At 62.4% G+C, this 57,671-nt stretch carries 50 protein-coding genes (2 of these 50 only partly in view); 22 read left to right on the top strand and 28 right to left on the bottom strand.

The annotated features are described in order from the left end of the window. From AC0L25_RS10705 to AC0L25_RS10695, 3 genes are all read right to left on the bottom strand, one after another. Nucleotides 1-501, bottom strand: partial view of an enoyl-CoA hydratase-related protein gene (locus AC0L25_RS10705; RefSeq protein ID WP_473595445.1) — the 5' portion only. Its footprint begins 246 nt before the window's first position; the window shows 501 of its 747 coding nt (coding positions 1-501); its start codon is at nucleotides 499-501; the stop codon falls past the left edge of the window. Nucleotides 502-516: 15 nt separating this feature from the next. After that, on the bottom strand, nucleotides 517-1,155 hold the full coding sequence (locus AC0L25_RS10700; protein WP_473595444.1) for an acyl-homoserine-lactone synthase: 639 nt from the start codon (nucleotides 1,153-1,155) through the stop codon (nucleotides 517-519). A gap of 98 nt (nucleotides 1,156-1,253) precedes the next feature. After that, complete coding sequence (locus AC0L25_RS10695) at nucleotides 1,254-1,985, bottom strand: helix-turn-helix transcriptional regulator (RefSeq protein WP_473595443.1); 732 nt, start codon at nucleotides 1,983-1,985, stop codon at nucleotides 1,254-1,256. 283 nt (nucleotides 1,986-2,268) lie between these two features. Between AC0L25_RS10695 and AC0L25_RS10690 the strand changes: the two genes are divergently transcribed. Then, nucleotides 2,269-3,087, top strand: coding sequence for a transporter substrate-binding domain-containing protein (locus AC0L25_RS10690; protein ID WP_473595462.1), 819 nt, complete (start codon nucleotides 2,269-2,271; stop codon nucleotides 3,085-3,087). 62 nt (nucleotides 3,088-3,149) lie between these two features. Here AC0L25_RS10690 and AC0L25_RS10685 read toward each other — a convergent pair whose 3' ends face one another. Then, nucleotides 3,150-3,560, bottom strand: coding sequence for a tellurite resistance TerB family protein (locus tag AC0L25_RS10685; protein WP_473595442.1), 411 nt, complete (start codon nucleotides 3,558-3,560; stop codon nucleotides 3,150-3,152). 168 nt (nucleotides 3,561-3,728) lie between these two features. Between AC0L25_RS10685 and AC0L25_RS10680 the strand changes: the two genes are divergently transcribed. Next, the gene (locus tag AC0L25_RS10680; RefSeq protein ID WP_473595441.1) at nucleotides 3,729-5,378 is read left to right on the top strand and encodes a lysine--tRNA ligase; all 1,650 of its coding nucleotides are present in this window, start codon (nucleotides 3,729-3,731) and stop codon (nucleotides 5,376-5,378) included. On the opposite strand, the gene AC0L25_RS10675 is transcribed toward AC0L25_RS10680, so the two are convergent. The 8 genes from AC0L25_RS10675 to AC0L25_RS10640 all read right to left on the bottom strand — a co-directional run bounded on the left by AC0L25_RS10675 (nucleotide 5,341) and on the right by AC0L25_RS10640 (nucleotide 14,688). Then, nucleotides 5,341-6,198 carry a thermonuclease family protein gene (locus AC0L25_RS10675; RefSeq protein ID WP_473595440.1) on the bottom strand — a complete coding sequence of 286 codons (858 nt, stop codon included), beginning with the start codon at nucleotides 6,196-6,198 and terminating at the stop codon, nucleotides 5,341-5,343. The genes AC0L25_RS10680 and AC0L25_RS10675 overlap by 38 nt on opposite strands. An 8-nt stretch (nucleotides 6,199-6,206) precedes the next feature. After that, nucleotides 6,207-6,857: a S24 family peptidase gene (locus AC0L25_RS10670; protein WP_473595439.1), complete on the bottom strand. Its 651-nt coding sequence runs from the start codon at nucleotides 6,855-6,857 to the stop codon at nucleotides 6,207-6,209. Between the two features lie 81 nt (nucleotides 6,858-6,938). Beyond that, complete coding sequence (locus tag AC0L25_RS10665; protein WP_473595438.1) at nucleotides 6,939-9,158, bottom strand: 3-hydroxyacyl-CoA dehydrogenase NAD-binding domain-containing protein; 2,220 nt, start codon at nucleotides 9,156-9,158, stop codon at nucleotides 6,939-6,941. Next, the gene (locus AC0L25_RS10660) at nucleotides 9,155-9,652 is read right to left on the bottom strand and encodes a hypothetical protein (RefSeq protein WP_473595437.1); all 498 of its coding nucleotides are present in this window, start codon (nucleotides 9,650-9,652) and stop codon (nucleotides 9,155-9,157) included. The genes AC0L25_RS10665 and AC0L25_RS10660 overlap by 4 nt, the downstream gene beginning before the upstream one ends. A 5-nt stretch (nucleotides 9,653-9,657) precedes the next feature. Beyond that, nucleotides 9,658-10,866, bottom strand: coding sequence for an acetyl-CoA C-acetyltransferase (locus AC0L25_RS10655; protein ID WP_473595436.1), 1,209 nt, complete (start codon nucleotides 10,864-10,866; stop codon nucleotides 9,658-9,660). Between the two features lie 31 nt (nucleotides 10,867-10,897). Next, nucleotides 10,898-12,070, bottom strand: a complete 1,173-nt coding sequence (locus tag AC0L25_RS10650; RefSeq protein WP_473595435.1) for an acyl-CoA dehydrogenase family protein — start codon at nucleotides 12,068-12,070, stop codon at nucleotides 10,898-10,900. 53 nt (nucleotides 12,071-12,123) lie between these two features. After that, nucleotides 12,124-13,920 (bottom strand): acyl-CoA dehydrogenase, encoded by a 1,797-nt coding sequence (locus AC0L25_RS10645; RefSeq protein WP_473595434.1) that lies wholly within the window; start codon nucleotides 13,918-13,920, stop codon nucleotides 12,124-12,126. 306 nt (nucleotides 13,921-14,226) lie between these two features. After that, nucleotides 14,227-14,688, bottom strand: a complete 462-nt coding sequence (locus AC0L25_RS10640) for a MerR family transcriptional regulator (RefSeq protein ID WP_473595461.1) — start codon at nucleotides 14,686-14,688, stop codon at nucleotides 14,227-14,229. A gap of 475 nt (nucleotides 14,689-15,163) precedes the next feature. Here AC0L25_RS10640 and AC0L25_RS10635 point away from each other — a divergent pair, with 475 nt between their 5' ends. From AC0L25_RS10635 to AC0L25_RS10620, 4 genes are all read left to right on the top strand, one after another. Further along, nucleotides 15,164-19,093: a peptidoglycan-binding protein gene (locus tag AC0L25_RS10635; protein WP_473595433.1), complete on the top strand. Its 3,930-nt coding sequence runs from the start codon at nucleotides 15,164-15,166 to the stop codon at nucleotides 19,091-19,093. Nucleotides 19,094-19,285: 192 nt separating this feature from the next. Next, on the top strand, nucleotides 19,286-20,209 hold the full coding sequence (locus AC0L25_RS10630) for a sulfite exporter TauE/SafE family protein (protein ID WP_095493560.1): 924 nt from the start codon (nucleotides 19,286-19,288) through the stop codon (nucleotides 20,207-20,209). Further along, complete coding sequence (locus AC0L25_RS10625; protein ID WP_473595432.1) at nucleotides 20,209-21,000, top strand: TIGR02186 family protein; 792 nt, start codon at nucleotides 20,209-20,211, stop codon at nucleotides 20,998-21,000. Before AC0L25_RS10630 ends, AC0L25_RS10625 begins: the two co-directional genes overlap by 1 nt. Before the next feature lie 213 nt (nucleotides 21,001-21,213). Further along, a complete protein-coding gene (locus AC0L25_RS10620; protein WP_473595431.1) occupies nucleotides 21,214-22,470 on the top strand; it encodes an Hsp70 family protein in 1,257 nt (418 codons plus the stop codon). Nucleotides 22,471-22,476: 6 nt separating this feature from the next. On the opposite strand, the gene AC0L25_RS10615 is transcribed toward AC0L25_RS10620, so the two are convergent. Next, nucleotides 22,477-23,379, bottom strand: a complete 903-nt coding sequence (locus AC0L25_RS10615) for a LysR substrate-binding domain-containing protein (RefSeq protein ID WP_473595430.1) — start codon at nucleotides 23,377-23,379, stop codon at nucleotides 22,477-22,479. Between the two features lie 277 nt (nucleotides 23,380-23,656). Here AC0L25_RS10615 and AC0L25_RS10610 point away from each other — a divergent pair, with 277 nt between their 5' ends. Genes AC0L25_RS10610 through AC0L25_RS10600 form a run of 3 tightly spaced genes read left to right on the top strand, consistent with a single transcriptional unit; the run spans nucleotide 23,657 to nucleotide 28,268 of the window. Next, a complete protein-coding gene (locus AC0L25_RS10610) occupies nucleotides 23,657-26,590 on the top strand; it encodes a molybdopterin oxidoreductase family protein (RefSeq protein WP_473595429.1) in 2,934 nt (977 codons plus the stop codon). Beyond that, nucleotides 26,587-27,321 (top strand): 4Fe-4S dicluster domain-containing protein, encoded by a 735-nt coding sequence (locus AC0L25_RS10605; RefSeq protein ID WP_473595428.1) that lies wholly within the window; start codon nucleotides 26,587-26,589, stop codon nucleotides 27,319-27,321. The genes AC0L25_RS10610 and AC0L25_RS10605 overlap by 4 nt, the downstream gene beginning before the upstream one ends. Before the next feature lie 11 nt (nucleotides 27,322-27,332). Beyond that, complete coding sequence (locus AC0L25_RS10600; protein WP_473595427.1) at nucleotides 27,333-28,268, top strand: dimethyl sulfoxide reductase anchor subunit family protein; 936 nt, start codon at nucleotides 27,333-27,335, stop codon at nucleotides 28,266-28,268. A gap of 6 nt (nucleotides 28,269-28,274) precedes the next feature. Here the strand turns inward: AC0L25_RS10600 and pdeM are convergent, their stop codons facing one another. From pdeM to AC0L25_RS10575, 5 genes are all read right to left on the bottom strand, one after another. Next, nucleotides 28,275-28,991, bottom strand: coding sequence for a ligase-associated DNA damage response endonuclease PdeM (gene pdeM / locus AC0L25_RS10595; protein WP_473595426.1), 717 nt, complete (start codon nucleotides 28,989-28,991; stop codon nucleotides 28,275-28,277). Next, nucleotides 28,988-31,510, bottom strand: coding sequence for a ligase-associated DNA damage response DEXH box helicase (locus AC0L25_RS10590; RefSeq protein WP_473595425.1), 2,523 nt, complete (start codon nucleotides 31,508-31,510; stop codon nucleotides 28,988-28,990). Before AC0L25_RS10590 ends, pdeM begins: the two co-directional genes overlap by 4 nt. Before the next feature lie 240 nt (nucleotides 31,511-31,750). Continuing rightward, nucleotides 31,751-32,611, bottom strand: a complete 861-nt coding sequence (locus AC0L25_RS10585) for a C40 family peptidase (protein ID WP_473595424.1) — start codon at nucleotides 32,609-32,611, stop codon at nucleotides 31,751-31,753. 97 nt (nucleotides 32,612-32,708) lie between these two features. Beyond that, nucleotides 32,709-33,059: a MarR family transcriptional regulator gene (locus AC0L25_RS10580; protein WP_473595423.1), complete on the bottom strand. Its 351-nt coding sequence runs from the start codon at nucleotides 33,057-33,059 to the stop codon at nucleotides 32,709-32,711. Nucleotides 33,060-33,129: 70 nt separating this feature from the next. After that, a complete protein-coding gene (locus AC0L25_RS10575) occupies nucleotides 33,130-34,494 on the bottom strand; it encodes a leucyl aminopeptidase family protein (RefSeq protein ID WP_473595422.1) in 1,365 nt (454 codons plus the stop codon). 123 nt (nucleotides 34,495-34,617) lie between these two features. Here AC0L25_RS10575 and AC0L25_RS10570 point away from each other — a divergent pair, with 123 nt between their 5' ends. Further along, nucleotides 34,618-35,439, top strand: a complete 822-nt coding sequence (locus tag AC0L25_RS10570; protein WP_473595460.1) for a tetratricopeptide repeat protein — start codon at nucleotides 34,618-34,620, stop codon at nucleotides 35,437-35,439. A 105-nt stretch (nucleotides 35,440-35,544) separates the two neighbouring features. Here AC0L25_RS10570 and AC0L25_RS10565 read toward each other — a convergent pair whose 3' ends face one another. The 9 genes from AC0L25_RS10565 to AC0L25_RS10525 all read right to left on the bottom strand — a co-directional run bounded on the left by AC0L25_RS10565 (nucleotide 35,545) and on the right by AC0L25_RS10525 (nucleotide 44,628). Beyond that, nucleotides 35,545-36,561 (bottom strand): type II secretion system F family protein, encoded by a 1,017-nt coding sequence (locus AC0L25_RS10565; protein WP_473595421.1) that lies wholly within the window; start codon nucleotides 36,559-36,561, stop codon nucleotides 35,545-35,547. A gap of 12 nt (nucleotides 36,562-36,573) precedes the next feature. Further along, nucleotides 36,574-37,587 carry a type II secretion system F family protein gene (locus AC0L25_RS10560; protein ID WP_473595420.1) on the bottom strand — a complete coding sequence of 338 codons (1,014 nt, stop codon included), beginning with the start codon at nucleotides 37,585-37,587 and terminating at the stop codon, nucleotides 36,574-36,576. 29 nt (nucleotides 37,588-37,616) lie between these two features. Further along, a complete protein-coding gene (locus AC0L25_RS10555) occupies nucleotides 37,617-39,125 on the bottom strand; it encodes a CpaF family protein (protein WP_473595419.1) in 1,509 nt (502 codons plus the stop codon). A 29-nt stretch (nucleotides 39,126-39,154) separates the two neighbouring features. Next, on the bottom strand, nucleotides 39,155-40,438 hold the full coding sequence (locus tag AC0L25_RS10550; protein ID WP_473595418.1) for a CpaE/TadZ family protein: 1,284 nt from the start codon (nucleotides 40,436-40,438) through the stop codon (nucleotides 39,155-39,157). Nucleotides 40,439-40,472: 34 nt separating this feature from the next. After that, complete coding sequence (locus AC0L25_RS10545) at nucleotides 40,473-41,210, bottom strand: CpaD family pilus assembly protein (protein ID WP_473595417.1); 738 nt, start codon at nucleotides 41,208-41,210, stop codon at nucleotides 40,473-40,475. A 14-nt stretch (nucleotides 41,211-41,224) separates the two neighbouring features. Continuing rightward, nucleotides 41,225-42,754 carry a type II and III secretion system protein family protein gene (locus AC0L25_RS10540; RefSeq protein WP_473595416.1) on the bottom strand — a complete coding sequence of 510 codons (1,530 nt, stop codon included), beginning with the start codon at nucleotides 42,752-42,754 and terminating at the stop codon, nucleotides 41,225-41,227. Beyond that, the gene (gene cpaB, locus AC0L25_RS10535) at nucleotides 42,751-43,563 is read right to left on the bottom strand and encodes a Flp pilus assembly protein CpaB (protein ID WP_473595415.1); all 813 of its coding nucleotides are present in this window, start codon (nucleotides 43,561-43,563) and stop codon (nucleotides 42,751-42,753) included. The genes AC0L25_RS10540 and cpaB overlap by 4 nt, the downstream gene beginning before the upstream one ends. Nucleotides 43,564-43,786: 223 nt before the next feature. After that, on the bottom strand, nucleotides 43,787-44,305 hold the full coding sequence (locus AC0L25_RS10530; protein WP_473595414.1) for an A24 family peptidase: 519 nt from the start codon (nucleotides 44,303-44,305) through the stop codon (nucleotides 43,787-43,789). Nucleotides 44,306-44,457: 152 nt separating this feature from the next. After that, nucleotides 44,458-44,628 carry a Flp family type IVb pilin gene (locus AC0L25_RS10525; protein WP_456002897.1) on the bottom strand — a complete coding sequence of 57 codons (171 nt, stop codon included), beginning with the start codon at nucleotides 44,626-44,628 and terminating at the stop codon, nucleotides 44,458-44,460. A 352-nt stretch (nucleotides 44,629-44,980) separates the two neighbouring features. Between AC0L25_RS10525 and AC0L25_RS10520 the strand changes: the two genes are divergently transcribed. The 12 genes from AC0L25_RS10520 (at nucleotide 44,981) to AC0L25_RS10465 (ending at nucleotide 57,101) form a co-directional block, all read left to right on the top strand. Further along, nucleotides 44,981-45,403, top strand: coding sequence for a pilus assembly protein N-terminal domain-containing protein (locus tag AC0L25_RS10520; protein ID WP_352964462.1), 423 nt, complete (start codon nucleotides 44,981-44,983; stop codon nucleotides 45,401-45,403). Nucleotides 45,404-45,555: 152 nt separating this feature from the next. Then, entirely contained in the window at nucleotides 45,556-46,113 is a 558-nt protein-coding gene (locus AC0L25_RS10515) for a TadE/TadG family type IV pilus assembly protein (RefSeq protein WP_473595413.1), read from the top strand. A gap of 38 nt (nucleotides 46,114-46,151) precedes the next feature. Then, complete coding sequence (locus AC0L25_RS10510; protein WP_473595459.1) at nucleotides 46,152-46,772, top strand: TadE/TadG family type IV pilus assembly protein; 621 nt, start codon at nucleotides 46,152-46,154, stop codon at nucleotides 46,770-46,772. A 319-nt stretch (nucleotides 46,773-47,091) separates the two neighbouring features. Continuing rightward, nucleotides 47,092-48,330, top strand: coding sequence for a phosphopentomutase (locus AC0L25_RS10505; RefSeq protein WP_473595412.1), 1,239 nt, complete (start codon nucleotides 47,092-47,094; stop codon nucleotides 48,328-48,330). Next, nucleotides 48,323-49,234, top strand: a complete 912-nt coding sequence (mutM, locus tag AC0L25_RS10500) for a bifunctional DNA-formamidopyrimidine glycosylase/DNA-(apurinic or apyrimidinic site) lyase (RefSeq protein WP_473595411.1) — start codon at nucleotides 48,323-48,325, stop codon at nucleotides 49,232-49,234. Before AC0L25_RS10505 ends, mutM begins: the two co-directional genes overlap by 8 nt. A 100-nt stretch (nucleotides 49,235-49,334) precedes the next feature. Further along, on the top strand, nucleotides 49,335-50,108 hold the full coding sequence (locus AC0L25_RS10495; protein WP_473595410.1) for an enoyl-CoA hydratase: 774 nt from the start codon (nucleotides 49,335-49,337) through the stop codon (nucleotides 50,106-50,108). A 181-nt stretch (nucleotides 50,109-50,289) separates the two neighbouring features. Beyond that, nucleotides 50,290-50,556: a 30S ribosomal protein S20 gene (gene rpsT / locus AC0L25_RS10490; RefSeq protein WP_029356919.1), complete on the top strand. Its 267-nt coding sequence runs from the start codon at nucleotides 50,290-50,292 to the stop codon at nucleotides 50,554-50,556. A gap of 845 nt (nucleotides 50,557-51,401) precedes the next feature. Continuing rightward, the gene (gene dnaA, locus AC0L25_RS10485; RefSeq protein ID WP_473595409.1) at nucleotides 51,402-52,946 is read left to right on the top strand and encodes a chromosomal replication initiator protein DnaA; all 1,545 of its coding nucleotides are present in this window, start codon (nucleotides 51,402-51,404) and stop codon (nucleotides 52,944-52,946) included. Between the two features lie 320 nt (nucleotides 52,947-53,266). Continuing rightward, the gene (gene dnaN / locus AC0L25_RS10480) at nucleotides 53,267-54,385 is read left to right on the top strand and encodes a DNA polymerase III subunit beta (RefSeq protein WP_095487902.1); all 1,119 of its coding nucleotides are present in this window, start codon (nucleotides 53,267-53,269) and stop codon (nucleotides 54,383-54,385) included. A gap of 128 nt (nucleotides 54,386-54,513) precedes the next feature. After that, nucleotides 54,514-55,680 carry a DNA replication/repair protein RecF gene (gene recF / locus AC0L25_RS10475; protein WP_473595408.1) on the top strand — a complete coding sequence of 389 codons (1,167 nt, stop codon included), beginning with the start codon at nucleotides 54,514-54,516 and terminating at the stop codon, nucleotides 55,678-55,680. A 178-nt stretch (nucleotides 55,681-55,858) separates the two neighbouring features. Beyond that, a complete protein-coding gene (locus AC0L25_RS10470; protein ID WP_473595407.1) occupies nucleotides 55,859-56,614 on the top strand; it encodes a molybdopterin-synthase adenylyltransferase MoeB in 756 nt (251 codons plus the stop codon). Nucleotides 56,615-56,618: 4 nt separating this feature from the next. Then, nucleotides 56,619-57,101, top strand: coding sequence for a GNAT family N-acetyltransferase (locus tag AC0L25_RS10465; RefSeq protein ID WP_473595406.1), 483 nt, complete (start codon nucleotides 56,619-56,621; stop codon nucleotides 57,099-57,101). 29 nt (nucleotides 57,102-57,130) lie between these two features. Here AC0L25_RS10465 and AC0L25_RS10460 read toward each other — a convergent pair whose 3' ends face one another. Further along, nucleotides 57,131-57,671, bottom strand: partial view of a 2-hydroxyacid dehydrogenase gene (locus AC0L25_RS10460; protein WP_123146526.1) — the 3' portion only. It continues 461 nt past the right edge of the window; only the last 541 of its 1,002 coding nucleotides appear in the window; its start codon lies beyond the right edge, outside the window — the gene reads right to left on this strand; its stop codon occupies nucleotides 57,131-57,133.

Raw genomic sequence — 57,671 nt, 5'->3', positions numbered from 1 at the left:
CTCGGCACCGAGCGTGTCGCCCAGGCAGAAGAAGCGGAAAGCGCCGGCATAACCGAGTTTCTGCGGCGCCAGGATGCTGGTCGCCGCGTCCGGCACGAGGCCGAAATCGACGAATGGCACCCGGAACGTGCTTTCATCAGATGCGATCACCATGTCGCAATGGAACAGGATGGTGCAGCCGACGCCGACGGCGTCGCCGTTGACACAGGCAAGGACCGGTTTGGGGAACGTCGCCAACGTGCGGAACATGTCGGTGACGGCGGCGATCAATCGTTGATGCTTGGTGGCGTCGAGGAATTCGGAAAAATCGCCGCCGAGGCAGAAGCAGCCGGCAAGGCCGCGCAGCACCACGACGCGCACGTCATCGTCGATTGCGGCTTCGTGGAATATCTTGGCCAGGCTTTCGTAGGCTCGCCCGTCCAGCACCGGCCGGCCGTCATCTGACGACACCGTGACAATTAGCGTATGATTGCGGAACTCTGTTTGCGGGTGGATGTTCATGGCTGTCTCCAATTCTCACGAGGCCTGCCTCATTCCGAGCCTGTCGGGATATCCCCTGGCCAGCACCGGCGCGAAATGACTGCGACGCGAACGCACCACCTCAAGCGTATGCTCGTCGAAGGTGAGCAGTGTGGCGACGACCTGCTGGTTGCCATAGGTGCGCTGGTAGCCAAGCGGCTTGGCCAGGAAGTGCAACTGCAGCGCCCGCAGGACCCACATCGGCTCGAACTCGATGATCACCTGATTGACGTTCCGCTTCAGCCCCCACTCGACGAAGCCGGCAATGAGCTCGGTGCCGACCGTCGAGACGCCGCGCTTGCCGTCACGAAAGCCCGCCGCCACCGCATAGCGGGTCAGTTCCCAGACGTTCGGCCCGGACGGCGGCGTCCCTTCATAGAGGTCCGCCAGCACTTCAGTAAGAAGATGCGCCCGGGTTGTCGGCAACATCCGCTGATAACCGGCGAGCTCGCCATTGCGGATGACGAGCTGATGCACCGCCTCGTCATGGTCGAACTGATCGATCTCAAGGCCGTCGGGGCGCTGCAGATCTGTCCACCCCATCTCCTCGACGAAAATCTTGTAGCGTAAACGATGAACGGCCTCCCAAAGGTCGGGACGTTCCATAAGTTCCTGTGTGGTAAGGGAAAAAAGCATCTGCCGTCTCCTAGGTTCAAATAGGAAGATACGGCCGGGCTGTCCCGAGAAAATTACGCGATCACGTAGGCAAGAATTTCTAGGCCGGCACGGCCGAGCTAGCTAATATAGCCGCGCCTTATCGCTTCCGCGACTGCCTGCACCCGGTTGACGGCACCGAGTTTGCTTTTGGCGTTAAGAAGGTGTTTCTCTGACGTGTGTTCCGAAATGCCGAGAATCTGTGAGATCTCCCATTCGGACTTGCCGACGGCAGCCCATTGCATGCATTCGCGCTCACGCGGCGTCAGTTCGACGTGGTCGATGGTCTTGGCCGCCATCGTGTGGATCTGCATGGCGCGGCCAATCGCATAGGTTGCCACCAGCGAGACCAGCCCAAAATCGGCGCCAGACAATTCGACGGCTTCGCCGCCGAGCGACACCATGACGATCTGGCCATCGAGCGTGATCAGCGGGAAGGCCAATCCGTCGCGTAGCTTGAATTCGCCGGCGTCGCCCATCACTTCGCCGCTGCTCTTGTCGATGCGAATGCCCTGAGACGCTTCCCGCCACTGGAACGGCGCCTGCAGCTGCTTCATGTGGCTGACGACGGGGTCATGGTCGACATAGTTGCGCTCGACGTAGCGCTCCAGCCATTCCCCCGGCCACTCGCAAAGCAGCACATGGTCCTTTTGCTGGCCTCTTGGCGTGCCCGGTTGCGGAACCGTTCCGGCCATCAGAGCTGTCAGGCCGAACTCCGAGGTTATTCCAAGCAGCTTTTCGCAGACCGCGGCCGCCGTATTGGCGTGCTGCAGCTCATCTATGAATTCCAGTGTGCGATCGAAGTGGCCCATTGCAACATCTACCCCATGTTGCCTTCTGCGTTGAGATCAACGGTCCAGCGCTTGACTTGCACTTTGCCATCGACCCCGGATTACAAACCTGCTCCTCTCTGTTTGCAGCGGCTACCCCTCGAGCCGACGCTGCACATGTTTGCAAGCTCGCTAAAGCATAACCCTAAATCGGCGTGATGAAATCAAAAACCGTTGTGCCTGTGGCATTTTCGTACCAAAAGCCACATTGGACAGGACAGGGCGGAGCTCGATCGTGGCAATTCGGTGGATAACCATCGTCTTGATGCTGGCAATGACGGAGGCACAGTGGCTCCCGGGAGCGCATGCCGCGGAGCCGCAAGTGCCGGTGCTGTGGGATGCAAAGGAGCGGCTGCCGAAGCCTGACCTTTCCGCGCTGCCGCGTCTGAGATTCCTGACCACCACCGATTTCCCGCCGTTCAACTTCCTCGACGGAGCAGGCCGCTTGTCCGGCTTCCACGTCGATCTGGCGCGCGCCATCTGCGCCGAACTCGGCATCGCGGAAAAATGCCAGATCCAGGCGCTGCCTTGGGCCGAGCTCGAAGGGGCGTTGCAGAAGGGCGAAGGCGAAGCGATCATTGCCGGCATCGCCGCCACGCCGGAGTCGCGGTCGAAATTCGCCTTCTCGCGTTCCTACCTGCAGTTTCCGGCGCGTTTCATCATGCCGAAGACAAAGGCGTTCACGGAACCGATCTTCGACAGACTGCGCGGCAAGCGCGTCGGCGTGGTCGCCGGCTCCGCGCATGAGCGGATGCTGCGCGATTATTTCGGCACCGTTCAGGTCGTCCCCTTCGACCGGCCGGAAAAACTCTATGATGATCTCAAGGCCGGCAAGGTCGACGCCGCCTTCGGCGACGGCATGCGCTTCGCCTTCTGGCTGGGCGGTTCGGATGCCGCAGCCTGCTGCCGCTTTGCCGGCGGCCCGTATCTGGCGCCAGAATATCTGGGCTCGGGCATGGCCATCGCCACCAGGGCCAACGATCCGGCGCTGGCCGCAGCGTTCGACTACGCACTGCAGGAGATTTCGGTGAAAGGCATCTTCGCCGAATTCTATCTGCGCTATTTCCCGGTCAGTTTTTTCTGATCCGGTCCGGTCAGTTTTCTAGTCCGGTCCGGTCAGTTTTTCCTGAGTCTTCAGGGCCTGGATCAAGTCAAAGTGCGCAGGCGGGCCTTGGCGGCACGGGCGATGGCGGCGACGGTGAGCGTGTCGAGATCGAGCTGGCGACGGATAAGCTGCAGCACCCTCACCTCCTCCAAGCGCATTTCGAGGTCGACGGCCGCAACCTCGAAGGCTGCGGCGTAGGCGGTGTCAAGCAGGCGTTCGGGCAGCGCTTCAGCGACCCGCGCCAAAACGCCTTCCAGCCCGTCCTTTTCGTGCAGCATCTTTTGGCAATCCTGGGCGACGCCGACCAGCCGGCCGTGATCGAAATCCTCGAACACCGGCCATGAGCGGACGACGTCGCCTATCCGCGCCAGTTCGACATCGGTCATGTCGCGATCGGACGCGGAGGTGATGACCATCAGATAGATCAGGGCTTCATGCGGCGGCAACGACATTTAAAACTCCTCAAATGGGCTCCGAAGGTAGGAACGCGACACCGACGCCGCAAGGAAAAAGAGCCGCGATCGTTGACGCCCACGGCAGGCACGCCTAGAGACCGGTTGAAAAGACCTCTTCCGGCCCCCCTTTGCGGCGATGCCGGCGAATAACTTGGAAACAGTGACATGGCGGGATCAAACATCATCGATCTCAATCCAGAGGTGCTTGCGGCAGCGGCCGAAAGCAAGGCGTGGCCGTTCGAGGAAGCCAGGAAGATCGTCGAGCGCTACAAAGGCACTGACTTTCCCGAGACCGTCCTGTTTGAGACCGGCTACGGTCCGTCGGGGCTGCCGCACATCGGTACTTTCGGCGAGGTCGCACGCACCTCGATGGTGCGCCACGCCTTCCGCGTCCTCACCCGGGACGCGGTCAAGACCAAGATATTATGCTTTTCCGACGACATGGACGGCATGCGCAAGATTCCGGACAACGTTCCCGATCGCGCCGCACTCGAGCTGCACCTGCACAAGCCGCTCTCGTCCGTCCCCAATCCTTTCGGCGGCGACTATGCGAGCTTCGCAGACCACAACAACGCAATGCTTTGCCGTTTCCTGGACACGTTCGGCTTCGACTACGAGTTCGCCAGCGCGACGGAATACTACAAGGCTGGCCGTTTCGACGAAGTTCTGCTGCGCGCTGCGGAACGTTTCGATAAGATCATGGCGGTGATGCTGCCGACGCTGGGCAGCGAGCGCCAGGCGACCTATAGCCCGTTCTTGCCGATTTCCCCCAAAAGTGGCCGCGTGCTTTACGTCCCGATGAAGCATGTCGACGCCAAGGCCGGCACTATCACCTTCGATGATGACGGCACCGAAACCACGCTGCCCATAACCGGCGGCAGGGTGAAGCTTCAATGGAAGCCGGATTTCGGCATGCGCTGGGCGGCGCTCGGCGTCGATTTCGAAATGTTCGGCAAAGACCACCAGACCAATGCAGTGATCTACGACCGTATCTGCAATATCCTGGGCGGACGCGCGCCGGAGCATTTCGTCTATGAGCTGTTCCTGGACGAGAACGGCCAGAAGATTTCGAAGTCGAAGGGCAACGGACTGACCATAGACGAGTGGCTGACCTACGCGCCAACCGAAAGCCTCGAGCTCTACATGTACCAGCGGCCGCGGCAGGCCAAGAAGCTCTATTTCGACGTCATTCCGAAGGCGGTGGACGAGTATTACGCCTTTCTGTCCGCCTATCGCCGGCAGGAGTGGAAGGAGCGGCTGGGAAATCCCGTCTGGCATATGCATGACGGTGACCCGCCTGTCGTCGACCTGCCGGTGTCGTTCGCGCTGCTGCTCAATCTGGTCAGCGCCTCGAATGCCCAGAACAAGGACGTTCTGTGGGGGTTCATTTCGCGCCACACATCGGGCGTGACGCCGAAGACGCACCCCGAGCTCGACCGGCTGGCCGAGTATGCGATCCGCTATTTCGACGATTTCGTAAAGCCGGCCAAGGTGTACCGGGCCGCCGATGCGGTCGAGCGCGAGGCGCTGACGAAACTGTCCGAAGCGCTCGCCGCATTGCCGCCAGATGCCGATGGCGAAGTGATCCAGAGTGCAGCCCTCAACGTCGCACGCAAGATCGAACGCTATCAGGACCATTCGAAGCAGAGCCCGGAGGGCGGGCCGGGCGTCTCCGTCGCCTTCTTCCAAATGATCTACCAGGTGCTGATCGGACAGGAGCGCGGCCCGCGCTTCGGTTCCTTCGCCGCGCTCTACGGCATCGCAGAAACCCGCGCGCTCATTCAGAAGGCGCTGGCTGGTCAGCTGGCGGCGTAGCCGTCGTCTCGGTTGGCGGCGTAGCCGTCGCCGACGGATCGAGAATCAGCTGCGTCGGCTGCGCTGCCGCGACAGGGGCTGGTGCCGGAGGCAGGCCGGAGAGACTGGGCGCCGGCCCGAAAATGCCCTTCCTCGCCGTACGCGCCTTCTCGCCGGCCTCCACGTAAGGGCCACCCTCGGCTGCGCGCGCCCAGCCGTTTTCGATCAACCACTGACCGACATCCTGGTTGCCAACGCGGCATTCGGCGGCGATCAGGTCGCGGCCGCCTTCGGGCGGCACCGCGCAAACCACCGCCCGGCCGCGCAGGAAAGCACGGAACGCCGTTCGCGCCCGGCTGCCGCACGTCCAGGACTTGCCGCCGTCGGCGCAAGTCTCGTCCTGCCTGACGATGTCGATACCCGAAATCGCGACCGAGTAGCCCTTGGCCTCGATCACACCGGCGGCCGGCGCGACCGGCTGGAACAGTTTTGTCCCATTCCAGTCGTCGGGCATTTTCGATTTGGCCGGTTTGGGCGGTCCGGCCAGCGCCAGGTCACTCAGCGGTGCGCGCGGCTCGACGCGTTCAAGCTCTTCGGGCTGAAGCTGCGGCGGCGCGACGACCTCGGGATCGATGGCCCTGGAATGCACCTCCGGCCGTGCCGCCTTGGGCTGCGGAATCGCTGATGTCGCAGGCGCTTCGGATTGCGCCGCCATGCCGGCCTGCGCCCGAGCTGCGCCGCGATCGTTTTCGTCATGCAGCACGGTGCGGCCACCGGCGGCGATGGCGACCCCCATCGCCAGGATCGTCACCACCGCAACGGCTGCATGAAGCGGGCGCACCGGCGGCCCTACTGGCTTGCCCAGACAATCCGCGCCACCCATTCGACATCGCGCATAGGGATGTCGCGGTCCGGGTGATCGGGATTGAGCGAGACCAGCATGATCGACTTCGCCGTCTGACGGTCCAGCACCTTGGCCATCACCTCGCCGTCATTGGTCTTGACGACGACCCGGTCGCCCTTGCGGGTGGCAGCGCCCGGCTCGACGATCAGCACGTCGCCGTTGCGGTAGAGCGGCAGCATGGAATCGCCCTGGACCTGCAGCGCATAGGAGGTTTCGGTCGCCTGTGCCGGAAGCTCGATCAGGTCCCAGCCCTGCCCCGCCGGAAAACCGGCATCATCGAAGAAGCCGCCGGCGCCGGCCTGGGCGAAGCCGAGCAGCGGCACCGAAGACCTCTGTGCGGGTAGGGGTCCGGGAACGGGCTTGCCCCGACCTTCGACCAAACCCGTGAATTCGTCGAGCGAGGCGCCCGTCGCCTCGATGATCTTGGCCAGCGATTCGGTCGACGGCCAGCGCGGCCGCCCGTCCGAGGACAGCCGCTTCGACTTGTTGAAGGCGGTCGAATCGAGGCCCGCGCGCTTCGCCAGCCCGGAGGCCGAGAGCGAATAACGCTCGGCGAGAGCATCAATTGCGGCCCATACGCGGTCATGCGAGAGCACTTTTGCTCTCCTTCAGAACAGGAAAAAATACCTTCTCTGTTCTAACCGGTGGCCGCGATCTTGTCCACCAAGAAGGCGGTGTCACGCCGCCTTCTTGGCCTCGCTCCTGGCATAGGGATCGAAGCGTTCGTAGAAAGTCTCGCCCTTCTCCGCCATGTCGAGCAGGAGCTTCGGCGCCTTGAACTCGGCGCCGTACTTCTTTTGCAGGCCCTTGGCGATCTTGACGAATTTCTTTGCGCCGATGCCGTCGATGTAGGACAGCACGCCGCCGGTAAAGGGCGCGAAGCCGAAGGCGAGAATCGAGCCGACATCGGCTTCGCGCGGATCGGTGACGATGCCTTCCTCCATCACCCGCGCCGCCTCCAGCGCGATGGTGACCAGGAGCCGCTGCTTCAGTTCCTCGTAGTCGACCTTTTCAGGCGCCAACTGCGGATAGAGATCCTTCAGGCCCGGCCACAACTTCTTCTTGGCAGGCTTTTGCGGATAGTCGTAAAAACCCTTGCCGTTCTTGCGGCCAAAGCGGCCATGCGTATCGACCAGCGTGTTGATCAGCGCCATCTGCTTCGGGTCGACCGCGTTTTCGCCGAGATCGCGCATGGTCTGCTTCATGATCTTCTGCGCGAGGTCGATCGCCGTTTCGTCGGTGAGCGCCAAGGGGCCGACCGGCATGCCGGCGGCCTTCGCCGCGTTCTCGATCATCGGCGCGGGAACGCCCTCGATCAGCATCTCGTAGGCTTCCGACATGTAGCGCAGCACGCAGCGGTTGACGTAGAAGCCGCGCGTGTCGTTGACGACGATCGGCGTCTTCTTGATGGCGCGCACGAAGTCGATCGCGGTGGCCAGCGCCTTGTCGCCGGTCTTCTTGCCCAAAATGATCTCGACCAGCATCATCTTGTCGACCGGCGAGAAGAAATGGATGCCGATGAAATTCTTCGGCCGCGCCGAATTCTTCGCCAGCGACGTGATCGGGATGGTGGACGTGTTCGACGCGAAGACCGCCGCCGGCTTCAGCACGGCCTCTGCCTTTTCGGTGGCGTCCTTCTTGACGCCCGAATCCTCGAATACCGCCTCGACCACCAGGTCGCAGCCTGTGAGGTCGGCATAGTCCGCCGTCGGCGTGATCAGCGACAGCAGTCTGTCCTTGTCCTCCGGCTTGGCGCGGCCCTTCCTGACCTGATCCGAGATCAGGCTGTCCGAATGGGCCTTGCCCTTGGCGGCAGCGTCCATGTCGCGGTCGAGCAGCACCACCGGAATGCCGGCCTTGGCCGTAACATAGGCGATGCCGGCGCCCATGAAACCGGCGCCGAGCACGCCGATCTTCTTGAACTTGGTTTCCGGCACGCCGGCCGGGCGGCGCGCACCCTTGTTCAGTTCCTGCAGCGACACGAACAGCGAGCGGATCATCGCCGCCGCTTCTCTTGTCTGCATGATCTCGGTGAAATAGCGCTGCTCGATGCGCAAAGCGGTGTCAAACGGCACCAGCAGGCCTTCATAGACGCATTTCAGGATGGCGGCGGCGGCAGGATAGTTGCCATAGGTCTCGCGACGCAGGATGGCGATTGCCGGTGGCCACAGATTGGCGCCGGCCACGGAATACACCGGGCCGCCGGGCAGTTTGAAGCCCTTCTCGTCCCACGGCGCCACCGGCTTCAAGCCATTTTTGATCATGGCCTTGGCGGTCTCGACCAGCTTCGCAGGCTCGGCGATCTCGTGGATCAGGCCCATCGACTTGGCCTTCTGCGGCGACAGCGTCTGGCCGGAGGTCAGCATCTGCAGCGCCTGCTGCTGGTCGGTCAGCCGCGGCACGCGCTGAGTGCCGCCGGCGCCCGGGAAGATGCCGATCTTCACTTCGGGGAGCGCCATCCTGACCTTGTCGGAATCGGCTGCGACACGGCCATGGCAAGCGAGCGACAGCTCGAACGCGCCGCCCATGCAGGTGCCGTTGATCGCCGACACCCATGGCTTGCCTGAGGTCTCCACCTTGCGGAACAGGCCCGTCATATAACCGGCATTTTCGAACAGCGCCTTGGTCGCCTTTTCGACGTCCTTGCGCTTTTCGGCGGCGAAGGTCGTCAGCATCTTCTGCAGCATGGTGATGTCTGCGCCGCCGGAAAACGTGTCTTTGCCGGAGGTGATGACCGCCCCCTTTATCGCCGCGTCGCTCGCCACCTTGTCGACGATGGCGTTCAGCTCCAGCATCGCCTCTTCGGTGAAGACGTTCATCGAGCGGTCGGGCATGTCCCAGGTGACCAGCGCGATGCCGTCGGCGTCGATGTCGAGGGTGAAATTGGTGTAGCTCATCGTGGAAGTCCCTTGATTATCGTGACCGTTTGTGGATCAACGCCTGCTTGGCGCAGGTAATTCTCATCGGTGTCGCCACGGCCGTAGACGATCTGTGTGGGCGCCGACGTCCTGGTGGATAGACCAAACGCGTCGCCAGTCAGAACGGTGTCGACGTCACCGACAATCTGGCTTCTCACCCCACAACGCGGCGAACCGAGCTCGGGAATTGCAAGGCAGATAGCGCTGCCCTGCATATACCATTTGCCTTTGCTCAGCGAGTTACCCTGCCAATGAACCAGGTCGCCGTTAGGGGCCAGGTAGTCGTAGCGGCGCGGCCCCCAGGAATTGATGGTGTTGCCAGAAAGTTTTGAGCAAAGGTCGCCACCGCTTGCCTCACATCCGGCTGCGCCAAGGACTGCGCCTTGCGGAGGCTCCGAGCCGATGGAAGTACACGCCGCGACAGCCCCGAGCGCAATGCCCACCGCCACTCCGGCCAGATGCTTGAACCGCATTCTCATCACACCCGTTCGATGATCGTTGCGGTGCCCATGCCGGCGCCGATGCAGAGCGTCACCAGCGCGGTGTTCAGGTCGCGGCGCTCTAGTTCGTCCAGCACCGTTCCGAAGATCATCGCACCGGTTGCGCCGAGCGGATGGCCCATGGCGATGGCGCCGCCATTGACGTTGATCCTGTCGTGCGAAATGTCGAAAGCCTGCATGTAGCGCAGCACCACCGAGGCGAACGCCTCGTTGAGCTCGAACAGATCGATGTCCGACAGCTTCATCCTGGCGCGCTTCAGCAGCTTCTCGGTCACGTCAACCGGACCGGTCAGCATCAGCACCGGTTCCGAACCGATATTGGCGAATGCACGGATGCGCGCCCGCGGCTTCATACCGAGCGTCTTTCCAGCCTTCTTCGAGCCGAGCAGAACGGCCGCCGCGCCGTCGACGATGCCGGACGAATTGCCGGCGTGGTGGACGTGGTTGACCTCTTCCACCTCGGGATGCTTCTGCACAGCGACGGCATCGAAGCCGCCCATTTCGCCGGGCATGACGAAAGACGGGTTGAGTGCCGCCAGCGACTGCATGTCGGTCGAAGGCCGCATGTGCTCGTCATGGTCGAGGATGGTCAGCCCGTTCTGGTCCTTGATCGAGATCACCGAATTCTTGAAGCGGCTCTCGCCCCAGGCTTTGGCAGCACGCTTTTGGCTCTCGACCGCATAGGCGTCGACGTCGTCGCGCGAAAAGCCATATTTCGTGGCGATCAGGTCGGCCGAGATGCCTTGCGGGACGAACCAGCCGGGCAGGCCAACGGAGGGGTCCATGAACCAGGCGCCGCCGGATGCGCCCATGCCGACGCGCGACATCGATTCGACACCGCCGGCGATAACAATCTCATCTGCGCCTTGCGCGATCTTGGCTGCACCGAAATTGATGGCGTCCAGGCCAGAGGCGCAGAAGCGCGAGATCTGCATGCCGGGCGCTTTTGTGTCGTAGCCCGCCTCGAAGGCGGCGGCGCGCGGAATGACAGACCCCGCCTCGCCGACCGGGTCGACGCAACCGAAGATGATGTCGTCGACGGTGCCGGTATCCAGCCCATTGCGGTCGCGGATCGCCTCGAGCACCTTGGCGCCGAGCCGCACCGCCGGCACCTCGTGCAGCGAGCCATCCTTCTTGCCCCTGCCGCGCGGCGTGCGCACGGCGTCATAGACATAAGCTTCGGCCATTTTCCTGCTCCTTGGTTTGCTAAAAAGTCGCTCAGAGAGAGCGTCCAATCAGCAATTTCATGATCTCGTTGGTGCCGCCGTAGATACGCTGGACGCGGGCGTCGCGGAACATGCGGGCGATCGGATACTCATTCATGTAGCCATAGCCGCCATGCAATTGAAGGCACTCGTCGACGACTTTTCCCTGCAGGTCGGACAGCCAGTATTTGGCCATCGAGGCCGTCACCGGGTCGAGGCCACCATTGATATGGCGGGCGACGCAGTCATTGTAGAAGACCCGGCCGATGGTCGCCTCGGTCTTCAGTTCGGCCAGCTTGAACTGGGTGTTCTGGAAATCGATAATCGCCTTGCCGAAGGCTTGGCGCTCCTTGACGTAGTCGATGGTCAGCGCCAGCGCCCGCTCGACCATGGCGATGGCGCCGGTGCCGATCTGCAGCCGCTCCTGCGGCAATTGCTGCATCAGCTGGACGAAGCCCTGGCCTTCCTCGTGGCCGAGCAGATTGGAGGTCGGCACGCGCATATCGTTGAAGAACAGTTCCGACGTGTCGTTAGCCTTGAGCCCGATCTTGTCGAGGTTGCGACCGCGCTCGAACCCTTCCACCTCGTCGGTCTCGACGACGATCAGCGAAGTGCCCTTGGCGCCCTTCTCCGGATCGGTCTTGGTGACGACGATGATGAAGTTGGCGAGCTGACCGTTGGTGATGAAGGTCTTCGAGCCGTTGATCTTGTACTGGTTGCCATCCCTCTCGGCGCGCGTCTTGACGCCCTGCAGGTCGGAGCCGGCGCCGGGCTCGGTCATGGCGATGGCGCCGATCAGTTCGCCGGTCGCCAGTTTCGGCAGCCACTTCTTCTTCTGCTCCTCCGAGCCGTAGTGGAGGATGTAAGGGGCGACGATCGAATTGTGCAGGCCGATGCCGAAACCGTCGACGCCAACATGGCCGATCGCCTCGATGATGGCACTCTCATGCGCGAATGTCCCGCCCGAACCGCCATATTCCTCCGGCATCGAGGCGCAGAGCAGGCCGGCCGCACCCGCCTTCAGCCAGCACCCGCGGTCGACCATCTCGTTTTTCTCGAACTCGTCATAGCGCGGCGCGATCTCTTCCGACATGAAGCGGTGCGCCATGTCGTAGAGCATGCCGACCTCGTCCGCCGCCCAGGCGGGTTTGGGCAAAGCAAGCACTTCGGCAGGATTTGTCGCCACGATTTCCTCCGCGTATCGACAGGTTAAGGCCGGCTGTGCCGACGCTGTCGAGCTTAGAACGCTTCCGCCGGCAGTGCCATCAATGTCTCGGCGCCGCTGGAGATGCGGGCGAGGTGTGCCGACGTTTCCGGCATGATCCGCTCCATGAAGAAGCGCGCCGTCACAAGCTTGGCGTCGTAGAAGGTCGAAGGCCCATTGGCGCCGTTCGCCAATTTCGCCCCGGCTGCCTTGGCCATCTGCGCCCACATATAGCCCAGCGCCACCAGGCCGAAGAGATGCATGTAGTCGGTCGAGGCGGCGCCGGCGTTGTCGGGCTTGGCCATGCCGTTCTGCATCAGCCACATCGTCGCCGCCTGCAGATCGTTGAGGCCTTTCTTCAGCGCCTTAGTGAAAGGCGCCATCTTCTCATCGGTGCGGTTCTCCTCGCAGAATTCGCCGACCTCCTTGAAGAAGGCCTGTACGGCGCGGCCGCCATTCAAGGCCAGCTTGCGGCCGACGAGGTCAAGCGCCTGGATGCCGTTGGCGCCCTCATAGATCATGGTGATGCGGGCATCGCGCACGAACTGGCTCATGCCGTGCTCTTCGATATAGCCGTGCCCGCCGAACACTTGCTGCGCCATCACCGCGTGGTCGAAACCCTTGTCGGTGAGCACGCCCTTGACCACCGGCGTCATCAGCCCGGTGTAGTCGTCGGCAGCCTGGCGATCCTTGTCATCACTGGCACGGTGGGCGATATCGGACTTGATCGCCGTCCACAGCGCCAGTGCGCGACCGGCCTCGTTGAAGGCCTTCATGGTCATCAGGCTGCGGCGGATATCAGGGTGGACGATGATCGGGTCGGCCTTCTTGTCCGGCGCCTTCGGGCCGGACAGCGAGCGGCCCTGCAGGCGATCCTTGGCATAGGACACAGCGTTCTGGTAGGCGACCTCCGACAGAGAAAGCCCTTGCAGGCCGACGCCGAGCCGGGCCTCGTTCATCATCGTGAACATGGCCTTCAGCCCGCCATTGGCCTCGCCGAGCAGCATGCCTTGTGCCTCGTCATAGTTCATGACGCAGGTCGAATTGCCATGGATGCCCATCTTCTCCTCGATCGAGCCGCAGGAGACGGTGTTCTTCTCGCCAGGATTGCCTGATGCATCGAGCGTGAGCTTCGGCACGATGAACAGCGAAATGCCCTTCACACCTTCCGGTGCACCCTCGATGCGGGCCAGTACCAGGTGGACGATGTTGTCCGACATGTCGTGCTCGCCGGCCGAGATGAAGATCTTCTGGCCTGAAATCCTGTAGGTGCCGTCGCCGGTGGGAACCGCCTTGGTGCGCAGTAGGCCGAGATCGGTGCCGCAATGCGGCTCGGTCAGATTCATGGTGCCGGTCCAGGCGCCCTCGACCAGCTTCGGCAGCCAGGTCGTCTTCTGCTCGTCGCTGCCATGGGTAATGATCGCCGCGATCGCGCCTTGCGTCAGGCCGGGATACATCATCAGCGACATGTTGGCCGAAATCAGATATTCGGAAACGGCGGTATGCACCGCGTAAGGCAGGCCCTGGCCGCCAAATTCGACGGGTGCGGCCAGCCCCATCCAGCCGCCTTCGCGGTATTGGTCGAAGGCCTCCTTGAAGCCTTTCGGCGTCGTCACCGAACCGTCATCATGGCGCACGCAGCCTTCCCTGTCGCCGACGCGGTTCAGCGGCTGCATGACGTTTTCGGCGAGCTTGGCACCCTCGGCGAGGATGGCCTCGACCACATCCGGCGGCGCGTCGGAAAATCCGGGAAGATTGGAATAGCGTTGGTAGCCCAATACCTCGTTCAGCACAAACAGCGTGTCCTGGACCGGCGCCCTGTAGATCGGCATGCGTTTCCTCCACCATGCAGCCTGGTCCCCGAAATCAAGCCCCAAGATGATGTTAGGGACAGCATGCGGACCAAATGTTCAGATCGGGATAGCAAAAGTTGACGTTTGCGTAAACGTCAATTTCTTGGTGTGGCAAATTTTTCCGAAACCCACCCGCGAGCGTAGCGGCGGTACACCATCAAGCCAGTGCGGAACGATTGAAATGTATTCATCCCGGCGTAGCCGGAAGGTAGAAAGAGCCGCGCGGCCAACGCCACGCGGCTCTCATTCGTCAAAGGCCGTTCACCGGAAGCCGGCGAGGCCGAATTATCCGGCGGCGCTGGCCTGCGGCGCCGAACGTTCGCTCAGCATCTGACGCACCGCCGCCATCGAGTTGCTCAACTCGTTGATGGCATCGTCGATCAGCGCCCGCTGCTTCTGCAGACGGGCAAGCTGCTTCTCCGACTTGTCGAGCGCCAGTCGCAACTGCTTGGTGTTGGAGCCGGTCGGGTCGTACAGATCCATCATCTGCTTGACGTCGCGCAGCGAGAATCCAACCTTGCGGCCGAGCAGGATCAGCTTCAGTCGCGCCTTGTCGCGGCGCGTGTAGAGACGGGTCGAGCCGTCGCGCTGCGGATTGAGAAGGCCCTTGTCCTCGTAGAAACGCAGCGTGCGCAGCGTTACTCCGTATTTCTTGGCCATCTCGCCGATGCGGACAAGATCCTCGCCGGCTTTATCAGACATGTCATTGGTATTGGCCGCGGCTTCGCCGGGCGAAACAAGTTTCATGGTCACTGGCTTTCCCCATCTGGTGGCGCCGCGGTCCCGGACCATGCGTCGCCTGAGTGGAAGCGGGGGCGTGCTTCCACTCGTGGTTTCAACAAACAAATCGCAAACGGCACAGTCTGTGCACCCTTACGTTTACGTCAATTCTATACCGATAGCCGCCTCACGAAGCAAGGGCGTTGTGCGGGACGAACTTTTTGCCGCATCCGCCAGCGCATGGTCCGGCGCTTCAGGCGCTCCTCAACAACGTTTTAACTTCTTAAGCTTAGTTAACGCGTTGTTTACCACGTTGGGCGAAATGTGCGCATGTCGGTTACCCGTGTTTATCCTGTAGCGAATTTTTCACGGTTTTTCGGAGCGCGGGTGAACCCCGGGAAGTTGGTCTTCCACCGCAGCAAAGCCACGCGGCCGCCTTCGTTTCCGGCAGGACTTTGGGAAACTGGTCATAAGCCAGCAGTAATTCTGAACGGGCGCATCGATGAACAGCAAGCGGTCCTATCTCGATACACTCAACGCCGGCAGGCAGCGCAGGCCGCACACCACGCTTGAACAGCTCAACCGTTCCCTGGAAACGCTGGAGCAGCGGCTGGAGCGGACGCGCGAGGACATGAGCGAGCGTTTCGATCCGCACCGGCCGAGCGCGGAGCCGCGCTATGCCAGCGCCCGGCCCTATGAGGATCCGCGCCTCGCGCAGCCGCCGAAAAGCCCGGCGCCGGCTACCTTCGACCAGAGTTACCAGGCGATCGCCCGCGATATCGACCGCGTGCGCGGCCAAGAAGACGGCGTCGCCGTGGTCGGCAAGATCGCCGGCGAATTGCGCGGCCTGCGCGAGGAACTGCGCCACCAGATGACCGCCGGCCTGCAGCGCGAATTCGAAGCGCTGCGCAAGGACATCGAGCGGGCTTTCCAGGCAAGCGCCCAGCCGGGTGGCCAGTCAGCGGGAGGCGGCAAAGGCAGCGCCGAACTCGGCGTCGAGTTCGAGCGGCTTTCCGGCGCTATCCAGACTCTGGCGGAAAGGAGCGACGACAGGAGCGTCAACATGCTCCGGCTCGAACTGGAGCAGGTCAAGGCCGCGCTCGCCACGCTGGCGCGCGAGGAGAGCGTGCAGGCGGTTGGCCGCCGCTGGGACGATTTCGACCGCCGCTGGACCGCATTCGAGGATCGTGTCGATGCCGATCAGCGCAAGCGGTCCGACGCACCCGGTCTTTCGATGCTGACCGACCGGCTCGAACAGATCAGCAATGCCGTCAACAATTTGCCGGAATCACTGTCGCTGCGGTCGCTTGAAGAAAAGGTCCGCACGCTTGCCGGCGCCGTCGATCATTTCGCCAGGCAACAGGACAATCGCGGCAGCGGCACATTCGATATGATCGACGAGCGGCTGGATGAGATTTCCCGCGCTATCGTGGCATCCACCGTCGCCGCGCAGGCCAATTCCTTCGACCCCGAACCCTTCGAACGAATCGAGACGCGAATCGCCTCGCTTGCCCAGCAGATCGAGGAAGTCACGCAAAGTCACCCCAGCGGCGAGGTTATCGACCGCCTCAACATGCTGTCGAGCCGGGTCGACGATCTTGCCGGCCGGGCCAATTTGCCGGAGCAGGCGATGGAGCGCCTCGACAAGCAGATCGCGCTCATTGCCGACAAGATCGACAGGGCGCCTGCCATGCCGGATGCCGACTACATCTTCCAGGGGCTGGAGCAACGTTTCGACGTGCTGTCCGGCATGATGGAGCGCCGCCAAGGCGACGCGATCGAACAAGGCAACATGCTGTTTCGTGATCTCGAGCGCCGGCTGGACGAAGTCGTCGACAGGCTGGACCAGCGCACGCCGCAGATCGACGGGGCTGGCATCATGGACGCCATCGACGCCCGCTTCAGCGCGCTGGCCCAGCGCATGGAAACGCGTATTCCCGATTCCGCGAGCGAAGCGGCCATCCGTGGCCTGGAAGGCCGGCTCGAAGATATTTCCAGCCGGCTGGATTCATCCGCGGCACAAGTCGCCGGCATCGACCCGGCCCTTATCCGCAGCCTGGAAGCGCAAGTCGCGGGTCTGTCGGCGCATCTTTCGAAGCCCGGAACGCCACTGCCGGAATTCGAGGACATCAGCCCTCGTCTCAACGAAATCGAGAAGTCGCTGGCTGGCACCCGCGATTCCATCCTAAGCGCGGCGCGCGAGGCGGCCGAGAGCGCCGTCCGTTCGTTGGCCGGCTCCAGCGCCAATACGGCGGCCGTCTCTGGCCTCGCCCAGGATCTGAAGACGCTCGAAGCACTGACGCGCCGTTCCGACGAGCGCAATTCGAGGACCTTCGAGGCCATCCATGACACGCTGCTCAAGATCGTCGACCGACTGGGCTCGCTGGAAACCGGCGAGCCGACCGAAGCCGCGAGCGAGTTCACGCAGCCTGCTGCGCCGGTGCGCGCGCGGGCGGCACGAGCCTCAAAGATCGCGGTCCAGGACGCGCCGTCCCTGGATATCGACCAGCCATTGCCGCTGGCTGGAGACATGGCCGACCTTGACAGCCATGCCACTGCTATCATGCGCGTTGAGCCAGGTTCGCGTAGCGAACCAGGCACTCGCACGCCGGCCGAAGCCGCTGCGGCCGCGGCCATGGCGGCGCTTGGTTCGGATACGATGACGGAGAAAAGTGGGCAGCCCGGCGGCCGTAGGTCGATGCTCGGCGGACTGGCGCGCGCCCTCAAGGGTAAGAAGGAGGCAGACGTTCCACCGCTTGCCGGCTCGGCGCCTGATGTCGGGATACCGAGCGCCGATCTCGACGAGCCGCTGGATCCGAAGGTTGCCAACCGGCCGCTGGAGCCCGGCTCCGGCCCCCCCGACCTCAACGCCATCATGAAACGCGTGCGCGACGAACGCGGACCGCCGGTCAGGGCCGGCAATGCCGATGCATCGAAATCCGACTTCATCGCCGCAGCCAGACGCGCGGCGCAAGCGGCCGCTGCCGAGGCCGACGCTCTCAAGCGGCAATCGACGATGAGCGGCCCGGTGAAGGCGCTCAGGATCGGCGACCTGCTCAAGGCGCGGCGCAAGCCGATCCTGATGGCGGCTGCCGCAGTCATGCTGGCGCTCGCCGGCTTGCAACTAGGCAAGGCGTTTTTCTCCGATCCCGTCGAAAGAGCCAGCAATGATGCGGCGCCGATCGTGGCCGCGCAGCCAGCGGACACCGCGTCGGCCGGTACCGCCAGCGAGTCGAAGACGGGCGAGCAAGCTGCAGCACAGGACAGCGCCCCGGCCCGCGCCATCCGGCAGGCAGAGCCGTCTGAACCGGTAGCCGAGGATGACATGCCTGCACAGACCGCCCGCGCCGCGCGGTCGGACGCCGGAACGCCGATGGGCACCGCACCCGAGGCCGTTCCCGCGCCCATGACTCCAACGGTGCCCGATCCGGCGGCAGCGAACGTGACAGCCTCGGCACCTGCGGGCTTGACGGCTGCGGACGCCGAGCCAATGGCCACAGCGCCGGCCGCCACACCCGCGACCCAGGACATGACTGGCGCGGTCACCCTTGCGGATGCTTCGACGGCCATTGCCAAGATCGACATCCCAGCGGATGCCGGCCCAGCTGCCTTGCGTGACGCAGCGGCCGGCGGCGACGCCAAGGCGTTATTCGAGATCGGCTCGCGCTACGCCGAATCGCGCGGCGTCAAGCAAGACATGGCAGCGGCCGCCAAATGGTACGAGAAATCAGCCGAACTCGGCTTCGCACCCGCTGAATACCGCGTCGGCAACTTCTATGAGAAGGGCACCGGCGTCGCGCGCGACGTCAAGAAAGCGAAGACCTGGTACCAGCTCGCCGCGGCGCAGGGCAACGCCAGCGCCATGCACAATCTCGCCGTGCTCTTTGCCATGGCTGCGGACGGCGTGACCGACAATGAATCGGCCGCGCACTGGTTCCAGGCCGCCGCCGATCTCGGTATCAAGGACAGCCAGTTCAATCTCGGCATCCTGGCGGCGAAGGGCGTCGGCATGAAGCAGAATCTCGAAGAGTCCTACAAATGGTTCGCGCTCGTCGCCAAGACCGGTGACAAGGATGCGGCGGCAAAGCGCGACGAGATCGCCAAGGCGCTCAGCCCCGAGCAGCTCGAACGCGCACGCGCCGCCGCCGAACTGTGGAAGGCAAAGCCGCTCGATCCTGCGGCCAATTCGGCCGACATTCCCGAATCGTGGCAGGACGGCACGCCGCAGACGACCGCCAGCGTCGACATGAAAAAGGTGGTTCAGAACATCCAGCGCATTCTCAACAAGAATGGCTATGAGGCCGGGAATGCCGACGGCGTGATGGGCCAGAAAACCAAGGATGCAATCATGGCTTTCCAGACCGACAACGACCTGAAGGCGACGGGAGCGGTCGACGAGAAACTGGTCAAGGCTCTGCTTGCGCGCAAATAACGTCAGATGCGTCGTTTCCGCGACGCCTTTGCCACACATTCGCCTGTTAACTGATTGAGTTGTTTTTTGTTTCGGCGGCGTGGCGAGGTTTGACTTCGCCGCCCGGCCGGCGCAAGAACGAGATAGGCTTTTTGGCGCGAAATGCCCGCAACGGTTGCATTCGTCGAGAGGCAAACTGATCGAGACTGACGGGTGGGCATCTATCTCCCGATCGCGGAAATTTCCGTCAACATCTTCGTGCTGCTGGCCATGGGCGCGGCGGTGGGTTTCCTTTCGGGCATGTTCGGAGTGGGCGGCGGCTTTCTTATCACGCCGCTGCTGATCTTCTACAACATACCGCCGGCGATCGCGGTCGCCACCGGCGCCAACCAGGTCATCGCCTCCTCCTTCTCCGGCGCATTGTCGCATGTGAAGCGCGGCACGCTCGACTTCAAGCTCGGCGGTGTGCTTTTGGCAGGCGGCATCGTCGGCTCAACCGGCGGCATCTTTGTCTTTGGCTTCTTGCGCCGACTCGGCCAGCTCGACCTGTTCATCTCGCTGCTCTACGTCGTGCTGCTTGGCACCGTCGGCGGGCTGATGCTGGTCGAGAGCGTCAACGCCCTGCGCGCCACGCGTAGCGGCGCGGCACCGGTGCTGAAGAAATCCGGCCAGCACAACTGGATCCACCGCTTGCCGCTGAAGATGCGGTTCAGGGCCTCGAAACTTTTCGTCAGCGTCATCCCGGTGCTCGGGCTTGGCGCCGGCATCGGCTTCCTGTCGTCGATCATGGGTGTCGGCGGCGGCTTCATCATGGTACCGGCGCTGATCTATCTCTTGAAAGTGCCGACCAACGTCGTCATCGGCACCTCGCTATTCCAGATCATCTTCACCTCCGCCTACACCACGCTGGTCCATGCCACTACCAACCAGACGGTCGACGTCATGCTCGCCTTCCTGTTGATGGCGGGCGGCGTCGCCGGCGCGCAATACGGCGCCAAGGCCGGCCAAAGGCTGCGTGGCGAGCAGCTCAGGGCGCTGCTGGCGCTGCTGGTGCTGGCAGTCGCAATCCGGCTCGCCATCGATCTGTTCGTGACGCCGCCCAACCTCTATTCCCTGTCCGGCGTGGATCCGACCTGATGGCGGGCTTGAGGGCGTTCTTGGCCGTTGCCTCGCTGTCGCTGTTCGCCGCCGCGTCACCGGGAAAAGCGCAGACGCCGGTTACCGAAAACATCCAGATCGGCCTGTCCACCGACCATGTCTCGATCACCGCCGGCTTTTCCGGCGCCGATCTCACCATCTTCGGCTCATTGGAAAATGCCGACCCGCTTGTCGCGCGCCAAGGGCGCTACGACATCATCGTCGTGCTTGAGGGTCCGGCCCGGCCGGTCGTCGTGCGGCGCAAGGACCGGGTGCTCGGCATCTGGATCAATCTGGAGTCCGAGACCTTCGAGAATGTGCCGGTGTCCTATTCAGTGGCAACGACGCGCCCGCTGCAGGACGTCACCGACCCCAACAGCTACAAGCAATTGTCGCTCGGCGCCGCCAACATCTACATGCAGCCGGCCGACGATGGCGACAGTCCCGCGACAATCCAGGAATTCACCGCCGCGCTGCGCGAGCGCAAAACGGCGACCGGCCTCTATAGCGAGAATGTCGGCGGCGTGCAGTTCCTGTCGCAGAACCTGTTCCGTGCCACCGTCAGGCTCGCCCCCAATGTTCCGGTCGGCACCCACAAGGCTCGTGCGTTCCTGTTCAAGAGCGGCCTGTTCATCAAGGAAAGCTCCGCCCAGCTCGAAATCCGCAAGTCCGGTTTCGAACAGTCGATCTTCCGCGTCGCCCACGATTATTCCTTCCTCTATGGCGTCTTCGCCGTGTCGCTAGCCATGCTGACCGGCTGGCTAGGAAGACTGGTCTTCCAAAAGGACTAAAGCGCGTCGCGTTTGACCAGCCGTCATGCGACGCGCTTTAGGTTGTCGTTGTTATGCATGTCGTTATCGCAAAACCGCTGCACACTTTTGCGCGACATGCATCAGACCCCTTCCGAAAGGTGGTTCCCCTTTAGAGGTTCATGGGTTAGACCGCGACCCCGGCCCGACCGGACACGAGCTGTCGCTCCCCAAATCAAAAATACAGGACTTACGATGCGACCAGCATTCGGCGGTATCGACTTTGGCACTTCGAATTCCACCGTGGGCGTGGTCAGGAACGGGCAGCCGCAGCTGGTGGCGCTGGAAGACGGCGAAGTGACGCTGCCGAGCGCGGTGTTCTTCAACTTCGAGGATAACCGCACCTATTTCGGGCGCCGCGCCGTCGCCAACTATACCGACAGCATCGAAGGTCGCCTGATGCGCTCGCTGAAGAGCGTGCTCGGCAGCTCGCTTGTCCATGAAAAGACGCGGATCAAGGCACGGTCGATCGCCTTTACCGAGATCATCGGTCTGTTCGTCGGCCATCTCAGGAAAAGGTTGGAAGAGGATGCCGGCGACGTGGTCGAGAGCGTGGTGCTCGGTCGTCCCGTGCAGTTCGTCGACGACGATGCCGAGGCCGATGCCAAGGCCGAAGGTGAACTCGAAAACGCGGCACGCGCCCAGGGCTTCAAGCATATCGCCTTCCAATTCGAGCCGATCGCGGCGGCGCTCGACTACGAGCAGAAGGTTACGCGGGAAGAACTGGCGCTGATCGTCGATATGGGCGGCGGCACATCCGACTTCTCGATCGTGCGCGTCTCGCCGCAGCGCGCCCGCTTCCTCGATCGCAAGGACGACATTCTGGCGAGCCGAGGCATCCATATCGGCGGCACCGACTTCGACCGGCTGTTGAGCATTGCCCATATAATGCCGCAACTCGGCTACCTCTCGCCGACCAAGGACGGCAAGCGCAACTTGCCGGCCAGCTACTTCATCGACCTCGCGACATGGCAGCGCATCAATCTGGTCTACACCGCCCGGGCGATGACGCATTTGCGCCAGATCCGCTACGAGGCGGAACGCGCCGACCTAGTCGACCGTTTCATCCACATCGTCGAGCATCGTTACGGGCACGCGCTGGCCGCTTTGGTCGAAACGGCCAAGATCGAGCTGACGGAACAACTTTCTGGTGATGTCGTAGTCGCGCTGCCCGGAGCGAAGTTTGCGGCAGAAATTTCGCGCGCCGGGCTCGAAGCCACGATCGCCAGGGATATCGAACGGGTGGCCGCGACGGTTGGTGAGACCATCCGCGACTCGCAGGTGAAACCATCCGACATCACCGCGGTGTTCCTGACCGGCGGATCGACCGCCATCCCGCTGGCAAGGCAGCAGATATTAGCCTTGGTGCCGCAGGCGTCCGTCATCCAAGGTGACATGTTCGGCTCGGTCGGGCTTGGGCTGGCGCTCGACGCGCAGCGGAAATTCGCCTGACCCGGCTTACCCGCGGACGGTCTCGCCAACCTTCGCGCCCAGATGCGCCTTGAGCGCGATCTGGGCCAGACTTGCCTGCCGGTCACGATGCGTGATCATCGCGAAATCGCGCTTCGGCAGATCGATCGGCACGGACCGCAGGCTGCCTTCGGCGACCGCGTGCGCGACAACGAGCTCCGAAATAATGGTGGCGCCGGCGCCGGCCTCGACCGCCTGACGGACCGCCTCGTTGCTCGGCAGCACCAGGAATATCCGCAGGTCCGCGAACGAGATCCCTTCGCGGCGAGCAAGATCTTCCAGCACCTCGCGGGTGCCCGATCCGCCTTCCCTGATGATCCAGCGGAGCTCCCTGATATCGCGATACCCGCGCGAGACTTCTGCGATCTCGGGATGCGAATGCGCCACGACCAGCATCAGGCGATCCACATCGACCTTGGCGCGCCGCAATATGTCGGAATCAGTGCGCCCTTCGACCAGGCCAAAATCCGCCGTGCCGTCCAGGACATTGGTCTCGACCTGTCTGGTGTTGCCGATGGTCACGCTCAGCCTGACGGCGGGATAGGCCTCGTGGAAGGAGGCCAGGCGGCGCGGCAGCCAATAGCTGGCGATAGTTTGGCTGGCGGCGATCGAAAGGCTGCCGGTAATCGTCTGCGAGACGTGCTCCAGCACATTGTGAGCGGCAGCCGCCCGTTCGAGCACGGCCTTTGCCTCGGGCAGGAACCTGCGCCCGGTCTGAGCCAGCTCGATGTTGCGGCCGACCCGGTTGAACAGCTGGACGCCGTGCTGCTGTTCGAGCGAGCGGATAGCGGCCGACGCCGCTGACTGCGAAATGCCCAGCAGCTCGGCCGCCTTGGTCATATGCCCTCGCTCGGCGACAGCAACGAAGATCCGCAATTGCTCCAGGGTCATGGGTGAATTAAGAAACAAATTCGATTGGAATTACAAGAGCAACTTGTTAGACGGATCGATTGCTTTGTTCTAAGTTTCTGAAAGAAATTGGAAAAACATCGCGGCCAAGCCACAAAGGGTAGAATGTGATCGGGCGGTTCAAATCCCTGTTTGCCCATTGGACCTGCAGCCTGCGGCGCCGGCTTGCCGGCGACCGCTATCACCCGGAAGAGCACTACATGCGCGGCCCCGGGCCGAAGACGAGAGCCAAATTCACGGCTTACCGAAGCACCGGGTCATGACCCACGGGCCGCTGCGCGGCGCCAATTCCGCACCGTCCCAACGTTCGCTTGCCGACACGCACGCGCCCGACGAGGGCGATGGCGTCGATACGTCGCCTGATATCTCCGACAGCATCGCCAAGACCACCTGCTACATGTGCGCCTGCCGCTGCGGCATCGACGTCCACATCAAGGATGGCAAGGTCCGCTACATCAACGGCAACAAGGACCATCCGGTCAATCGCGGCGTGCTGTGCGGCAAGGGCAGCGCCGGCATCATGCAGCATTACAGCCCGGCTCGGTTGAAGAAACCATTGCTGCGCACCGGTCCGCGCGGCTCGGGAGAGTTTCGCGAAATCGAGTGGGAGGAAGCATTTTCCATCGCGACGGAACGGCTTTCAAAGGTACGCCGCACCGACCCGAAGAAATTCGCCTTCTTCACCGGGCGCGATCAGTCGCAATCCTTGACCGGCTGGTGGGCGAGCCAGTTCGGCACGCCGAATTTCGCCGCACATGGCGGCTTCTGCTCGGTCAACATGGCGGCCGGCGGGCTCTATACGATCGGCGGCTCGTTCTGGGAGTTCGGCGAACCCGACTGGGACAACACCAAATACTTCATGCTGTTCGGTGTCGCCGAGGACCATGATTCCAATCCGATCAAGATCGGCCTCGGCAAGCTCAAGGCGCGCGGCGCCAAGGTGGTTTCGATCAATCCGTGCCGCACCGGCTACAACGCCATCGCCGATGACTGGATCGGCATCCGGCCCGGCACCGACGGCCTGTTCGTGTTTGCTCTCATCCATGAACTGCTGAAGGCCGGCCGCGTCGATCTCGATTATTTGCTGCGCTACACCAACGCCCATGTCCTCGTCATCCAGGAGCCGAATGCTGCCGATGACGGGCTGTTCGCGCGCGACAATGGCGGCAATCCGCTGGCCTGGGACAGGGTGGCGAAAGTGCCCGTCAGCGCCACCGATACCGACGCAAAGCCGGCGCTGACCGGCAACTTCCAGGTCGATGGCCACCGCTGCGTTCCGGTCTTCCAGCTCGTCGCCGACCGCTATCTGCAGGAGAGCTATTCTCCCGACGCGGTCGCCGAATGCTGTGGCGTTTCAGCCGATACGATCCGACGCATTGCCGCCGAACTGGCGCATGTCGCTTTCGAGCAGGCAATCGAACTGCCGATAGCGTGGACCGACTGGGCCGGCCGCGGGCACGAGACGGTCAAGGGACGGCCGGTGTCGATGCATGCGATGCGCGGCATCTCGGCCCATTCGAACGGCTTTCACACCTGCCGCGCCATCCACCTGCTCCAGGTGCTTCTTGGAACGGTGGACGTGCCGGGCGGGTTCCGCTTCAAGCCGCCCTATCCCCGTTCGGCGCCGCCGGGGCCGAAGCCGGCGGGCAAGGACGTCAGGCCGATGACGCCGCTCAAAGGCATGCCGCTTGGCTTCGTCTGCGGACCGGACGATCTGCTGGTCGATGCCGCCGGCACGCCTGTTCGCATCGACAAGGCCTTCTCGTGGGACGCGCCGCTCGCCGCGCACGGCCTCATGCACACGGTCATCCGCAACGCCTGGGCCGGCGATCCCTACAAGATCGATACGCTGATGATGTACATGTCCAACATGGCCTGGAACTCGTCGATGAACACCGTCGAGACGATGGCGATGCTGACCGACAGCGACGAGGCCGGCAACTACAAGATCCCGTTCATCATCTATTCCGACGCCTATTATTCCGAGACTGTGCCGTTCGCCGATCTCGTGCTTCCCGACACCACCTATCTCGAAAGGCATGACTGCATCAGCCTGCTCGATCGGCCGATCAGCCATGCCGACGGCCCGGGCGACGCCATCCGCCATCCCGTCGTCGAGCCAGACCGCGACGTGCGGCCGTTCCAGACAGTGCTGATCGAGCTCGGCGCGCGGCTCGGCCTGCCCGGCTTCGTCGACGACGACGGCTCGGCCAAATACCGCGACTATGCCGATTACATCGTCAATCATGAGCGCACGCCGGGCGTCGGCCCGCTCGCCGGCTGGCGCGGCAAGGACGGGACTTCGATCGGCAAGGGTGACGCCAATCCCGACCAGCTTCAGCGCTACATCGACAATGGCGGCTTCTGGCACCATGATTTTGCGGACGACCAGCGCTACTACAAGATGGCCAACCGCTCCTATCTCGATTTCGCCGAGAATATGGGCTTTATCCCGAAGGCCGAGCCGATCGTCTTCCAGCTCTATTCCGAGCCGATGCAGCGCTTTCGCCTCGCCGCGCGCGGCCATGGTAGGATGCGGCCGCCGGAGGCGGAGCGCAGCCGCATCGAGACCTATATGGATCCGCTGCCATTCTGGTATGCGCCCTTCGAGGAGGCCGCTGTCGACCTCGAGAAATACAAGCTGCACGCGCTGACACAGCGGCCGATGCATATGTACCACTCCTGGGGTTCGCAGAACGCGTGGCTGCGGCAGATCACCAGCCAAAACCGGCTGTTCGTGCACAACCGGACCGCGGCCGGCCTCGGCCTTGTCGATGACGACTGGGTGTGGATCGAGAGCATCAACGGCAGGGTCAAGGGGCAGATCAAGCTGGTCGACGGGGTCAACGCCGACACGGTGTGGACCTGGAACGCGATCGGCAAACGGCGCGGCAGCTGGGGGCTGAAGGACGACGCCGCCGAATCGAATCGCGGCTTCCTGCTCAACCATATCATCGGCGACCAGACCTCCGCGGATGCGAACGGCAAGCGCTATTCGAATTCCGATCCGGTGACCGGCCAGGCGGCATGGTTCGACCTGCGCGTCCGCATCGTCAAATGCGCGGCTGAAGAAGCCGGCTTCACCGAGCCGCAGTTCGAGCGCTTCCGGCAGCCGCCGCATTTCGAACCCTCGCCCGACAAGCTCAGTTTCGGGGCCGAGTTCCGCCGGGAAAGAGAGGCTGCCAGACCATGACCTGCCTTCCCGCCCATACCGACAAGAAGCTCGGCCTGGTCATCGATCTCGACACCTGCGTCGGTTGCCAGGCCTGCGTCACCGCCTGCAAGGAATGGAACACCGGCGGTCACATGGCGCCGCTGACCGACATCGATCCCTATGGCGGCGATGTCGACGGGGTCTGGTTCAACCGCGTGCACAGCTATGAGCACATAACGGAGATGGGTGGGCGCACGGTCAATTTCCCACGCTCCTGCCTGCATTGCGAGACACCGGCCTGCGTCACCGTCTGCCCGACCGGCGCCTCCTACAAACGGGCCTCGGACGGCATCGTGCTGGTCGACGAGGACAAGTGCATCGGCTGCAAATTGTGCAGCTGGGCCTGCCCCTACGGCGCGCGTGAATTCGACACGAGTGTCGGCGTGATGAAGAAATGCACGCTATGCGTCGACCGCATCTATAACGACAATCTGGCCGAAGAAGACCGCGTGCCGGCCTGCGTCGCGGCCTGCCCAACCAGCGCGCGGCATTTCGGCGATCTCGGCGACCCGGCGTCGGCGATCTCGCAACTGGTGGCCGAGCGCGGCGGCGTCGACCTGATGCCCGAACTCGGCTATCACCCGACCAACAAATATTTACCGCCGCGCGCCCATACCACACGCGCCGCATCGGTGCCGGCGCTGGCGCTCGAACCGGTGCGAGCCGAAGGCGGCTTCCTTGGCTGGGTCGACCGCATGCTTTCGCACTGATCAGCGCCTCCATGCATCCAGCCTTCTCCGTCGTCTTTTTCACCACCGCCACGGGCGCCGGTTACGGCCTGCTCGCGCTGCTTGGCGTGCTGGCCGGACTGGGGCTTGTCCCGCCCAGTTTCTGGCTCGGCCTCCTCGGCATGGGGCTGGCGCTCGGCCTGATCTCGGCCGGCCTGTTGTCGTCGGCCGGCCATCTCGGCCGACCAGAACGTGCCTGGCGCGCCTTCTCGCAATGGCGCAGCTCATGGCTGTCGCGCGAAGGCGTTGCGTCGGTCTCGACCTTCGTGCCGGCGGGACTGTTTGCCATCGGCTGGGTGTTCCTCGGCCGCACAGACGGCTGGGTGGCCGTTGCCGGTTTGCTGGCAGCCATCGGCGCGGTCGCCACCGTCTGCACCACCGGCATGATCTATGCGTCGCTAAAGCCGATCGCCCAGTGGCACAGCCGCTTCACTCTGCCCGGCTATCTGATCTTTTCGGCGATGAGCGGCAGCGTGCTTCTCAACGCGCTACTGCGTGGTTTCGCCCTCGGCTCCGATGCCGTTTTAGCTTTTTCCGTGCTGTTGACGTTGCTCGGCTGGGGCTGGAAGCTGGCAACCTGGCGATACAATGACAGGCTGGAAATCCCGACAACCGCCAACACCGCGACCGGACTTGCCGGCGGCACCGTTCGATCGCTGGAATGGCCGCACACCGAGGAAAACTACCTGCTCAAGGAGATGGGCTTTCGCATCGCGCGCAAGCACAAGGCGCGGTTACGCCAGATCACGCAAATGCTGGCCTTCGCCTCGCCTGTTTTGCTGCTGGTTGCCGTGTTCGCCCTGCCATGGCCCTATGCGGCGGTCCTGTCGGCACTCGCCGCAATCGCCCAATTCGCCGGTATGCTGGTCGAACGCTGGCTGTTCTTCGCCGAGGCGAAGCACACGGTTACCCTCTACTATGGCAGGTAGAGCAGCTCAGCCTGGCCGCAGCATTGCGTGGGAAATCGCGAAAATCCGTTCCGTGCCGAGCATATAGGCCATCAGCGTTTCGCGACGGAGCAGCCCGGCATAGGCGCGGTCGAGCACATTGAGGGAGCCGGTATAGGCGCCGAAGGCCGGCATGATCATGCGGCCGCCGTCGCCGGCAAAGCAGCGCCGCCGCACCGAGCGGCCTTGCTGCACGATGCGAGCGCAAGGGTGCAAATGGCCTGATATCTCGCCTTCCACTCTCACCGCCGAAGGCTCGTGTCGGAATACGAGAGAGCCTATGGCCAGCTCGCGCACCGTCTCGCCGGGCAGGTCGGCCGGCGCGTCCGGATCATGGTTGCCGGCAACCCAGAACCAGTCGCGACCGGCCATCAGTGCCTCCAGCCGTTCGCGAAAGCTTGAGTGCATGCGCGCCGCGCCGCCGCCATCATGGAAGCTGTCGCCCAGGCTGATGACGATCGCAGGCTGGTAGTCGGCGATCACCGCCTGCAATCGGAGCAATGTCGCGCCGGTATCGTAAGGCGGGATCAGCGCGCCGCGCCGTGCCAGCGACGAGCCCTTTTCCAGATGCAGGTCGGAGACAGTCAGCAGCCGAAGTTCGGGAAAATAAAGCACGCCGCGCCGATCGCAGATCACGCGCTCGCCGGCGATGCCGATAGAATCGGCATCCGCCAAGGGCGCAGTCATGGCGATCGCAAATGTCATTTTGTCCCCATGGCCTCCTCGACCAGTGTTGCCGCATCCATCAGCAGCGTATCATCGGCCTCGCCATGCACCGGCATCTTGCCGATCTCAAGCATGATCGGCACGGCGAGCGGCGAGATCTGTTCGAGGTTCTTATGCACGATTCGGCCCTGGATACGCGAGAGCATCTCGGCAAGTCTGCTGACATCCAGCAGCCCCGTGGCCGCGTCGGCACGCGTCGCCTGCAGCAGGATGTGGTCGGGCTCATGGCTGCGCAGAACGTCGTAGATGAGGTCGGTCGACACCGTGACCTGACGCCCGCTTTTCTCCTGGCCCGGATGACGTTTTTCGATCAGCCCCGAGATCAGCGCGCAATTGCGGAAGGTGCGCTTCAAGAGCCAGCTGTCGGCCAGCCAGGCTTCGAGATCGTCCCCCAGCATGTCCTGGTCGAAAAGCGCGGCCAGCGACGGCTTCTTCGCCCTGAACATCCTGCCCATGTCAGCCAGCGACCAAATGGCAAGCGCATAGTCGGTGGCGACGAAACCGAGCGGCCTGGCTCCCGCCCTGTCGAGACGGCGGGTAAGCAGCATGCCGAGCGTCTGATGCGCCAGCCTGCCCTCGAATGGATAGGCCACCAGATAGTAGCGGTTGCCGCGCGGAAAGGTCTCGGTCAGCAGGTCGTCGCGTTTCGGCAGCACCGATTTGTCGGCCTGGAAGCGTAGCCAGTCGGCGACCTGCTCCGGCAACTTCTTCCACCGCCGCGGGTCGTCCAGCATAATGCGGACCTGTTCGGCGAGGTAAGTCGAAAGCGGGAATTTGCCGCCGCCATAATAAGGCACCTTGGCGTCGCTGCCGGGCGCATTGGACACGAAGCACTCATTCTCGCGGATGCCCTCGAAGCGCAGCACCTTGCCGGCGAACATGAAGGTATCGCCATGCGTCAGCGTCTCGAGGAACGCCTCCTCGATCTTGCCGAGAACCCGGCCACCACGCGAGGCAGAGCCTCTGCTGCCGGCCCTGATATAACGCACGTTGAGCGCGGGCACCTCGATGATGGTGCCGACATTCAGCCGGTATTGCTGGGCAATGCGAGGATTGGATACGCGCCACAGCCCGTCCTTGTTCAGGCGGATGCGGGCGTAGCGCTCATAGTTCTTCAGCGCATAGCCGCCAGTGGCGACGAAATCGATGACGCGGTCGAATGTCGGCCGATCGAGACCGGCATAGGGCGCGGCCGTTCGCACCTCCTGGAACAGCGCATCGGCATGAAAAGGCGCGCCGCAGGCGCAACCCAGGACATGCTGCGCCAGCACATCGAGCCCGCCATTGACCAGCGGCGGCGTGTCCTGGGCGCCGAGATAATTGGCGTCGAGCGCAGCCCGGCATTCCAGCACCTCGAAGCGGTTGGCCGGAATCAGGATCGCCTTCGATGGCTCATCCATGCGGTGGTTGGCGCGGCCGATACGCTGCGCCAGCCGGCTCGCGCCCTTCGGCGCGCCGACATGCACGACCAGGTCGACGTCACCCCAGTCGATGCCGAGATCGAGCGTCGAAGTGGCGACGATGGCGCGCAAGGCATTCTCGCCCATAGCTTTTTCGACGCGCCGGCGCTGGGCGACATCGAGAGAGCCGTGATGCAGCGCGATCGGCAAAGTGTCCTCATTGACCCGCCACAATTCCTGGAACAGCAGCTCGGCCTGGCTGCGTGTGTTGACGAACAGCAGGGTCGTCTTGTGTCGCTTGATTTGGCTATAGATCTCCGGTGTCGCGTAGCGGGCCGAATGTCCAGCCCACGGCACGCGTTCTTCCGAATCGAGAATGGAGATCTCGGGCTTGGCGCCGCCCGTCACGACGATCAATTCGGCCATGCCGCCCGGGGGATTCTGGCTGACCAGCCAGCGCCGCAATTCGTCCGGCTCGGCGACCGTTGCCGACAGGCCGATCGTCTGCAAGCCGGTAACGAAGGAGCGCAGCCGGGCCAGCCCGAGCGACAGGAGATGCCCGCGCTTCGACGTCACCAAAGAATGCAGTTCGTCGAGCACGACGTAGTGCAGATCCTCGAAGAAACGCCTGGCGTCGGGCGCCGCGATCAGCAGCGCCAGTTGCTCGGGCGTGGTCAGGAGGATATCGGGCGGCGTCAACTTCTGCCGCTGGCGCTTGTGCGCGGGCGTGTCGCCGGTGCGCGTCTCGATGGTGACAGGCAGACCGATCTCTTCCACCGGCTTGCCGAGATTGCGCTCGATGTCGACGGCCAGCGCTTTCAGCGGCGAGATGTAGAGTGTGTGGATGCCGCGACGCGCCTGCCCGGGCTTTCTCCTTGGCCGCCCGGTCAGCTCGGTTAGTGAAGGCAGAAACCCGGCCAGCGTCTTGCCGGCGCCAGTCGGCGCGATCAGCAAAACCGACTGCCCGGCCTGAGCTTTTGCCAGCAATTCGATCTGATGGGCGCGCGGCGACCAGCCCTTTTGCGCGAACCATTTGAGGAATGGTTCGGGCAAGCGCACGGGGTCATGCTGTTCGGCGAGGCGCGGCTGCTCTGTCACCCGCCAGAGGTAGCGCGGCAGCGCGCAATCGCCAAGAAGAATCGGAACAAAAGGTGATCGCTGGATCCTTCTGCGCCATCCGAGATTGGCGAAATCTTCGAAGAGAGCGCCCCTCGCCCCGTTTACGGGGAGAGGATGCCGGCAGGCAGGTGAGGGGCAGCGCCGACGGGCGGAGGTTCGCGCCGCCCCTCATCCGCCCTTCGGGCACCTTCTCCCCGTAGAACGGGGAGAAGGAAGAAGCTACGGCCGCCGGAACCCTGTTGGACCGCCATAGAGATAGCCGATGCGGGTGAGGGCGTCCTTGAACTCTTCAAGCGAGACCAGCATGGTGTGGCCGCTGGCGTGAATCATGGTCTCCGGGTCGGTCATAACAGCGACATGGCCTTTCCAGAACACCAGATCGCCGCGCCGTAGCCCGGCAAAATTTGGTCCAGGCTCGAGCGACTCACCGATGGTCGCCGCCTGCATGTCGGAATCGCGCAGCACTTGCCTGCCGGCCATGTGCATCGCCAATTGCACGAGACCGGAACAATCGATGCCGAAACCGGAGGCGCCGCCCCACAGATAGGGCGTGCCGAGAAAGGTTTCCGCGACCGCGACGTAATCGGCAGCTGGTTTGTTCAAGGGCCTCAAATGGCCCGATATGACCGCCTCGCCGGACGGCAGCAGCGCATAATGCGTGCCGCGCGTTTCGGCCGCGTCCGTCACCGTCACCGCCGATCCCATCGACAGCTGCCCGCTTGGCGGAAACCGCAAATCCGGCCCGGGATAGAGGAAGGTACGCGGCACCGAGACGACATGCGTAGGTGCATGGTCCCGTCCGCCCAGCACGGTGTCGGCGACATAACCGACATAGCCGTCGCGTTCCGCCTGGATCCAGGCCCAGCCTTCAACGTCCTCGAAAACGAGAACGTCGTCGCCGAACAGAAGCTGCGTGTTGACGCCGGCATCCGGGCGCGGCGCCTTGCGGACATTGGCAACGGAAGCGGCGATACGCGCTGGACGGCCGGCGACAAAGCGGTTAGCGGCAACCTTGCCTTTCAGCCTGACGTCGGCGAGATCGGAACGGAAGGCGTGAAGGCGGGCATCCCTGGCGGTCAAATCGGCAACTCGGCTCTATCCTGGTGTTTGAGCATGATCTCTCCCGAAAACCGGTTCCCAACTTTTGCTTCGCTGACCTACGGTTCGGGATCATGCTCTAAATGGGCAGTTCCTGGGCCTTGGCTATGATAACATCGCCGAAGCCCTCGACAAAGAGCGCACCTTCCACAGTTCGCTTGACCAGCACGTTGCGCTTGTCGAGCTCGTCGCGATGGCGCGATACCAGCTTCAGCGCTCCCATCGTGTCGAGCGCACGGGTGATCACCGGCTTGGTAACGTTGAGCCGGGAGGCGAGCCCGCGCACCGTGTGCGGTGGCGGGTCGAGATAGATGGTGAACAGGATCGCCGTCTGGCGCATGGTGAGGTCCGGCGCGTCGGCGCGCACCTGGGACAGCATCACCTGCTGCCACAGTCGCAAGGCCTGGCTCGGGCGCATCGAAATCGACATCCGGCCAGAATGACGGCAAATTGTTTCGGTTCCGTTTCAGTCTCGATAATTTCCTGTCGGACCGCAACCGTCAGGCGTAGCGTTTCGAGATGACCCTTTCCAGCGCGCGGATGGCTTGCGCCTCGCCGCCGGCGAGACCGTACGGACGATCGGACGGATTCCAAGCGAAGATGTCGAAATGCGCCCAGGCGGCGGTCTTCTCGACGAAGCGCTTGAGGAACAGCGCTGCGGTGATCGAGCCGGCGAAACCGTCTGACGTGACGTTGTTGATGTCGGCGATTTTCGACGACAGCTTTGCGTCATAGGGTTTCCACAGCGGCATGCGCCATAGAGGATCCTCGACTGCGACGGAGGCCGCAGCGAGGTCGGACGCCAACGTTTCGTCGCCGGTGTAGAAAGGCGGCAGATCGGGACCGAGCGCGACGCGAGCAGCCCCCGTCAAGGTCGCCATGTCGATCAGCAGCTGCGGCTCGTCGTCGTCTGCCAGTGCCAAGGCGTCCGCCAGCACCAGCCGTCCCTCGGCGTCGGTGTTGCCGATCTCGACGGTGATGCCCTTGCGGCTCACCAGAACGTCGCCGGGCCGGAAGGCGTTGCCGGCAATAGAATTCTCGACCGCCGGGATCAGCACACGCAGCCGGACCTTCAGCCCGGCGGCCATGATCATCGAGGCGAGGCCCAGGACGTTGGCGGCACCACCCATGTCCTTCTTCATCAAGAGCATGCCTGAGGACGGCTTGATGTCGAGGCCACCGGTGTCGAAGCAGACGCCCTTGCCGACCAGCGTCACCTTCGGGGCGTTCTTCGGCCCCCAAATCATATCGATCAGGCGCGGCGCCCCGGCCGATGCGCGGCCGACGGCATGGATCATCGGGAAATTCTTCTTAAGCAGGTCGTCGCCCTTGGTCACCGACACTTCGGCCTTGTACGTCCTGGCCAGGGTCCGAACTGCCTTCTCCAACTCGTCCGGTCCCATGTCGCTGGTCGGCGTGTTGACCAGATCGCGCGTCAGGAAAACGCCATCGGCGATGCGGCGAACGTAAGCCCCTTCAGCGCCGGGGGGCAGCGAAAAACGCAGCGCCTTGCCAGGCTTTTTGCCGTAGCGGGTGAAGATATAGCCGCCGAGCGCCAGTGCGATAGCCGCGATTTCCGGCTCGGCCAGTGCCGAGGCGAAATGCCAATCGCCTGCGGGCAAGGCTCTCGCCAGCGCGCCGATGGCAAGCGCGCCTTCGCCATCGCCCGTGCCGAACAGCGCTCCGGCAAGCGCACCGTTTTCATCCGGTAGAATGAGCGTCCTGCCGGCCTCACCGGAAAAGCCGTTGGCCTTGGCCCAGGCGAGCGAGGACGAGGCAAGCCCAGCTGCATCCAGTCTATCCTTCGCCACCAGATGAACCGGCAGCGTGGTCTTCAATTTTCTCTCGATGAGTTCGACTGGCATTCGATGGTCTCCGGCTTCCGAGTCGGTGTTTTTTTAACTGTCCGTTAGGGTTAACAGAATATTTCTGCGGGAGGGAAGATGGCCACGTAATGGCCACGTTTACGAATGGAGGCCCTGGTGCAGATGCCGACCAACCGCATGACGAACGCCACGGGGAAGCGGCTGATAACCACGGCGTTCATAATAGCGCTCGCTGCAAGCGTTGCAGGCTGCGGGACCAGCAAGTTGACAACCGGCTCGATCGGACGCACCAGCGGCAAACCCCTGGAAACCATGTCGGCCGGCGAGTTGCACAAGGCGACGATCGCGCTCGGTCAGTCCTACGCCAAGAACCCCAACGACAAGCGGATCGCCACGAATTATGCCGCGGCGTTGCAAATGGATGGCGACGCCGACCAATCGCTCGCGGTGATGCGCAAGCTGGCGATCGCCCTGCCGAAGGACCGCGACGTGCTCGCCGCCTATGGCAAGGCACTTGCCGCCAACGGGCAGTTCGAGCCGGCGCTCGACGCGGTACGCCGCGCGCAGACACCGGAATATCCCGACTGGAAGCTGGTGTCGGCGGAAGCCGCGATTCTCGACCAGCTTGGCCAGAGAGACGAGGCGCGGCAGAATTACCGCAAGGCGCTTGACCTCAAGCCGAACGAACCTTCGATCCTTTCAAATCTCGGCATGTCCTATGTGCTGGAAGGTGATCTGCGCACGGCCGAAACCTATATGCGCTCGGCCGCCCAGCAGCCGAACGCCGACAGCCGCGTCCGCCAGAACCTGGCGTTGGTCGTCGGCCTGCAGGGCCGCTTCGACGAGGCCGAGAAGATCGCTTCGCAGGAACTCTCGCCCGACCAGGCGCAGGCGAACGTGGCTTACCTTCGCCAGATGCTCGCCCAGCAGAACGCCTGGAGCCAGCTTAAGGACCAGGACAAGGCAAAGCCTGCCACCAACTAACTGCCTTGCTTCGAACCGGCCAGTTCCCTCAATTCATCGACATGCCGGAAACACAAAAGCCGCGCTGCATCAGCATCGCGGCTTTCGCAGTTATTGTCGCCGTGGCTATTGGCTGCTGGATGTCGGTTCGTCGCCGAAGATGCCGCGCTCGCTCACCTGGATGCCGGCGGGGCCTAGAATGATGGCGAACAGCACCGGCAGGAAGAACAGGATCATCGGCACGGTGAGCTTCGGCGGCAAGGCCGCGGCTTTCTTTTCGGCGGCGTTCATACGCATGTCGCGGCTTTCACCGGCAAGCACGCGCAGCGCGTGCGCCACCGGCGTGCCGTAGCGCTCGGCCTGGACCAGCGCCTGTGAAACCGACTTAACGGACTCCAGGCCGGTGCGGGTTGCAAGGTTTTCGTAAGCCTGCTTGCGCTCCTGCAAGTAGGAAAGCTCGGCATTGGTCAGGATGAACTCTTCGGCAAGTGCCACCGATTGAGCGCCGATCTCGTCCGCAACCTTGCGAAACGCCGCCTCCACCGACATGCCGGATTCGACGCAGATCAGCATCAGATCGAGCGCGTCCGGCCACGCCATCTGGATCGACTGCTTGCGCTTGGTGGCGCGGTTGTTGACATAGAGCACCGGCGCGTAAAAACCGCCATAGGCGACGACGATACAGACGAACAATTTGATGAGAGGCGGCTGCTTCGGCAACCCCCCGAGCACGAACAGATACATCGCAGCCAGGGCGAAGCCGACAAAGGGCAGGACCAGACGGAAGAAAAGAAAACGCGTCAGCGGATTCTGCCCGCGAAAGCCAGCCACCTTGAGTTTTTGCAAGGTGCCTTCATCGGCCAGGGCGCGCCTAAGATCCAGCCGGTCGACAATATTGCGCATGCCGATCGACTGTTCCTCGCGCAGGCCTTTGCGGCGGCGATCGGCCTCGACGGCAAGCCGCGCACGCTGCTTGGCGCGCAATTCGTCGCGCTCCAGCGCCACGGATTTCATGCGCGCCTTGAGCTGGTTTCCGCCGAAGGCAGGCAGCAGCGTGAAGACGGTCGCAAACACCGCGATGCCGACCAGCAAGGCAATCAGAAACGCCGGATCGGTAAGGGTTTTGACGACGTTCTCAGTCATGCGCTCGAAATCCTAAACTTCGAAGTTCATCATCTTGCGCATCACCAGGATGCCGATCCCCATCCAGACCGCCGAGCAGCCGAGGATCAGATTGCCGGCGTTGGTGGTAAATAGAGGCATGATGTAGTTCGGGCTTGTCAGGTAGACGAGAAAGGCGACGACGAAAGGCAACGCGCCGATGATCACGGCGGACGCCTTCGCTTCCATGGAAAGCGCCTGGACCTTGGCCTTCATTTTCTTGCGGTCGCGAAGCACGCGCGAAAGATTGCCCAGCGCCTCAGAAAGATTGCCGCCGGCCTGGGACTGGATCTGGATGACGATACCGAAGAAGCTTGCTTCCGTGCACGGCATTGTCTCAGCCATGCGCATGCTGGCGTCGGGGATCGACAGGCCCATCTGCTGCGAATCGACGATGCGGCGGAACTCGGTCTTGACCGGTTCAGGGGATTCATTGGCGATCAGGCGGACGGCGTCGTTCAGCGGCAGGCCGGATTTGACCGCACGCACGATGATGTCGAGCGCGTTCGGAAATTCGTTAAGGAATGCCTTGACCCGGCGGGCGCGGCAAAACGAGACGAACCAGCGTGGCAGGCCGAGAGCACCGACCAGCAGCGCACCCGGCAAGACATACAACGGTGCGCTGATGAAATAGGCAAGAAACGTCAGGGCGACGCCGCAAACCGCCGAGTAGAGATAGAAGCGCTCAAGTGAGACCTTCATGCCCGCCTGACGGATCTGAGCCTTCAGTGGCGGCTTTTTGACAATGCTCTGGTTGGTTTTTTGCTTCTGTTCGAGATCCTTCAGCGAATCCTGGACCGATTTTCGCCGCTTGGCCGCTTCCGCCATGCGATCGCGCGAGGCCTTGACGACGGCACCATCCGTCTCGGCGGTCTTGATCGTTTCAAGCCGCCTGCCGACTTGCTTCTCGGTGCTGATCCGATTGAACAGAAAAGCATAGGCGACCGCGCCGGCGCTGAAGCCGGCGAGAACGATGAATGCCAATACGGTGCCGTCAATTCCGAACATCGATTCCGGCCCCTACGCTTCCAGACACATCAGCCAGCGCGTTTCTCCATCGCCTCGAGCGCATTGGCGAGGCGCTGTTCCTCGCCATAATAGCGGGCGCGCTCCCAGAAGTGCGGGCGACCAATCCCTGTCGAAACGTGCTCACCCAGCAGCCTGCCGTTCGCGTCTTCGCCCTTTATGTTGTAGAGGACGATGTCCTGCGTGATGATGACGTCGCCCTCCATTCCAATCACCTCGGTGATGTGGGTGATGCGCCGCGATCCGTCGCGCAGGCGTGCAGCCTGGATTATCACGTCCACCGAACCAACCACGATCTCACGCACGGTTTTCTGCGGCAGCGTGTAGCCGCCCATAGCGATCATCGATTCCATACGGTTTAGGCATTCGCGCGGGCTGTTCGAGTGGATCGTGCCCATCGAGCCGTCATGGCCGGTGTTCATCGCCTGCAGCAGATCGAACACTTCAGGTCCGCGGACTTCGCCGACGATGATGCGCTCGGGCCGCATGCGCAGGCAGTTCTTGACCAGGTCGCGCATCGTCACCTCGCCCTCGCCCTCGAGGTTGGGCGGGCGGGTTTCCAGACGCACGACATGGGGCTGCTGCAGTTGCAGCTCGGCCGAGTCCTCGCAGGTGATGACGCGCTCCTCGCGGTCGATATAGTTGGTCAGGCAGTTGAGCAGCGTCGTCTTGCCCGAGCCGGTGCCGCCCGAAATGACGATGTTGCAGCGGACGCGTCCAATGATCTTGAGAATTTCGGCGCCGTGCGGCGAAATGGCGCCGAACTTGACCAGCTGATCGAGCGTCAGCTTGTCCTTCTTGAACTTGCGGATGGTGAGCGCGGTGCCGTCGATGGCGAGCGGCGGCGCGATGACGTTGACGCGGGAACCATCCGGAAGACGCGCGTCGCAGATCGGGCTCGATTCATCGACGCGGCGGCCAACCTGGCTGACGATGCGCTGACAGATGTTGAGGAGCTGCTGGTTGTCGCGGAAACGAATGCCGGTCTGCTCGACCTTGCCGTTGACCTCGATGTAGACGTTCTTGGAACCGTTGACCATGATGTCGGCGATGTCGTCGCGGGCGAGCAATGGCTCCAGCGGCCCGTAACCCAGCACGTCATTGCAGATGTCCTCGAGCAGTTCTTCCTGCTCGGCAATCGACATCGCGAAATTCTTGATCGCGATGATGTCGTTGACGATGTCGCGGATTTCCTCGCGTGCGCTTTCGGGATCGAGCTTGGCGAGTTGCGACAGGTCGATGGTGTCGATGAGCGCGGCAAAGACCTGGCTCTTGGTGTCGTAGTAGGTCTCGCTCTTTTGGCGCTGAATCTTTTTCGGCTCCGGCGCCAATGGCGGCGCCTCGACCGCACGGCGCACGGGCGGCGGCGCGGCAGACGCGCCAAGCGACGGCGGCGGTGCGGGCTTGGCAAGAACCGCCGTTTCCGCAGGGTTTGCCGCCGGCGCGGCAGGCGCAGGTGCCGGCTGACGGAATTCCGGGGTGAACGGGCTGCCGTCGTCGCTGCCTCTTTTACCAAACATGATCGATTACCAATTCCGCTCCGGAAGCATCACTTCTTGCTGCGCGAGAACTTGCCAAGGAATTTGCCGAGGCCCGCTTTCTTTCTTGCCTTGATTTCGCTGCGCCCGGTCAGCACATGGGCAATCTCGTTGATCGTGCCGACAACCGGGTTCTTGGCATCCATTTCGCCGAGCATGCGCCCGTTGTTGGCGGCGTTTCCGAACAGCAACGGTTCGAAGGCAATGACCGACATCGGCGACAGGCCGAGCGAATCGGCGAAGTCGGATGACGAAATCTCCGGACGCTTTGGCACGCCGGCCTGATTGATGATCAGCTTCGGCGGCGGATCGTTCGGGCGAAGCCGTTTGAACATGTCGACCAGATTCTTGGTGTTGCGCAAATTGGCCAGCTCCGGCGTCGCCGTGATCACGATCTCGTCGGCCTTGACCAGTATGTTCTTGGTCCATCCCGTCCAGACGTGGGGGACATCGAGCACCAGAAGCGGCACGCTGCGCTGCGCCGTGTCGATAAGCTGCGTGAAAGCGTCGGGATCGAAATCATAGACCCGCTCGAGCGTTGAAGGCGCTGCAAGCAGCGACAGATGCTGGGCGCACTGGGCAAGCAGCCGATCAAGATAGACCTCGTCGAGGCGCTCCGGTGAGAATACGGCTTCGGCAATGCCTTGCGCGGGATCCTGATCGAAATTGATGTTGGCCGTTCCGAAAGCCAGGTCGAGATCGGCGACAACCACTTCGGACTTGAACAGCGACGACATCGCCCAAGCCACATTGTGGGCAATAGTCGAGGAGCCGACGCCACCCTTGGCACCGATGAAGGCGATCGAGCGGCCGATCGGCTCGGCTTCCGGATCAACGAAAATCGTCGATATCACGCTGACGATATCGGCCATCGACACCGGCGCGATGACATACTCGGAAATGCCGGAGCGGATGAGCTCGCGATAAAGCCCGACGTCATTGTAGTGGCCGATGACCACGACCTTCGAGGTCGGATCGCAATATTCGGAGAGCTGCGTGAGATGCTCGAGCAATTGCGTCGGCTCGCTGCGCGATTCCAGCAGGATCAGGTTCGGTGTCGGCGCCGATTGGTAGAATTCGATGGCGGTGGCGATGCCGCCCATATGGACCTTCAGATGGGCCTTCGCCATGCGACGATCCTCGCCGGCGCGCTCGACCGGGTTGGCAACGCCCTCGGTCTCGCAAAATGCCTGAATCGAGATGCGCGGAATCGGCCGCAACGCGTGCATGGCGGCGATGTCCTGCTGCGAGGTTTCGCCGCCATCTACCGCTGTGTCGTAGGCAAGATTGCTCATCGTCATTTCTTTCCGTGACTCGCGCGGCTCAAGCTCAATAATCAACTTCCGAATTGCCGAGGAACTCGTCCGAAATGCCTCTCTGGCGATAGACGTCGATCACCGCGCCGCGATTTTCCGCGTCGATATCGGATTGCTTGCGCGGTCCGAGCAGATCGGTCGGATTAACCATCTGGGCGGCAAGATTGTTCTGATACGAGCAGCCGAAATCGGCATAGTGCTTGTTTTCCGAGGTCTGCAGGAGGTCTTCGGGCCAGCGTCCGCATCTGTCGGTCTGCGCCTTCACCGAGACATAGGCGACGCGGATCGGCGCGGACGCTTCGGCCGAAACCGACTGGTAGGCGGTCATGACGATCCGGTTCCGGCTGATGCCGCTGGCAATCGCAAGTCTGGCGAAATCGCGGCCGGCCGCGGTCGCGGCGATCTCGTTGGCCGAACCACTCGGGATAGAGATCGTCAGAGTCGGAGCGGCGCTCTTGTCATACCCGTCCAGGAAGCCCAGAAGGGTATCGCGCTGAGAGTCGGTCATGCCGCGATCGCCGGCGCCGACCGGAAGGTCGATCTTCAGGTTCTTCTCAGCAATCACGATCGGATGGGTGGTGCGATAATCGTCCGGAACAGCGCCGACCGTGATGCTGTCCCGCTTGGCGCAGCCCGCCAGCAATGCCGCGATCGCGACGGCCAGGACCGGAATGGCTGGCCGGAAGATCCGCGAACGGCCGGACCGCACCGCTGCGGTGATCGCCCTTGCCTTCAACGCTGACTGAGACATGTCTGCTTCCCCGCTTACTTGTAGATGAACCCGACAACGCCGTGGTAACGGCCGTTGGGCTTGTCGGTCTGCATGGTGCCGTAGACGCGATTGACACGGCCTAGGAACATGCCGGCGCCATCGCTGGCGGCGTTGAAATTGTCGTCCGGCTTGGCAAGAGCGTTGCGCGTCACTGGCTTCACCAGGTAAGGCGTGATGATGATGACGAGCTCGGTCTCGTTGCGGACGAAGTCCCGGCTACGGAACAGCGTGCCAAGCACCGGGATTTTGGTCAGCCCAGGCAGGCCGTTGACGGCTTGCCTGATGTCATCCCGTACCAGGCCGGCGATCATCATCGAGCCGCCGGAAGGCAGCTCCACCGTCGTATCGGCCAAGCGTTTGCGGAGCGACAGCGCATTCATGCCGGGGCTTGTTACGCCATCGGACAAAGATACCGATCCCTCCGTCGTCGGCTCGGAAACCGACGTCCTGACCTTCAGGCTGATGCGGCCGGGAGACAGCACCACCGGCTGGAATTCCAGGCCAATGCCGTATTCGATCTTCTCGATTTCATACGTCTTCACACCGGTCTGGTTATCGTCGGACACTGCTCGGGAAGCGCTGGTCACTAAGTTAAATTCGCCGCCCACTTTGAAAGTCGCCTTCTCGCCGGATACGGCCGTCAACGTCGGCTCGGCCAGGGTTTTCATGACGCCTGACTGTTCCATGGCGTTTATGTAGGCGTCCAGCGTCGAGGTGCCGATAGCCAGGCCAGAGTTCGACAGCGACTTGCCCAAGCCGGCGAAGTTGTCGCTTATCGCGCTCCAACTGATGCCGTTGCTGCTGCCGCTGCCGATCAAGTTGACGCCGAGCTGCTTCATCACCGAGCGGCTGACTTCCGCGACCGTCACCTTTAGCGTCACCTGGTCGTCACCGATGATCTGCAGCAGGTTGACGATCTTGCTGATGCGACGCTCGGAATCCGGATTGTCGATGTCGACACCGGCTTCGCCCGAGCCGCCGGAGGCGGTCTGCGAATATTGTCCTGTGGTCGCTTCACCGCCGGACACGAAGATGGTGGCCAGATCGACCGCGCGCTTGGCATCCAGGGGAGTGTCCACGGTTCCGGTCAGGACGACGTTGTCGTTCAGCAATTCGACCGTGATGGTCGATGAAGGTATGAAGCGCCTGATATAGTCTTCCAATCCGGCGACGTCGCGTTCGACTGCCAGATCCAGGCTGACGATCTGTTCGCCATTGGGGCCGAAGACGAAGATGTTGGTGTCGCCCACCGCCTTACCGAACAGGTAGATGCGCCTGGCGGTGCGGGTCACAGCATCGGCCACCGCCGGGTTGGCGACGAGAATATCATAGGCGTCGCTCGGCAGGTCGATGACCACCGATTTGTTGAGGCCGAGCTTGACGCGCTGGGTGGCGGTCGATGCCGACACCTCGGCGTTCCTGCCTGCCGCATTCGCCTCGAGGAGGCCATGCGCATTCGTTCCAAGGAGGAACAGGCCGATTGCCGCAGCCAGGGTGACCGGCAGTCTAGCGTTTAGCCTCATTGCCTTGCCCCCACTTCGGAAACTTCGCCCGACTTGATCAACCGTACTGTTCCGCGCCGCCCATTGCCGGAAACGAGATAGTCGGCCTCGCCCAGGTTCTTCTCCTGGGTGTCGCTGATCGACCGCAGCGCCAATGTCAGGCGATCCGCCATTTGCTGGGCCACGGTGATGATTTCCGCCTGCTGCGATGTCAGCTCCAGCGTCGCGGTCTGGCCGACCCTGGTCCTCTTGCCTTCCTCGTCCTCCTGGATTGTCTGGTCGATCGCCAGGACGCGAATGTTCTTCAGAATGGTCTCGGTCGTAAAGCCGCTGCCGCCGGCCGCGGCATCGGCTCTGCGGGTCATGATGACGTCGACGAAATCGTTGGGAAGAATGAAGCCGCCGGCCGAAGTGTCGGCCGATACGGCTGTGGCGACGGCCCGCATGCCGGAGGGCAGGATCGACGACATGAAGCTTTGTCCCTCGCCGATCAGCTTGGAGCGCCGCAACGGCTCACCGGCATACATCGCTACACGGGCAACGCCGCCTTTCAGCTTCTCAACTGCATCGGGCTCCGCGGCGCGGGTGATGAAATTCGCGTTGACGCCATCGGCCGGCCAGGACTGCCAATTGATGTTGTTCTCGAGCGGACTGCCCATCGGAACGTCGCCGGTCAGGACAAGCACGTCCTGCAGCGCGATCGCCGGCGCCTCGGGCCCGGAATTGACGATTTGAGGCGGCGGAGCCGCCACCATGTTTTTTGCAACATATCCTGCACCACCCGCCGCGGCCACCGCCACGCCTAGAATGATCAGTCGGGATGCTGGCATCTGTCCGAACCTCGCCTTGGCAAAACCACGTAGCCAAGCCGGACCTTGCAGCGGCAATCGTCAAAACAAGGTTAATTTAATACTTACGATCGTGATTAATTTAAGGTTTACATAAATTTGACGCATCGCTCCGGACCCCAAAAAAGGCGGCCACTCCGCCTGCTCCAACGCCAAATCGAAGAATGGAAGACTTTGTCTGACGAAAAAATGTTCGCAGCGAGAATTAGGCCGCCAGCCTTGCAAGTGCCCACGTCATCAACGGCGAATTCGGAAAGGTGAGCAGGCCGCCAATGCCAAGCGCGATGCCATAGGGAACGCCTGATGTCTCGTCGGCGAAATGGCGTAAAAACGGATTGTGGCTTGTAACGGCCGCAAGCGGCGATTTCCGATAGATGAGGATTGCGAGCGTCAGCAGGCCACCGATGAACGTCGAGATCACGAGATATTGGATGAGATGGACATTGAGCCCCATCCACACGGCAGTGGCGGCCAGCAGCTTGGCGTCGCCGCCTCCCATGCCGCCCAGCGCGAACAGACCGAAGGTCACGGCGAGAATCAGGCCACCGGCGGCGAAATGCCAGCCATAGGTTGCCCAGTCCATTCCCGTCAGCGGCGCGACCAGGGCGAAGACGGCCACAAGCAGCACCGGCACCCGATTGACGATCGTCATCGACAGCATGTCAGAGATCGCGGCGAAAAGCATGCAGAACGGAAAGACAACAAAGATCAGGGCTTCAAGCATCGGCGCGGGCCTATGGTCAACTATACCTGGCCCATCTTAGACATGTTCGATTAACGATTGATGAGGCTGCGAGCTGAAAATCTGCGGTACGACGAAACAGGGCCGCCCGTGAGGCGGCCCTGTTCTAGAAAACGATCGGACGTCGTGATCTGTTATGAAGCGTTGACCGAAGTGGCGATCCCGTTGAACTTCGCGTTCAGCGCGTTGCCCAGCGAGCCGGCGCCGACCATGATGGCGAGCGCGATGAGAGCGGCGATCAGACCGTATTCGATAGCGGTCGCGCCGGATTCGTCCTTCACAAAACGTGCGATGAGATTAGACATTCGAGAGCTCCTACTCCACGTGTTACAGCAGTTCCGTCAACTTCTCTTGGCGGCTGATCGGATACTGCCAATCTACGGAGAAGCTCTTTCGATCGGCTTAATAAACAGCCTTACCGATTCCTTTCCGGCTTCGATGACATTGCGTGGTTAACCGTAAACTAAGTGACGCCTATGCCCGACAGGCACTTCAAGGGCCGCGAAAGGCGCAATCTAGCGATTGGGAAAGGGGGCGGCCCGAGCCAGGCGATCGCTATGCCGATCCCGACATCATCACCGCACCCCTCCGCTTAACCGTTGGTTCACCAATCTCGTTCATGTTCCGTTGAGCAGTTTGCCGCCGTGGAGCGCTTCAATGACCGGGCCGAGATCGTCCTTTCCGATTGCCGCGCTCCTTGCCGCCATCGCCTTTGTCGTGCCGGCCAAGGCTGGCGCCGGCATCGAGGTCACGATGAACCAGGCGAAGATCGTCAAACTGTCGCGCGCCGCCGATACGATCGTCGTCGGCAACCCGGCGATCGCCGACGCCTCCGTGCAGGATGCTTCGACGATCGTGCTGACGGGCAAGGGCTTCGGCGTCACCAACCTCGTCGTCCTCGATCAAGAGGGCCGTCCGATCGTCGACGAGCAGATCACCGTCGTGCGGCAGGACGCGTCGTCGGTGCGCATCTATCGGCGTGCCGAAATCCAGACCATGTCGTGCACGCCGTATTGCGAAAGCTCGTATAAAAGCGATGCGGAGAAAGCCTCGGAAGCCGAGATGAGCGCCGGCCGGTAACGAGCGAATGTTCTCACCCCGGTGAAAATGCCGCTTCGGTTATCAGCCTGTTAAAACCTCTCCTTCGAATTTAACGATCATCCAAACCGCACTTCAATGGGATTGCGCTAATGTCCCCTCCGACACCCCTTCAGGATCGGCAGGCACGGGATATGATCAAAGCAGGACCAGCGGGCTTTTCCGTGCGCTTCCTTGGCGACCGGCGCGGCAGCACGGCTTTGGAGTTTGCGATGCTTGCGGTGCCATTTGCGCTCCTCATCTTTGCCATACTGGAGAGCTGCATTTCATTTGCCGGGCAAGAGGTGATGGCCAACATCACCGACGATGTCGCGCGCCAGCTACGGACGGGCCAGGTAAGGCAGGCCGATGTGACCGAGGCCACGCTGAAGACCATGATCTGCAGCCGGCTGGAGATAATGGTCGCCAAGGACTGCCCGGGATTGGAGGTGGACCTGCGCGAGTATCCGACCTTCGCCGCCGCGGCCCAGGCGGGCTTCAAGATCCATGACCGCGAAATCGTGCTGACCGGCACGGACCCAGCGGCTTTTACGGTATCCCCGGGCTTGGCTGAATCAATAAACATGCTGCGGGTTTTTTACAAATGGCCCGTCATGACCGATTTCATGGCCAAGTCGATGGCCAATCTGAAAGACGGCAACACGCTGCATTTCGCATCGGTGACCTGGCAGAACGAGCCGTTCGACAATTGAAAACGCACCGTTGCGTGGGGTGGGAAAAGGACGAAGACATGGGACGTGCGGGGGCACATATGAGGATCGCTGGGATATGCACGAAAACCATCCGGTTCTGCTCTGATCGCCGCGGTGTCGCGGCCGTTGAGTTTGCCTTCATCGTGCCCGTCCTGCTGATCATGTACTTCATGACCATGGAAGCCTCACAAGCCATCGAGACCAGCAAAAAGGTCAGTCGCATCGGCAGCATGGTGGCGGATCTCGTTACCCAGCAGCAGACCATCACGGCAGCCGATCTCGATGCGATCATGCAGATCGGCAACTCCACCCTTCAGCCATACAACCGATCGACCCCGGAAATCATCATCACCGCAATACAGGTCACGGACGAAACGACGCCAAAGGTGCTGGTCGTGTGGTCACGCAAGATGGTCGGCGGCGCCTTCAGCGCGGCCGCCGCCAAGAACTCCATCACCAAGGTTCCACCGACACTCGAGATCAAGGGCACCTTTCTCATTCGCGTCGAAAGCAATCTCGCATACCAGCCGATCATCACGTGGTCGGCCGACAGTGAGAAGCGGCTTGGATTGAGTTCGGCTTTCGACTCGATATCGATGGGCGAAACCTATTATCTCAGGCCCCGCAGGAGCCCGACGATCCCCTGCAGCACCTGCTGAAACGACCGCGCCCGACTCCGACCGCCATTGGTCGTTGTCTAACACCAGGCGCACGATGGCTGCAGCCATCGCGTAATCCTTCGAGCCAGCGACGGCGCGCACCGGGTTTGACCAGGCCGCACCCACCGGCGTGATGGCTACTGATGCCTTCAAGGCACGCCTCATGTCAGTTCCCCGCTGGTTTTTCGTCGATCCACGCCGATGCCGGCATTCGCCACATCTCAACTATCGCGCCAAGCCGTCTGCTTCCGAATTGCCAATGGCGGCGCAGCCCCCTATGTCTGGGCGGACAGACAAACGATAACAATGAACCCCTGCAATGGCGCGCGCCTTCCTTTTTGTTCTCGATTCCTTCGGCATCGGCGGCGCAGCTGACGCCGAGCGCTATGGCGACGCCGGTTCCAACACGTTCGGACACATCGCCAGAGCCTGCGCGGAAGGCCGGGCGGATCGCGAGGGGCTGCGCGAAGGCCCGCTTTTCGTACCCAACCTGCTCTCGCTCGGCCTGGGCCACGCGGCGAAAACCGCGACAGGATTCAGCATCGACAGCGGCGGCAAGGTCCAGCTCGCCTCCGCCTTCCATGGCGCGGCGCAGGAGATTTCGAGCGGCAAGGACACGCCATCAGGCCATTGGGAAATCGCCGCCTTGCCGGTCCGCTTCGACTGGGGCTATTTCCCGGACACGGTTCCCGCCTTTCCAGCCGAACTGACCGAAGCGATCATTCGCGAAGGAGAGGTGCCGGGCATTCTCGGCAATTGCCATGCCCCGGGCACCGAGATCATCGGGCGTTTCGGCGAGGAGCATATCCGCACCGGCAAGCCGATCTGCTACACTTCGGTCGACTCCGTCCTGCAGATCGCCGCGCATGAAGTTCATTTCGGCCTGGAACGGCTCTACGAATTCTGCAAGGTGGTGCGCAGGCTGGTCGATCCGCTGAACATCGGACGGGTGATCGCGCGGCCTTTCATTGGCGAAACCACCGCCAGCTTTGAACGGACGCACAACCGCCGGGACTATTCGGTGCCGCCGCCGGAACCGACCCTGCTCGACCGGTTGACGGCGCGTGGCAGCCGGGTCATCGCGGTCGGCAAGATCGGCGACATCTTCGCTCATCGCGGCATTTCGGAAGTGCGCAAGGCCGCTGGCAACATGGCGATGTTCGACAAGGCGCTCGGCGCGATGGCTGACGCGGGCGACGGCGATCTCGTCTTCGCCAATTTCGTCGATTTCGACACCGAGTTCGGCCATCGGCGCGACGTTGCCGGCTATGCCGCCGCGCTCGAGGCCTTCGACCGGCGGCTGCCGGAGGCGCTTGCACGGCTGAGGCACGGCGACCTTCTCATCCTCACGGCCGACCATGGCAACGATCCGACCTGGCACGGCACCGATCATACACGCGAACGCATTCCGGTGATCGGCACCGGACCAGGTTTTGGCGGCGACATTGGGCTCAGAACGACGTTCGCCGACATCGGAGAAACCGTCGCCGAGCATCTTGATCTGGCGCGCGGCCGTCACGGCACCTCTTTCTATGCAACGATAGGCGGTCATGCCTGAGTTGCCTGAGGTCGAAACGGTGCGGCGGGGTCTGCAGCCGGTTCTGGAAGGGGCCCGCATCGCCCGCGTCGAGGCACGCCGGCCCGACCTGCGCTTTCCGTTTCCCGAAAAATTCTTGGAGAGGCTGACCGGCAAGACGATTACAGCGCTCGGCCGCCGGGCCAAATATTTGACGATGCATCTGGAAGGCGGTCCGGTGCTGATCTGCCATCTCGGCATGTCGGGTTCGTTCCACATCGAAACGTCCGATGACAGCAAAATGCCCGATAGCAGCAGCGAAATGTTGGGTGCACTTTATCACGAGCGTTCGAAAAGCGCGGTACACGACCATGTCGTCTTCCATATCGTCTCTCCCGAAGGCGCCCGGTCCCGCGTGACCTTCAACGATCCACGCCGTTTCGGCTTCATGCTGTTCTCCGAAGGGGCGCCCGACACGCATCCGATGCTGGCGGGGCTGGGCGTCGAGCCGACAGGCAATGCGTTGGACGGCGAGTTGCTCGCCTCGCTGCTGAAAGGCCGGAAGTCGCCGCTGAAGGCAGCACTTCTCGATCAGCGGCTGATCGCCGGGCTCGGCAATATCTATGTGTCGGAGGCCCTGTGGCGCGCCGGTCTGTCGCCGTTGCGCGAGGCCGGCTCCATCGCAAAGCCTGGAAAGAAGGCCAAACAGCAGCGCGACGCCCTGGCCGAAGCCATCCGCGCGGTGATCGCCGATGCGATCGCCGCCGGCGGATCGTCGCTGCGTGACTATGTGCAGACCGACGGCTCTCTGGGCTATTTCCAGCACTCGTTCGCGGTCTACGATCGCGAGGGCGAACCCTGCTCCAAGCACGGCTGCGGCGGCCATATAGAGCGCATCGTGCAAAGCGGGCGTTCCACCTTCTATTGCCGGACCTGTCAGTTGTGAGCTAGTGCCGGGTGTGAGTTGGGTGCCGGATGTGACCTAGATCCCGAGTGTGAGCTGGACACCAGATGTACGCTAGATGACCGAGCGAGGAGATACAGTCATGGCCTATGAAACGATCATCGTCGAAACCCGCGGCAAAGTCGGGCTGATCACGCTGAACCGGCCGAAAGCGCTCAATGCGCTGAACTCCCAGGTCCTGGCGGAAGTGGTCGCGGCCGTGAGCGGCTTTTGCGCGAATGCCGACATCGGCGCGATGGTCATCACCGGCTCCGAAAAAGCCTTCGCGGCAGGTGCGGACATCAAGGAAATGCAGGCGATCTCCTTTGTCGACGCCTATGTGCAGGATTTCTTCGTCGGCTGGGAAGAGTTCACCCGGGCGCGCAAGCCTGTTATCGCGGCGGTGGCCGGCTATGCGCTCGGCGGCGGCTGCGAACTGGCGATGATGTGCGATTTCATCATCGCCGCCGACAACGCCAAGTTCGGCCAGCCCGAGATCACGCTCGGCGTCATGCCGGGCATGGGCGGATCGCAGCGCCTCACCCGCTTCGTCGGTAAGTCGAAGGCGATGGATATGTGCCTGACTGGACGGATGATGGATGCGGCGGAAGCTGAGCGTTGCGGCCTGGTGTCGCGTGTGGTGCCCGCCGTCGAGCTGCTCGATGAGGCGTTGAAGGCGGCGGCCAAGATAGCCGATTTTTCGCTGCCGTCAGTGATGATGGCGAAAGAGGCCGTCAACCGCTCCTATGAAACGACACTGGCCGAAGGGCTGCGGTTCGAGCGCCGGCTGTTTCACTCGCTGTTTGCGCTCGATGACCAGAAGGAAGGCATGGCGGCCTTTGCCGAGAAGCGGAAGCCAAAATTCACGAACCGATAGATCGTGACGACAGCGGCCAGAAACGAGCAACCGCAGCGGCCAAAAAGAAGGCGAAGCAGCGTTGACGCGCCGGAAAAGCTGAACTATAAGCCGCACCAACCGAGGCGGCCCTGTGGCTGCCCGTTTGTTTTTGCGCCCTGCGACATCCCGCATGCGCTCACCAGATCAGAAGAGAGGCATCATGGCCAATACCTCCTCGGCCAAAAAGGCAACGCGCAAGATCGCCCGTCGCACGGCGATCAACAAGAACCGCCGCTCGCGCGTGCGGACCTACATCCGCCAGGTCGAAGAGGCGCTCGCCTCGGGCGACAAGGCTGCCGCGCAGGCTGCTTTCAAGGTGGCGGAACCGGAACTGATGCGCGCCGCGACCAAGGGCGTGGTGCACAAGAATACGGCATCCCGCAAGGTGTCGCGCTTGGCCCAGCGACTCAAGGTGCTGTCGGCCTAATATACCTTTACTGATCTTGTCTTGTTCAAGCCCGGCCGCTCGTGCCGGGTTTTTTCGTTTGCCGGCAAGTACTTAAAAAGAAATCTCGCAAACGGACACTCCGCACGATTTCAATGTTGGAAATGCTTTGCCGGCATATACATGCCTGCTGATACGCGCAGCCGCTGAAAGCGTTCACGGCGAGAATATCAGCTGTCAAAAATCAGCTTTATTTTTCAATAAGTTATTGACGGTCATCCACAGCTTGTTCACATCAGGCGTGAGGGACGGGGAACATTTGCCTGTCAAGAAAATTATTTCAGAAAATTTCGCGCGATGCGGCCTTTTTCATATTCGCCGGAAAAGGGTTTGAATCACAATGGCTTTGTCAAAACATACCAGTGCAACGCAGGCTCCGAACCCGTCTGCGCTAACCACATTCCTTAAAAATCCGTTAGTCGTGGCCTTGCCCTATCCACAGCGATTTCGTTAATGTCGGTCTATCGAGAGGGACGGGCCGTTGGCCCTTAACCCAGCCTGAATCGGCCAGCAAAAAATGGCAGAATTCGTGACGTGGATCATTTCCGCGTACGGGCTTGGTTTGTCTTTTCGATACGGTAGGGGATTGGCGTAATTGTACATGGCAGATGAATGACGCGCCGGCATTTCGCCGGGCGGAATTGTATTGCCCTGACATGACCAAAGCGGGCTGGCTCTGAGGAGCCGGCGCCGGATCCCTGACAATGAGGCGACATCATCTGCCGGCGGCGGCGATGGTGTCGCAGCGAAGACACGGTCGCCGGAAACATGGATGCAGGAGGCGCATTCCCGGCGGAAAAAGGTACAAAAGGACAAGGAACTCGATCATGCAGAGCGGCATCGAAAGGGAGCTTACGGGCGACCTCCCATTCCCTGGAACCTTAGCCGAAGGGGACGATATGTCGGCTTCCATCGCCGCGGAACAAAAGTTCGACCGGGTCAAGGCCCAGTTGAAGGCACGTCTGGGAACCGAAGTCTATTCGAGCTGGTTCGGACGCATGAAGGTCGCCGAGGCGTCCCGGGGCATTGTCCGCATCTCGGTGCCCACCGCCTTCCTGCGCTCGTGGATCAATGGCCACTATCTCGATCTCATCGCCGAGCTGTGGAAACACGAGGATCCTGAAATCCTCAAGATCGAGATCGTCGTGCGCACCGCTACCCGCCCGGGGCGCAACGGCGTTGAGCCCGAGGTGGCCCCGGCGCGCAAGATGACCAGGCAAGCGCAAACGGCGCTGGCCGCGGGAACAGCAGGCCCCGGCAGGGTGGAGCGGGTACCGGCACCTCGCCCGGGAATGCCTGCAGAGACTGAATTCCGGCACAATGTGCTCGGTTCGCCGCTTGACCCGCGCTACACGTTCGGCTCCTTCATCGAGGGTCCGTCGAACCGGGTGGCCTTCGCCGCCGCCAAAGCGGTAGCGGAATCGCAGTCGAGCGCGGTGCGCTTCAATCCGCTCTTTCTTCACGCGACGGTGGGGCTGGGCAAGACGCACCTCCTGCAGGCGATCGCGGCGGAATCGCTGAAGCAAAATCCGAAGTCGCGTGTCGTTTATCTCACGGCCGAATATTTCATGTGGCGGTTTGCCACCGCGATCCGTGACAACAACGCGCTGACGCTGAAGGAACAGCTGCGCGACATCGACCTTCTCATCATCGACGACATGCAGTTCCTGCAGGGCAAGTCGATCCAGCATGAATTCTGCCACCTGATCAACATGCTGCTCGACAGCGCTAAGCAGGTGGTGGTCGCCGCCGACCGGCCGCCGTCGGAACTGGAATCGCTGGAGCCCCGCGTCCGCTCGCGCCTCAACGGCGGCGTCGCGCTCGAAATGTCGGCGCCGGATTTCGCTATGCGCATCGGCATGCTCAAGCTGCGCCTTGCCACCGCCAAGGCCGATGATGCGTCACTCGACATCTCGGAGGAGATCCTCGACCATGTCGCTCGCACGGTGACCGGCAGCGGGCGCGAACTCGAAGGTGCGTTCAACCAGCTTCTGTTCCGCCAGTCGTTCGAACCGCAGATCACCATCGACCGTATCGACGAGATCCTCGGCCACATCTATCGTTCGGGCGAGCCGAAGCGGGTGCGCATCGAGGACATCCAGCGCATCGTCGCGCGCCACTACAATGTGTCGAAGACAGAACTTCTGTCCAACCGGCGCACGCGCACCATCGTCAAGCCGCGGCAGGTCGCCATGTACCTGTCGAAGGTGATGACACCGCGCTCCTTGCCGGAGATCGGACGGCGTTTCGGTGGCCGCGACCATACGACGGTGCTGCATGCCGTGCGCAAGATCGAGGATCTTTCAGGCGTCGACAACACGCTGGCGCAGGAGCTCGAATTGCTGAGAAGACTGATCAACGATCAGGCCTGACCGGCCCGAAAACAAAGCATGTCGCATTTGGATGGCTGCGACGCGCTTGAAATCTTTGTTTTATGCATGTCGTTGCCCCAAAACCGCTGCGCACCCTCGGGTCAGGCCCGAGGGTAGGCTTTTGGGCGACAAGCATTGGCTTGCGGACTTCGCCAGTTTTATCCCCAGAAAGCCCGCGTAACCGGCCCGAACCGGTAGCGCGGGCTTGCGTTTACGGGTTTTTTCCTGTCAGTTTGTGCAGATTCTGAGCCTGTTCAGACCTTTCGCGGGTTGCCGCTTGCCGGAGACCCGCTCATTCATTCAAGCGAGCCTGTTTCGTCATGCGTGTTATCCTGGAACGGTCAAATCTCCTGAAGTCGCTCAACCACGTTCATCGCGTGGTCGAGCGGCGCAACACCATACCGATCCTGTCGAATGTGCTGCTGAGCGCCGAAGGCGCCACCCTCGAAATGAAGGCTACCGACCTCGATCTGGAGGTGACCGAAGCCACGCCCGCCAAGGTCGAGCGCGGCGGGGCGACGACGGTTCCGGCGCATCTGCTCTACGACATCGTGCGCAAGCTCGCCGACGGCGCGGAGGTCATGCTGAAGACCGACGAGGACGGCAACGCCATGACGGTGACCTCGGGCCGCTCGAGCTTCCGTCTCCAATGCCTACCGCAATCCGATTTCCCGGAGCTTTCGGCCGGATCGTTCTCGCACATCTTCCGGCTCGACTCGGTCGCGCTCAGGGGCCTGATCGAGAAAACCCAATTCGCCATCTCCACCGAAGAGACGCGCTACTACTTGAACGGCATCTATCTGCACACGCATGACGCCGACGGCAAGCTGAAGCTGCGCTCGGTAGCGACCGACGGCCATCGGCTGGCGCGCGCTGAGATCGACGCGCCGGCAGGATCCGAAGGCATGCCGGGCATCATCATTCCGCGCAAGACGGTCAGCGAGCTGCAAAAACTTGTCGACGACCCTGATATCGCCGTGACCACCGAATTGTCGGACACCAAGATCCGTTTCACCATCGGCAGTGTCGTTTTGACCTCGAAGCTGATCGACGGCACCTTCCCGGACTATCAGCGGGTCATCCCCACCGGCAACGACAAGAAGCTGATCATCGACCGCCAAAGTTTCGCCGCCGCCGTCGACCGTGTCTCAACCATTTCGTCCGAACGCGGCCGGGCGGTGAAGCTTTCGATTGGAGAAGGCCAGGTCACGCTTGCGGTCAACAATCCGGATTCGGGCAGCGCCACCGAGGAACTGGCCGCGGACTATTCGTCCGACGCGATCGAAATCGGCTTCAACGCCAAATATCTGCTCGACGTCGCCGCCCAGTTGACCGGCACTGAGGCAAAATTCATGCTGGCGGATGCCGGTTCGCCAACGCTGATCCACGACATGGCCGACGAAACCACGCTCTACGTGCTGATGCCGATGCGGGTCTGATGCATGTCGCGCAAAAGTGTGCAGCGGTTTTGCGATAACGACATGCATAAAACAACAACCTAAAGCGCGTTGCATGAGGCCGGTCACACGCGGTGCGCTTTAGGCCCGAACGAGGCCATCTTGCTGATATGACCGGAGTTGCGAAGCAGCCTGAGCGCGACCAGCAGACTCATGTAAGTAAGCTGTCACTTACTAACTTCCGCAATTACGCAACACTGTCGATCGACCTCGGTCCCGGCGCCGTGGTTTTTTCCGGCGACAATGGCGCCGGCAAAACCAACCTGCTGGAAGCGGTTTCCCTGCTGACGCCGGGGCGCGGACTGCGCCGTGCACCTTATGCCAACGTTGCGCGTGAAGGCGGGGACGGCGGCTTTGCCATCCATGCCCGGCTCAATGGGCCGGACGGACCGGTCGAGATTGGCACCGGCATTGCAGGCGGCGACGCCGCCGGCGAGGGCGGCCGGCGGGTGCGGATCAATGGCGCGGCAGCGCGCTCGGCGGAAGACATGCTGGAATGGCTGCGCGTCGTCTGGCTGACACCGGCGATGGATGCATTGTTCACTGGGCCGGCCACAGACCGCCGGCGCTTCCTCGACCGGCAGGTGCTGGCGATCGATCCCGGCCACGGCCAGCGCGCGCTGGACTACGAAAAAGCGATGCGGGGCCGCAATCGGCTGTTGGCCGAAGGCTCGCGTGACGGCGCCTGGTTCGATGCGATCGAGACGCAAATGGCCGAAACCGGTGTGGCGATTGCCGCGGCGCGTGCCGAACTGGTGCGCCTGCTCGCCGCCATGATCGACAGACTGCCAAGCGGCGGTCCGTTTCCGCAAGCCGACATCGGCCTGTCGGGCACGTTGGAAAGCGAAGTCGGCACCACCGCGGCTGTCGATGTCGAAGAGCGGTTCCGCCAAGCGCTTGCCGAAGGCCGCGATCGCGACCGCGCCGCCGGGCGCACGCTCGACGGCCCGCATCGTTCGGATCTCGTGGTGCGGCACCGGCCCAAGGCGATGCCGGCCGAACTCTGTTCGACCGGCGAGCAGAAGGCGCTGCTGGTCGGCATGGTCCTGTCGCATGCCCGGCTGACCGGCGAGATGTCGGGCATGACGCCGATCCTGCTGCTCGACGAAATCGCTGCCCATCTCGACGCAGGCCGGCGTGCCGCGCTGTTCTCGATCCTCGAAGAGCTGAACTGCCAGGCTTTCATGACCGGAACCGATGCGGCGCTATTTTCCAGTCTCAAGGAACGCGCGCAGTTCCTGACCGTCGATCATGGCACGGTTATGCCAACCATTTGATTTGGTGGATATCGTTATCCCAAGACTGCTGCGCACCCTCTGGCCAAGCCCGAGGGCAGGCTTTTTGGGCGACATGCATTTGAACTTTATGCATGTCGTTATCCCAAAACCGCTGCGCACTTTTGAGCGACATGCATTGACGCCTGACAACGTTTTTCTTCCGCTATATGGTCCGGCGATGATCACCACCGCGCTAACCGACGAAGAACTCGAACGCTACGCCCGCCACATCGTGCTGCCCGAAATCGGTGGCGCCGGCCAGCAGCGACTGAAGCGTGCCCGGGTCCTGGTCATCGGCGCCGGCGGGCTGGGGGCGCCGGTGCTCGAATATCTTGCCGCCGCAGGCGTCGGCACGCTCGGCATCGTCGACGACGACAGCGTCTCGCTGTCAAACCTACAAAGACAGGTGATCCACGGCACCGACAGTGTCGGCATGGCGAAAACCGACAGTGCCAAAGCGGCGATCGCCCGCATCAATCCCAACGTCGCCGTGGAACTGCACAATCTCAGGCTGACGGCGGACAACGCCCCTGCTCTCGTCGCCCGCTATGACATCGTCGTCGACGGCTCCGACAATTTCGAAACACGCTATGCTGTGGCCGACGCCTGCGCCGCGGAAAAGCGGCCACTGGTACATGCCGCCGTCGGCCGCTTCGACGGCACGGTGACCGTGCTGAAACCTTTCGAGACCGGCGCGGACGGCAAGCCATATCCAGGCTATCGCGATCTTTTTCCGGAACCGCCGCCGCCCGGCCTGGTGCCATCCTGCGCTGTGGCCGGCGTGCTCGGCGTGCTGACCGGCGTCGTCGGTACGCTGCAGGCAATGGAGGCGATTAAGCTGATCGCGGGCATTGGCGAGCCGCTGGTCGGCCGGCTGCTGCTTTACGATGCGCTGACCGCGCGCTTCGACACGATTCGCTACAAGAGAAGTTAGATTTTTGGGAAGCCTGGTTTCCGTTGCGCAGCTTCCGGCCGATTTCGACCGTTGGGACGAGGTGCTGGCGCTGATCATGCGCGCCTTCGCTTCCATGGACGGCGTCGTCGATCCGCCATCCTCGGCGCATCGGCTCACGGTCGAAAATCTCCGGGACAAGGCCCGGCAAGAGACGGCCTTTGCGGCGCTGAAGGACGGCAGGATCGTCGGCTGCGTTTTTGCTCTGGAACTGGCCGACGATTTCTATGTCGGAAAGCTCGCGGTCGAACCGGACTTTCGGGGACAGGGTATCGGCAGGCAGCTGATGCAAGCTGTCGAGGATCTTGCCCGCAACCGCGGCAAGCCTGCGATCGAGCTTCAGACGCGGGTCGAACTGACCGGAAACCACGCGGCCTTTGCCCGCCTCGGCTTTCGCGAAACCGAACGGACGGCGCACAACGGCTATGACCGACCGACCTCGATCACCATGCGCAAGGTGCTTTCGTAAGCTTTCGCTGACTTAAGGTGAGCGGCCGGTCACGTCCGCAGCGGCAGTACGCGATCCGGCGGCCGATGGCCATCGAAGAAGGCGCGGATGTTGATGATCACCTTCTCGCCCATGTCGATGCGGCCTTCGAGCGTCGCCGACCCCATATGCGGCAACAGCACGACCTTGCCCTTGGCGGCGAGCTTCAGCAATTTGCTGTTCAGCGCCGGCTCATGCTCGTAGACATCGAGGCCCGCCCCGGCGATCTTGCCGTCTTGGATCAGCTTGACCAGAGAGTCCTCGTCGATGATGTCGCCGCGCGCTGTGTTGACGATGTAAGCGGACGGTTGCAGAAGCGCCAGGCGCCGTGCCGAAAGCAGATGAAAGGTCGCTGGCGTCGACGGACAGTTGACCGAGATGATGTCCATACGGGCAAGCATCTGGTCGAGGCTTTCCCAGTAGGTCGCCTCCAGCTCATCCTCGACCGCCGGCAGCACGCGATGGCGGTTGTGATAATGGATCGACAGGCCAAAGGCCTTGGCCCGTCGGGCGACGGCGGTGCCGATGCGGCCCATGCCGACAATGCCGAGG

It is taken from the genome of Mesorhizobium sp. WSM4813 (assembly GCF_055811555.1).
This window is presented reverse-complemented; position numbering and strand designations above follow the sequence as displayed.

Bases quoted from the DNA above. Each gene is read 5' to 3' on its own strand.
- AC0L25_RS10510 (WP_473595459.1), top strand. From the start codon at position 46,152: ATGGGACGTGCGGGGGCACATATGAGGATCGCTGGGATATGCACGAAA.
- AC0L25_RS10530 (WP_473595414.1), bottom strand. From the start codon at position 44,305: ATGCTTGAAGCCCTGATCTTTGTTGTCTTTCCGTTCTGCATGCTTTTC.
- AC0L25_RS10645 (WP_473595434.1), bottom strand. From the start codon at position 13,920: ATGCCGATCTACAGGGCGCCGGTCCAGGACACGCTGTTTGTGCTGAAC.
- AC0L25_RS10605 (WP_473595428.1), top strand. From the start codon at position 26,587: ATGACCTGCCTTCCCGCCCATACCGACAAGAAGCTCGGCCTGGTCATC.
- AC0L25_RS10570 (WP_473595460.1), top strand. From the start codon at position 34,618: ATGCCGACCAACCGCATGACGAACGCCACGGGGAAGCGGCTGATAACC.
- dnaN (WP_095487902.1), top strand. From the start codon at position 53,267: ATGCGTGTTATCCTGGAACGGTCAAATCTCCTGAAGTCGCTCAACCAC.
- AC0L25_RS10665 (WP_473595438.1), bottom strand. From the start codon at position 9,158: ATGAGCTACACCAATTTCACCCTCGACATCGACGCCGACGGCATCGCG.
- AC0L25_RS10610 (WP_473595429.1), top strand. From the start codon at position 23,657: ATGACCCACGGGCCGCTGCGCGGCGCCAATTCCGCACCGTCCCAACGT.
- AC0L25_RS10620 (WP_473595431.1), top strand. From the start codon at position 21,214: ATGCGACCAGCATTCGGCGGTATCGACTTTGGCACTTCGAATTCCACC.
- recF (WP_473595408.1), top strand. From the start codon at position 54,514: ATGACCGGAGTTGCGAAGCAGCCTGAGCGCGACCAGCAGACTCATGTA.
- AC0L25_RS10470 (WP_473595407.1), top strand. From the start codon at position 55,859: ATGATCACCACCGCGCTAACCGACGAAGAACTCGAACGCTACGCCCGC.
- AC0L25_RS10525 (WP_456002897.1), bottom strand. From the start codon at position 44,628: ATGTCTAATCTCATCGCACGTTTTGTGAAGGACGAATCCGGCGCGACC.
- rpsT (WP_029356919.1), top strand. From the start codon at position 50,290: ATGGCCAATACCTCCTCGGCCAAAAAGGCAACGCGCAAGATCGCCCGT.
- AC0L25_RS10640 (WP_473595461.1), bottom strand. From the start codon at position 14,688: ATGAAACTTGTTTCGCCCGGCGAAGCCGCGGCCAATACCAATGACATG.
- AC0L25_RS10695 (WP_473595443.1), bottom strand. From the start codon at position 1,985: ATGGGCCACTTCGATCGCACACTGGAATTCATAGATGAGCTGCAGCAC.
- mutM (WP_473595411.1), top strand. From the start codon at position 48,323: ATGCCTGAGTTGCCTGAGGTCGAAACGGTGCGGCGGGGTCTGCAGCCG.
- AC0L25_RS10655 (WP_473595436.1), bottom strand. From the start codon at position 10,866: ATGGCCGAAGCTTATGTCTATGACGCCGTGCGCACGCCGCGCGGCAGG.
- AC0L25_RS10515 (WP_473595413.1), top strand. From the start codon at position 45,556: ATGATCAAAGCAGGACCAGCGGGCTTTTCCGTGCGCTTCCTTGGCGAC.
- AC0L25_RS10560 (WP_473595420.1), bottom strand. From the start codon at position 37,587: ATGTTCGGAATTGACGGCACCGTATTGGCATTCATCGTTCTCGCCGGC.
- AC0L25_RS10495 (WP_473595410.1), top strand. From the start codon at position 49,335: ATGGCCTATGAAACGATCATCGTCGAAACCCGCGGCAAAGTCGGGCTG.
- AC0L25_RS10685 (WP_473595442.1), bottom strand. From the start codon at position 3,560: ATGTCGTTGCCGCCGCATGAAGCCCTGATCTATCTGATGGTCATCACC.
- AC0L25_RS10565 (WP_473595421.1), bottom strand. From the start codon at position 36,561: ATGACTGAGAACGTCGTCAAAACCCTTACCGATCCGGCGTTTCTGATT.
- pdeM (WP_473595426.1), bottom strand. From the start codon at position 28,991: ATGACATTTGCGATCGCCATGACTGCGCCCTTGGCGGATGCCGATTCT.
- AC0L25_RS10545 (WP_473595417.1), bottom strand. From the start codon at position 41,210: ATGTCTCAGTCAGCGTTGAAGGCAAGGGCGATCACCGCAGCGGTGCGG.
- cpaB (WP_473595415.1), bottom strand. From the start codon at position 43,563: ATGCCAGCATCCCGACTGATCATTCTAGGCGTGGCGGTGGCCGCGGCG.
- AC0L25_RS10635 (WP_473595433.1), top strand. From the start codon at position 15,164: ATGAACAGCAAGCGGTCCTATCTCGATACACTCAACGCCGGCAGGCAG.
- AC0L25_RS10550 (WP_473595418.1), bottom strand. From the start codon at position 40,438: ATGAGCAATCTTGCCTACGACACAGCGGTAGATGGCGGCGAAACCTCG.
- AC0L25_RS10690 (WP_473595462.1), top strand. From the start codon at position 2,269: ATGCTGGCAATGACGGAGGCACAGTGGCTCCCGGGAGCGCATGCCGCG.
- AC0L25_RS10680 (WP_473595441.1), top strand. From the start codon at position 3,729: ATGGCGGGATCAAACATCATCGATCTCAATCCAGAGGTGCTTGCGGCA.
- AC0L25_RS10540 (WP_473595416.1), bottom strand. From the start codon at position 42,754: ATGAGGCTAAACGCTAGACTGCCGGTCACCCTGGCTGCGGCAATCGGC.
- AC0L25_RS10580 (WP_473595423.1), bottom strand. From the start codon at position 33,059: ATGTCGATTTCGATGCGCCCGAGCCAGGCCTTGCGACTGTGGCAGCAG.
- AC0L25_RS10600 (WP_473595427.1), top strand. From the start codon at position 27,333: ATGCATCCAGCCTTCTCCGTCGTCTTTTTCACCACCGCCACGGGCGCC.
- AC0L25_RS10505 (WP_473595412.1), top strand. From the start codon at position 47,092: ATGGCGCGCGCCTTCCTTTTTGTTCTCGATTCCTTCGGCATCGGCGGC.
- AC0L25_RS10615 (WP_473595430.1), bottom strand. From the start codon at position 23,379: ATGACCCTGGAGCAATTGCGGATCTTCGTTGCTGTCGCCGAGCGAGGG.
- AC0L25_RS10555 (WP_473595419.1), bottom strand. From the start codon at position 39,125: ATGTTTGGTAAAAGAGGCAGCGACGACGGCAGCCCGTTCACCCCGGAA.
- AC0L25_RS10625 (WP_473595432.1), top strand. From the start codon at position 20,209: ATGGCGGGCTTGAGGGCGTTCTTGGCCGTTGCCTCGCTGTCGCTGTTC.
- AC0L25_RS10700 (WP_473595444.1), bottom strand. From the start codon at position 1,155: ATGCTTTTTTCCCTTACCACACAGGAACTTATGGAACGTCCCGACCTT.
- AC0L25_RS10575 (WP_473595422.1), bottom strand. From the start codon at position 34,494: ATGCCAGTCGAACTCATCGAGAGAAAATTGAAGACCACGCTGCCGGTT.
- AC0L25_RS10660 (WP_473595437.1), bottom strand. From the start codon at position 9,652: ATGCGGTTCAAGCATCTGGCCGGAGTGGCGGTGGGCATTGCGCTCGGG.
- dnaA (WP_473595409.1), top strand. From the start codon at position 51,402: ATGCAGAGCGGCATCGAAAGGGAGCTTACGGGCGACCTCCCATTCCCT.
- AC0L25_RS10520 (WP_352964462.1), top strand. From the start codon at position 44,981: ATGACCGGGCCGAGATCGTCCTTTCCGATTGCCGCGCTCCTTGCCGCC.